At 65.0% G+C, this 57,671-nt stretch carries 38 protein-coding genes (2 of these 38 running past the window's edge); 14 read left to right on the top strand and 24 right to left on the bottom strand.

Annotation, left to right across the window (positions count from 1 at the left end; all coding sequences use genetic code 11):
• On the top strand, positions 1 to 189 hold the 3' end of the coding sequence (locus tag ACSFA3_RS10400; RefSeq protein WP_435505367.1) for an alpha/beta fold hydrolase. The gene continues 744 nt to the left of window position 1, outside the view; only the last 189 of its 933 coding nucleotides appear in the window; its start codon lies beyond the left edge, outside the window; its stop codon occupies positions 187 to 189.
• On the opposite strand, the gene ACSFA3_RS10395 is transcribed toward ACSFA3_RS10400, so the two are convergent.
• Positions 183 to 1,067: an LpxL/LpxP family acyltransferase gene (locus ACSFA3_RS10395; RefSeq protein ID WP_435505366.1), complete on the bottom strand. Its 885-nt coding sequence runs from the start codon at positions 1,065 to 1,067 to the stop codon at positions 183 to 185. The two genes, ACSFA3_RS10400 and ACSFA3_RS10395, sit on opposite strands and share 7 nt — an antisense overlap.
• On the bottom strand, positions 1,064 to 1,942 hold the full coding sequence (locus tag ACSFA3_RS10390) for a lysophospholipid acyltransferase family protein (protein WP_435506198.1): 879 nt from the start codon (positions 1,940 to 1,942) through the stop codon (positions 1,064 to 1,066). Before ACSFA3_RS10390 ends, ACSFA3_RS10395 begins: the two co-directional genes overlap by 4 nt.
• 213 nt (positions 1,943 to 2,155) lie before the next feature.
• Between ACSFA3_RS10390 and metK the strand changes: the two genes are divergently transcribed.
• Positions 2,156 to 3,337: a methionine adenosyltransferase gene (metK, locus tag ACSFA3_RS10385; RefSeq protein ID WP_435505365.1), complete on the top strand. Its 1,182-nt coding sequence runs from the start codon at positions 2,156 to 2,158 to the stop codon at positions 3,335 to 3,337.
• 74 nt (positions 3,338 to 3,411) lie between these two features.
• Here the strand turns inward: metK and ACSFA3_RS10380 are convergent, their stop codons facing one another.
• The 7 genes from ACSFA3_RS10380 to ACSFA3_RS10350 form a co-directional block, all read right to left on the bottom strand.
• The gene (locus ACSFA3_RS10380) at positions 3,412 to 9,093 is read right to left on the bottom strand and encodes a YDG domain-containing protein (protein ID WP_435505364.1); all 5,682 of its coding nucleotides are present in this window, start codon (positions 9,091 to 9,093) and stop codon (positions 3,412 to 3,414) included.
• 100 nt (positions 9,094 to 9,193) lie between these two features.
• Positions 9,194 to 10,825: a ShlB/FhaC/HecB family hemolysin secretion/activation protein gene (locus ACSFA3_RS10375; RefSeq protein WP_435505363.1), complete on the bottom strand. Its 1,632-nt coding sequence runs from the start codon at positions 10,823 to 10,825 to the stop codon at positions 9,194 to 9,196.
• 469 nt (positions 10,826 to 11,294) lie between these two features.
• Positions 11,295 to 13,418 carry a TonB-dependent receptor family protein gene (locus ACSFA3_RS10370; RefSeq protein WP_435505362.1) on the bottom strand — a complete coding sequence of 708 codons (2,124 nt, stop codon included), beginning with the start codon at positions 13,416 to 13,418 and terminating at the stop codon, positions 11,295 to 11,297.
• A 110-nt stretch (positions 13,419 to 13,528) separates the two neighbouring features.
• Positions 13,529 to 14,500, bottom strand: coding sequence for a ferritin-like domain-containing protein (locus tag ACSFA3_RS10365; RefSeq protein WP_435505361.1), 972 nt, complete (start codon positions 14,498 to 14,500; stop codon positions 13,529 to 13,531).
• Between the two features lie 115 nt (positions 14,501 to 14,615).
• Positions 14,616 to 15,440, bottom strand: coding sequence for a MetQ/NlpA family ABC transporter substrate-binding protein (locus tag ACSFA3_RS10360; protein WP_435505360.1), 825 nt, complete (start codon positions 15,438 to 15,440; stop codon positions 14,616 to 14,618).
• Between the two features lie 44 nt (positions 15,441 to 15,484).
• The gene (locus ACSFA3_RS10355) at positions 15,485 to 16,147 is read right to left on the bottom strand and encodes a methionine ABC transporter permease (RefSeq protein ID WP_435505359.1); all 663 of its coding nucleotides are present in this window, start codon (positions 16,145 to 16,147) and stop codon (positions 15,485 to 15,487) included.
• Positions 16,140 to 17,000, bottom strand: coding sequence for a methionine ABC transporter ATP-binding protein (locus tag ACSFA3_RS10350; protein WP_435505358.1), 861 nt, complete (start codon positions 16,998 to 17,000; stop codon positions 16,140 to 16,142). The genes ACSFA3_RS10355 and ACSFA3_RS10350 overlap by 8 nt, the downstream gene beginning before the upstream one ends.
• A 369-nt stretch (positions 17,001 to 17,369) precedes the next feature.
• On the opposite strand from ACSFA3_RS10350, the gene ACSFA3_RS10345 reads away from it, so the two are divergent.
• From ACSFA3_RS10345 to groL, 6 genes are all read left to right on the top strand, one after another.
• A complete protein-coding gene (locus tag ACSFA3_RS10345) occupies positions 17,370 to 18,035 on the top strand; it encodes a hypothetical protein (protein ID WP_435505357.1) in 666 nt (221 codons plus the stop codon).
• Positions 18,036 to 18,130: 95 nt separating this feature from the next.
• Positions 18,131 to 20,986, top strand: coding sequence for a beta strand repeat-containing protein (locus ACSFA3_RS10340; protein WP_435505356.1), 2,856 nt, complete (start codon positions 18,131 to 18,133; stop codon positions 20,984 to 20,986).
• A 247-nt stretch (positions 20,987 to 21,233) separates the two neighbouring features.
• On the top strand, positions 21,234 to 28,700 hold the full coding sequence (locus ACSFA3_RS10335; RefSeq protein ID WP_435505355.1) for a hypothetical protein: 7,467 nt from the start codon (positions 21,234 to 21,236) through the stop codon (positions 28,698 to 28,700).
• 34 nt (positions 28,701 to 28,734) lie between these two features.
• Positions 28,735 to 35,043, top strand: a complete 6,309-nt coding sequence (locus tag ACSFA3_RS10330; RefSeq protein ID WP_435505354.1) for an autotransporter-associated beta strand repeat-containing protein — start codon at positions 28,735 to 28,737, stop codon at positions 35,041 to 35,043.
• Between the two features lie 155 nt (positions 35,044 to 35,198).
• Positions 35,199 to 35,489 carry a co-chaperone GroES gene (locus tag ACSFA3_RS10325; protein WP_435505353.1) on the top strand — a complete coding sequence of 97 codons (291 nt, stop codon included), beginning with the start codon at positions 35,199 to 35,201 and terminating at the stop codon, positions 35,487 to 35,489.
• 27 nt (positions 35,490 to 35,516) lie between these two features.
• The gene (gene groL / locus ACSFA3_RS10320; protein ID WP_435505352.1) at positions 35,517 to 37,169 is read left to right on the top strand and encodes a chaperonin GroEL; all 1,653 of its coding nucleotides are present in this window, start codon (positions 35,517 to 35,519) and stop codon (positions 37,167 to 37,169) included.
• A gap of 296 nt (positions 37,170 to 37,465) precedes the next feature.
• Here groL and ACSFA3_RS10315 read toward each other — a convergent pair whose 3' ends face one another.
• Both ACSFA3_RS10315 and ACSFA3_RS10310 read right to left on the bottom strand, forming a co-directional pair.
• A complete protein-coding gene (locus tag ACSFA3_RS10315) occupies positions 37,466 to 38,947 on the bottom strand; it encodes a sensor histidine kinase (protein ID WP_435505351.1) in 1,482 nt (493 codons plus the stop codon).
• Positions 38,944 to 39,651 carry a response regulator transcription factor gene (locus ACSFA3_RS10310; protein ID WP_435505350.1) on the bottom strand — a complete coding sequence of 236 codons (708 nt, stop codon included), beginning with the start codon at positions 39,649 to 39,651 and terminating at the stop codon, positions 38,944 to 38,946. The genes ACSFA3_RS10315 and ACSFA3_RS10310 overlap by 4 nt, the downstream gene beginning before the upstream one ends.
• Before the next feature lie 98 nt (positions 39,652 to 39,749).
• On the opposite strand from ACSFA3_RS10310, the gene ACSFA3_RS10305 reads away from it, so the two are divergent.
• The 4 genes from ACSFA3_RS10305 to msrA all read left to right on the top strand — a co-directional run bounded on the left by ACSFA3_RS10305 (position 39,750) and on the right by msrA (position 42,413).
• The gene (locus ACSFA3_RS10305; protein WP_435505349.1) at positions 39,750 to 40,406 is read left to right on the top strand and encodes a cytochrome b/b6 domain-containing protein; all 657 of its coding nucleotides are present in this window, start codon (positions 39,750 to 39,752) and stop codon (positions 40,404 to 40,406) included.
• Positions 40,403 to 41,194 (top strand): molybdopterin-dependent oxidoreductase, encoded by a 792-nt coding sequence (locus tag ACSFA3_RS10300; protein ID WP_435505348.1) that lies wholly within the window; start codon positions 40,403 to 40,405, stop codon positions 41,192 to 41,194. The genes ACSFA3_RS10305 and ACSFA3_RS10300 overlap by 4 nt, the downstream gene beginning before the upstream one ends.
• A 93-nt stretch (positions 41,195 to 41,287) precedes the next feature.
• On the top strand, positions 41,288 to 41,542 hold the full coding sequence (locus ACSFA3_RS10295; protein ID WP_435505347.1) for a pentapeptide MXKDX repeat protein: 255 nt from the start codon (positions 41,288 to 41,290) through the stop codon (positions 41,540 to 41,542).
• 184 nt (positions 41,543 to 41,726) lie between these two features.
• Entirely contained in the window at positions 41,727 to 42,413 is a 687-nt protein-coding gene (gene msrA, locus ACSFA3_RS10290) for a peptide-methionine (S)-S-oxide reductase MsrA (RefSeq protein WP_435506197.1), read from the top strand.
• 21 nt (positions 42,414 to 42,434) lie between these two features.
• Here msrA and xylB read toward each other — a convergent pair whose 3' ends face one another.
• The 11 genes from xylB to tal form a co-directional block, all read right to left on the bottom strand.
• On the bottom strand, positions 42,435 to 43,892 hold the full coding sequence (gene xylB / locus ACSFA3_RS10285) for a xylulokinase (protein WP_435505346.1): 1,458 nt from the start codon (positions 43,890 to 43,892) through the stop codon (positions 42,435 to 42,437).
• 7 nt (positions 43,893 to 43,899) lie between these two features.
• A complete protein-coding gene (locus tag ACSFA3_RS10280; protein ID WP_435505345.1) occupies positions 43,900 to 44,850 on the bottom strand; it encodes an AraC family transcriptional regulator in 951 nt (316 codons plus the stop codon).
• Between the two features lie 4 nt (positions 44,851 to 44,854).
• Complete coding sequence (locus tag ACSFA3_RS10275) at positions 44,855 to 45,676, bottom strand: L-iditol 2-dehydrogenase (protein ID WP_435505344.1); 822 nt, start codon at positions 45,674 to 45,676, stop codon at positions 44,855 to 44,857.
• 7 nt (positions 45,677 to 45,683) lie between these two features.
• Positions 45,684 to 47,108, bottom strand: a complete 1,425-nt coding sequence (gene dalD / locus ACSFA3_RS10270; RefSeq protein WP_435505343.1) for a D-arabinitol 4-dehydrogenase — start codon at positions 47,106 to 47,108, stop codon at positions 45,684 to 45,686.
• Complete coding sequence (locus tag ACSFA3_RS10265) at positions 47,105 to 48,151, bottom strand: ABC transporter ATP-binding protein (protein ID WP_435505342.1); 1,047 nt, start codon at positions 48,149 to 48,151, stop codon at positions 47,105 to 47,107. The genes dalD and ACSFA3_RS10265 overlap by 4 nt, the downstream gene beginning before the upstream one ends.
• 16 nt (positions 48,152 to 48,167) lie before the next feature.
• Entirely contained in the window at positions 48,168 to 48,989 is an 822-nt protein-coding gene (locus tag ACSFA3_RS10260; RefSeq protein WP_435505341.1) for a carbohydrate ABC transporter permease, read from the bottom strand.
• Between the two features lie 11 nt (positions 48,990 to 49,000).
• The gene (locus ACSFA3_RS10255; RefSeq protein ID WP_435505340.1) at positions 49,001 to 49,858 is read right to left on the bottom strand and encodes a carbohydrate ABC transporter permease; all 858 of its coding nucleotides are present in this window, start codon (positions 49,856 to 49,858) and stop codon (positions 49,001 to 49,003) included.
• A 48-nt stretch (positions 49,859 to 49,906) separates the two neighbouring features.
• Complete coding sequence (locus ACSFA3_RS10250) at positions 49,907 to 51,223, bottom strand: ABC transporter substrate-binding protein (protein WP_435505339.1); 1,317 nt, start codon at positions 51,221 to 51,223, stop codon at positions 49,907 to 49,909.
• Positions 51,224 to 51,422: 199 nt separating this feature from the next.
• On the bottom strand, positions 51,423 to 51,758 hold the full coding sequence (locus ACSFA3_RS10245) for a DUF805 domain-containing protein (RefSeq protein WP_435505338.1): 336 nt from the start codon (positions 51,756 to 51,758) through the stop codon (positions 51,423 to 51,425).
• A 32-nt stretch (positions 51,759 to 51,790) separates the two neighbouring features.
• Entirely contained in the window at positions 51,791 to 53,350 is a 1,560-nt protein-coding gene (pgi, locus tag ACSFA3_RS10240; protein ID WP_435505337.1) for a glucose-6-phosphate isomerase, read from the bottom strand.
• The gene (gene tal / locus ACSFA3_RS10235; RefSeq protein WP_435505336.1) at positions 53,347 to 54,297 is read right to left on the bottom strand and encodes a transaldolase; all 951 of its coding nucleotides are present in this window, start codon (positions 54,295 to 54,297) and stop codon (positions 53,347 to 53,349) included. The genes pgi and tal overlap by 4 nt, the downstream gene beginning before the upstream one ends.
• A 119-nt stretch (positions 54,298 to 54,416) precedes the next feature.
• Between tal and ACSFA3_RS10230 the strand changes: the two genes are divergently transcribed.
• The gene (locus tag ACSFA3_RS10230; RefSeq protein WP_435505335.1) at positions 54,417 to 55,124 is read left to right on the top strand and encodes a lipocalin family protein; all 708 of its coding nucleotides are present in this window, start codon (positions 54,417 to 54,419) and stop codon (positions 55,122 to 55,124) included.
• Here the strand turns inward: ACSFA3_RS10230 and ACSFA3_RS10225 are convergent.
• On the bottom strand, positions 55,108 to 55,971 hold the full coding sequence (locus ACSFA3_RS10225; RefSeq protein WP_435505334.1) for an HAD family hydrolase: 864 nt from the start codon (positions 55,969 to 55,971) through the stop codon (positions 55,108 to 55,110). The two genes, ACSFA3_RS10230 and ACSFA3_RS10225, sit on opposite strands and share 17 nt — an antisense overlap.
• Between ACSFA3_RS10225 and zwf the strand changes: the two genes are divergently transcribed.
• The gene (gene zwf, locus ACSFA3_RS10220; protein ID WP_435505333.1) at positions 55,885 to 57,354 is read left to right on the top strand and encodes a glucose-6-phosphate dehydrogenase; all 1,470 of its coding nucleotides are present in this window, start codon (positions 55,885 to 55,887) and stop codon (positions 57,352 to 57,354) included. The two genes, ACSFA3_RS10225 and zwf, sit on opposite strands and share 87 nt — an antisense overlap.
• Before the next feature lie 27 nt (positions 57,355 to 57,381).
• Here the strand turns inward: zwf and ACSFA3_RS10215 are convergent, their stop codons facing one another.
• On the bottom strand, positions 57,382 to 57,671 hold the end of the coding sequence (locus ACSFA3_RS10215) for an ABC transporter substrate-binding protein (RefSeq protein WP_435505332.1). Its footprint extends 1,297 nt past the window's final position; 290 of the gene's 1,587 nt are visible here — the last part of the coding sequence; the start codon falls outside the window, past its right edge — the gene reads right to left on this strand; it ends in the stop codon at positions 57,382 to 57,384.

The raw sequence follows: 57,671 nt of genomic DNA, 5'->3' as shown, positions 1-57,671 counted from the left end.
ATCTGGGCGCTCGGCGATACCGCGCTGCTGCCGGGCCTGCTCGACGGCCTGGATGCATGGGTACCGGAACTCGACATCGCCCGCATACCCGACGCGACGCACTGGATCGTCCACGAGCAGCCGGAGCGTGTGATGCGCGAGATCGCCGAGTTCATCGACCGGCATCCACAGCGCCCTTCTAATCAGTAGACGCCCGGCTCGCCCTCGGGCCGCGTCTTGAACCGGCGATGCACCCAGTAGTACTGCGACGGCATCTCGTCGATGTAGCCCTGAAGCCGCGCGTTCATCAGCGCGGTGTCGGCCACGGCATCGTCGGTCGGGAAGTTCTGCCACGCCGATAGCACCTCGATCTCGTAACCGCCCGGTGTCAGACGCGACACCACCGGCACCACCTTCGCGCGCCCCAACCGCGCAAAGCGCGAAAGCGAAGGCACCGTCGCAGCCTGCACGCCGTAAAACGGCACGAAAACTGTCTGGTCGCGGCCGAAATCCATGTCGGGCAGCAGGTACAGCAAGCCGTTCTTGCGCAAGCCGGCCACGATCGGCTTGATGCCATCCACACGGTTGAGCGTGATGACGTTGCCGAAGCGCTTGCGCCCCTCGCGGATCCAGGCGTCGACCAGCGGATCGCGTTGCGTCGTGTAGATCGTGGTCGAAGGTCGCGCGGTGTGCATGGTCAGTGCGGTGGCCGCGGCGTCAAGGCCGTAGAAGTGCGGCGCAAACAGGATCATCGGCGCGCTGCCGTGCGCGATCTCCTCGATTTCGGGTGCGGCACCGACCACGCGAAGCCGGCTGGCCACCACATGTTCCGGCGCATGCCAGAGCCAGCTGCGGTCGAGCCACGATTGCGCGACGAAGACGAAGGTTTCGCGCGCGATGGCGCGGCGTTCGGCCGGCGATTTCTCCGGAAAGCACAGCGCCAGATTCGTATCAACAACGTGGCGGCGAGGTTTCGCCAGCATATGCAGCACGCGCCCGAACGCGAACCCGATGCCGCGAACCAGCGGTAGCGGCAGATGGGCCAGCGCGCGCATAAAGCCGATGCCCAGCCTGGCGGAAATGCTCATGCCGATTCCTCGGCCGACGGGATCGGCTTGGGCTGCTTGTACCGTGCGTAATCCCATACGTACTGGCCGGGCAGGCTGCGGATCAGCTGCTCGATGCCCTGATTCATGGCTGCGGCTGCGGCTTCGGGCGTGGCCTTCGGGTCGCTCATCGCGGTGCCGTCGAACGGCTCGCAGCGGATGACGTAACCGGCGCCGCGCGGCAAGCGCTCGCACACGCCGAGGAACACGCGCGCGCCGGTCTGCTGCGCGAGGCGCGGCAGCAAGGTCATCGTGTACGCCTCGCGACCGAAGAACGGCGCCCAGACGCCCTGCCCCAGCGGCGGCACCTGATCGGGCAGCACGCCGGTATAGCCGCCCGAACGCAATGCGCGAATCAGGCTGCGCACGCCCTTCGTGCTGGTCGGCACGGTCTGCAGGCCGGCGCGGTCGCGCGAGCTGTCCATGAGCTTCGCCATCCAGGCCTTGCGCGGCGGGCGGAACAGTGCGGTCAGCGGACCGTAAGTGCCGACGAGGCGCTCGGCCAGCGCCTGCCCGTACATCTCCCAGCTGCCCAGATGCGGCGTCACGATGATCACGCCCTTGCGCTCGGCCAGTGCGGCCTCGAAAGCCTCGATGCCGTCCCAGCGCACCACGCGCGGCAGCACGCTTTCACCGCGCGGGCGCGCCCAGAGCCACGGCAGTTCGGCGGCCATCGCACCAGCCGCGCCAATGGCAGGCCGGTACTGCGCTGGCACGAAGCCGGCCGCTTCTGCATTCGTCTTGAATCGACGTCGGTAATCGGGCGAAATCCACCAGACCAGCCAGCCGAAGCCGGTGCCGAGCCAATGCATCAAAGGCAATGGCAAACGGGCGAGCAGACGAAAAACGGTGGGCAACATCAGGGTCGGGAGTAGGGACGCGCATGCATTGAAAACAACCCTTGCATGGCTCGAATAGAATCGAAATTGTCGCTGAGTTATGGAACTACTTGCAGGGCGACAAGCACAAGCGCCAGCCGATTGTGCCTATGCCGGGAACGGCACTGCTAAAGCGTTCGCCGAGGCTTCACAGCTGGCAACGCGCCAACTGAATCAATGGAGCATCAAACAATGGCGAACGACTTCCTCTTCACTTCCGAATCCGTCTCAGAAGGCCACCCCGACAAGGTTGCCGACCAGATTTCCGACGCGATCCTCGACGCGATCTTCGAGCAGGACCCGCTCAGCCGCGTCGCCGCCGAAACGCTGACCAACACCGGCCTCGTGGTGCTCGCCGGAGAGATCACGACCAACGCGCACGTCGACTACATCCAGGTCGCGCGCGACACCATCAAACGCATCGGCTACGACAACACCGACTACGGCATCGACTACAAGGGTTGCGCCGTGATGGTCTGCTACGACAAGCAGTCCAACGACATCGCGCAAGGCGTCGATCACGCATCCGACGACCATCTCAACACCGGCGCCGGCGACCAGGGCCTGATGTTCGGCTACGCCTGCGACGAGACGCCGGAGCTGATGCCCGCGCCTATCTACTATGCGCACCGCCTCGTCGAGCGCCAGGCCCAGCTGCGCAAGGACGGCCGCCTGCCCTTCCTGCGTCCGGACGCCAAGAGCCAGGTCACGATGCGCTACGTCGACGGCAAGCCGCACAGCATCGACACCGTCGTTCTCTCGACCCAGCACCATCCCGACCAGAGCGAGACGGCGACCAAGATGAAGCAATCCTTCATCGACGCAGTGATCGAGGAAATCATCAAGCCGGTGCTGCCGAAGGAATGGCTGAAGGAAACCCGCTTTCTGATAAACCCGACCGGCCGTTTCGTCATCGGCGGTCCGCAGGGCGACTGCGGTCTCACCGGCCGCAAGATCATCGTCGACACCTACGGCGGTGCCTGCCCGCACGGCGGCGGCGCTTTCTCGGGCAAGGATCCGTCGAAGGTCGACCGCTCCGCAGCCTACGCCGCGCGTTATGTTGCAAAGAACATCGTCGCCGCCGGCATCGCGCGCCAGTGCCAGATCCAGGTCGCGTATGCGATCGGCGTGGCCGAGCCGATGAACATCACGGTCTACACCGAAGGCACGGGCGTGATCTCCGACGAGAAGATCGCGGCACTGGTACGCGAACATTTCGACCTGCGTCCGAAGGGCATCATCCAGATGCTCGACCTGCTGCGCCCGATCTACCGCAAGACCGCCGCCTACGGCCATTTCGGCCGCGAAGAGCCGGAATTCACCTGGGAAACGACCGACAAGGCCGCCGTGCTGCGGGCTGCTGCCGGACTCTGAACCGGACCTGGAGAGTCGATCTCCAGAACGAAGAAAGTTGGAAAACCGGCCCGGTCTACCCGGGCCGTTGCAACTCACAGGCTGGAAACCTTGGTCGCAGCGCCCGGCTGTGCCGATCCCTGGGCATACTGCACCACGACTGCCTTCACGCTTTCGGCCGCGATGTCGAACCGCTTCTTCGCCACGGTCAGCGCATAGGCGGTGATCGCTTCGGCGTCCATGCTGGTTCCGCTCGCCGGTACCAGCGCCACCAGCGTGCCGTCGGACTGCAGCGTCACGCGCATTTCCATCACGTCGCCGTTGTTGAGCGCCACCGTGCCGATGGCCGTCTGCGCGCCCGCCACGAGCACCCTCGGCGGCGTCGCCGTCGCGGTGCCGCTGGACGTCAGCGAAATCGCATTGCCAAGATCGTTCACCTCGTAACGGCCTTCCGGCTGTGGAACTTCCTGGGCGGCGCGCGTGCTGTAGACGGCGACCGCGCTCCGCACCGGCGCCGTGGCCACGCCTTCGTCGATGGCCAGGCTCAGGCGGCCGTTGCCGGTCAGCACCGCATCGGCGAGCACCAGCGGCTGGGCTGCCGGCGCGGTGGTCGACGCAGACCGCAAACCGCTCGCTGCCGGCATGCCGGACAGTGCGGCGGTCAGTGCTGGAGAGACCGTCACGAGACTGGTCTGCGTCGCCGCGACAGCGACCGTGCCTTGCGACCCGGAACCCACGATGGAAGCCGAGGTGCCGCTGTCGCGGCTCGCCGACGTGGCCGTCGCGTTGGCGCCGCTCTGGTCGGCGATCAGCGCCACCGGCGTACCGGTGGTCTGTTGCGCCACGATCGTTGCCTGGCCGGTCGTCGTGGAACGGTCGAACACGTAGTTCCCGGCATCGGCGCCGGTCAGCGCCAGACCGGAGACGGTCGCGTTCTTGTTCTCGCCGACAGTCGGCGTGTCGAAAGTGCCGCTGCCGCCCACACCCGCCACGCGGTCACCGGCGACGATGCCGCCGAGCGTCAGCGCGCCGACGGTCGCGGCGGTGTTGCCGTCGTAGACCTTCGGATTCACCTGTGCAGCGCCGACGGTCAGCGCCTTCGGCGTGATGCTCGCCGTACCGATCGTGGCACCGGCATCGACGACGTAGTTGCGTGCATCCGCGCCGGCCAGCACGATGCCGCCGCCGGTCACGTTCTTGGCCGTGCCGACGTTCTTCGTATCGAAGGCGCCGACGCTGCGCGCACCGCTGCTGAGCGAGTCGCCCGCCACGACACCGGTGAAGGCGACGTTGGCGATCGACGTGACGGTGTTGCCGTCGTATACCTTGCCGGTGACGCTGGCCGATGCCGTGACCGTTTTCGGTGTGATCGCTGCGGTGGCGACCTGCGCCGTCGTGTCGAATCGGTAGTTGCCCGCTTCGCTGCCTCCGATCGAGATGCCGCTGCCGCTGATCGACTTCACGCTGCCCGCGTTCTTGTCCGCGAAGCTGCCGGCGGTGCCGATGGCGGAAACCGCGTTCCGGTCGCCGGCGACCAGGCCCACCAGCTGAACGCCTGTCAGGACTGCGGCGGTGGAGCCGTCGTAGACCTTGTCGGTGCCGGTCGCGGATGCCGTGATCGTCTTCGGCGTGATCGCGCCGGTGCCGATCGCAGCCGTGGCGTCGAAGACGTAGTTGCCGGCGTCCGCGCCGGACAGCACGATGCCCGCGCCCGTCACGTTCTTGGCCGTGCCGACATTCTTCGTGTCGAAAGTGCCGGTGCTGCCGGTGCCGCTCGACAGCGCATCGCCGCTCACGACGCCGGTGAAGGCGACGTTGCCGATCGTCGCGACGGTGCTGCCGTCGTAGACCTTGTCGGTGATGCTCGCGGTTGCCGTGATCGTCTTCGGCGTGATGGCGGCGGTGCCGATGGCCGCCGTGGTGTCGATCACGTAGTTGCCGGCGTCCGCGCCGGCCAGCACGATGCCCGCGCCGGTCACGTTCTTGGCCGTGCCGGCGTTCTTCGTGTCGAAGGTGCCGGTACTGCCGGCGCCGCTCGACAGCGTGTCGCCGCTCACGACGCCGGTGAAGGCGACGTTGCCGATCGCGGCGACCGTGCTGCCGTCGTACACCTTGTCGGTGACGGCGGCCGTTGCCGCGATCGTCCTGGGCGTGATGGCCGCGGTGCCGATGGAAGCGGTGCTGTCGAACACGTAGTTGCCAGCGTCCGCGCCGGCCAGCACGATGCCCGCGCCGGTCACGTTCTTGGCCGTGCCGACATTCTTCGTGTCGAACGTGCCGACACTCGATGAACTGCTGGCGACGGCATCGCCGGAGACGACGCCGGTCAGAGCGACGTTGGACACCTGCGCTGCGGTACTGCCGTCGTAGACCCTGTCCGCGACGCTGGCTGCGGCGGTGATCGCCTTCGGCGTGATCGCGGCCATTGCCGTGGCGGAGACACCCGTGACGTCGTAGTTGCCCGCATCGGCGCCGGAAAGCACGAGGTTCGTCACGTTCACGGTCTTGCCCGTGCCTACGTCCTTGGTCGCGAAGGCGCCGGTACCCGTGCCCGACAGCGAGTCGCCCGAGGCGACGTTGGTGAACGTGACGCCGGTCACGGTGGCGCTGGTATTGCCGTCATACACCTTGCCCGCGGCCGTCGCCGAAGCGCTGTTCTGCTGGACTGTCAGGACGCGCTTGTCGACCTCTCCGATCAGCGCGCTGGCGGTCGGATTGAACCGGTAGCCGTAGACGGCCACGTTGCCGTTGGTCGCCGAATCGATGGCGATGCCGGAAACGCTGACCTGCTTGGTCGTGCCGACGTTCTTGCTGTCGTAGATCGCGGCACCGGCGGAGCCGACCTGGAACGTCACGTTGTCGCCGTTGACGGCGCCGGTGTTCGAGAAGTTCGACGTGGCGAGCGTGGCGACCGAGTTGCCGTCGTAAGTCTTGACGACCTGGCCGGTCAGCGACACGTTGACGATCGGCGCCTCGGTGTAGAGGAAACCGTTGCCGGTGCCCTGCACCACGTCGGCGGCGGTACCGCCGAGGTAGCGCGCGTTGTACTGCTTGAAGCCGTTGACGAGCGCGCCTACCGTGTCCTGCGGCGCGGTCGTCGAGTAAACCAGCCAGCGGCCGCCGTTGCCGATCGTCGATAGCACCGAAGGACTCGGGCTGTTGTTGATGAAGTTACGTCCTGCCGAAAGAACGATCGCGTTCCCGTTCGTGCCGTAAGAGAGCACGCTGCCGTTCGTCCCGATCGTCACGTCCTGACCTGCCTGCGCCACAACCTTGCTGGTTGCAGAAGTGTTGGAGTTGCCAAGTTGGCCGTCGATCGCGATCGTTCCATTGAGCAACTTGAGCGTATCGCTCGCATTGAAGGCGAAGCCGGTGGTCGGGACAGTGGTCGTGCCGGTGCCGTCGGCACGGCCGATCGTCAGGTTCCTGATGCCAGCGAGCTTGGCGAAAGTGCTCGCGCGGGCAATGCCGGTGGCCGCGCCGTTCAGGTCGATGTTGGCTGCGACGTCGTAAGGCTGCAGGATCACGCTGGCGGTCGACACGTTGGTCACCGTCGCGTTGCTGAAGTCGATGTCGCTGGCACGCAGGGTCAGCGCGCCGGCGCCGGTGTTCAGGCTGACCGTGCTGGTGAACGTGATCGCGCCGTCGGTGTAGATGCCCGAGCCGGCGTTCATGACGAACGGCGAATCGACGGTGACCGGACCGTTGACCGAAAGGATGCCGCCCAGCGTGCGGGTGCCGTTGGTCCAGCTGCCGTCGGCCCGGAAAACGATGCGTCCCGTTCCCAGCGTCATGTTGGAATTCAGGTCGATGTTGCCGCCGCCCGCAGACACGTAGAAGTTGCCGCCGTTGGTGACCACCGGTGCGGTCATGGAATAGCCGCCGCCGCCCTGGTTGTCGGAGTCGGCCCAGACACGGACGTAGCCGCCGTGGGTCGTCACCGAACCGCCCACGCTGACGCCGTCCGCGCCGTAAAGCGTGATCGATCCGGCACCGGGGGTTCCGCTGCCGACCACGTTGACGTCGTGCGAAGGCAAGGTGACCGGATTGGTTCCGGTGCCGTGCGCGATCAGGTTGGGCATGTTGACGAGTTCGCCCGTGCCGGTGCGGGCGGTGACGAACATGAGACTTCCGGTTCCGAAGACCTCGACCGTGTTCTCGTGGTTGTCGAATCTGATGTAGCCCTGTCCGGACGTGCCGCCCTCGACGCGCAGGCTGACGTCGTTGGCCATCGTCAGTCGACCATTGCCGCCGTTGAGTGCGAGATCCTGGAACGTGATGTCGCCGGTCGCCTGCATGAGGACGTTGGCGTTCTGCGCTTCCAGCGTGGATGCGTAGACGGTGACCGTGCCGGTGCCGTTGGCATAGTCGCCGCTCGTGCCGCTTCCGCCGCTCACGGTGATCGTCGTCGGGTCGAGCAGCAGGTCGCCGGTGGTGCCGTGGGCGGCACGGGCGTCGGTCGAGCCGTTGTAGGCGAGCGTCTGCTTGCCGGAAACTTCAGCCGTGCCGCCGTTGCCGCCGTTCGCACCGCCGCGCACGGCGATGCTGCCGTCGAAGCGCGTGGCGCCGTCGCTCCAGAGCACGACCTTGCCGCCGTCGCCGTTGCCGGTCGCGTCGGCGCGCACCGAGACGCTGCCGTCGGCCGTCACCGTGGTCGCGTTGGCTATTCCGCTGTCCTTGCCCTGCCATCCGCCGCCGACATTCACGGTGCCGCCGCCGGTCGCGCCGCTGGCGTCGAGCGTCGCGCCGCCGTCGAGCGCGATCGACTGGCCGGTCACGACGATCGAGCCGCCCTTCCCGGTCGCCGAGCTCGCGTCGAGCGTGCCCGACACGTGCGTGCTGCCGCCGGCCGCGTCGCCGTCGAGCAGGATGCGGCCGTTGCGCGCCACCAGGCCCCTGGCCTCGATCGTGCCGGTGTTGTTGACCACGCTGCCGAGCAGCGCATCGGCGCCGCGCGCGGTCAGCGCGACCAGGCCGCCGGCTGCGCTGATGCTGCCGCTGTTCTCGGCGGCTGCGTCGAGCGCGCCGCGCTCCACCTTGACGCTGATCAGTCCGTCGCCCACGAAGTCGAGGTTGACCGTGTCGCCGGCAGCCAGCGCCGTGCTGCCGCCCGGCGTGGAGATGGTTCCGCTGTTGCTCACCTTGGGCGCCATCAGCACCACGACGCCGCCGGCGGAGGTCTGGATATTGCCCTTGTTGACGACCGCGCCGGCGCCATTCCCGCCGGTGAACCGGCTGCCGCCGGCCATGAAGTCGCTGTCGGAGATGCCAAGAGAGGAAGCGACCAGGCCACCCACGTTGACCTGCGCGCCGGCGCCGATCACCACGCCGTTCGGGTTCAGCAGCCAGACGTTGCCGTTGGCATTGATCGTGCCGAGGATGCTGCTGGCCGCGCCGCCGCCGGTGACGCGATTGAGGGCGATGCTGCTCGCGTTCGGCTGGTCGAAACGCACCGTGGCGCCAGTGCCGACATCGAACGAGTTCCAGTTGGTCACGACGCGCTGCGTGGCCTGCGACACGGTCAGCTGATTGCCGACCTGCGTCAGGGTCGCCGCTCCGGCGACGACGTTGCCGCCGGTCGGCAAGGCCTGCGCCAGGGCGCCGCCCGAAGCGCCGAGCACCAGGGCCGCGGCCAGAGCGCCGGCCGCGCCAACCATGCCGGAAATACCCGACGTGCGCTTGCCGCGACCGGAGGTGTGCTCCGCCACGGCGACATAGGTGTTGGACAGCTCGTTCCAGACGAGCCGATAGATGTGATTCAGCGATGCGCTCTTCATGATTGAAGTCCTGGGAATTCGGGAACAAAAGGGGGGGCACGGCAGGCGGACGCCGCCGTGCGATCTAGGCCTCTAGGCCGGTGTCGGCAGGGTCAGGCGTTCAGAACGCGTAGGCGGCCTGGACCCAGGCGCGCCAGTTGCTGCTGCGGCTGTCGGCGTCGCGGCCGTTGAGGCTGCGGCCGGGGTTGTCGCCCAGCGTGCGCGCCACGGCGGCGCGCACGGTCCAGCGACCCATCCACAGGTTGGCGCCCACGCCCGCACCCGAAAGGTTGTAGCTGTTGGTGTTGCCGGCGTTCGCGATCGAGCCGGCCCAGAGGTTCTTGTGCAGCGTCACGTGGCCGGTATCGATGAAACCGAGCAGTTGCAGCTTGCGGTCGCTGCCGATGTCCAAGTTGCGACGCAGTTCCAGCGTGCCGATCACGCCCTGGTCGCCGGCGGCTTCGCCCACCGCATAGGCCCGGACGCCAGAAGGTCCGCCAAGGATGAACTTTTCCGAGGAATCGAGATTGCTGCTGGCGAGCTGGCCCGAGGCGCCGGCGAAAAGTGTCCATTCCGAACCCGGCGTGCCGCCGAGGTTCTGCAGGCGACTCGCACGAAGCGCCAGCTTCTCGAAGCCGCCGTGCGTGCGCGCGGTCAGGCTGTCGAAGAAGCGGTCGTCGGCATTGCCGGACAGATTGGTGCGACCCGCTTCGAGCCAGGCGCCGCCTTCCGTGACGCCACCGCCGCCGAAATCATCGACGCGATTGCCGTTCAGGCCGAACGTCAGGCTGTCGACCTTGCGCGAGCGCACCTGCAGGCCGAGCACTTCGTCCTTGAGCTGGCGATGTTCGTAGGTGGCCGAAGCAGTAAGGTTTCGCTCGCGCGTCCGCAGCAGCGGGTAGTTCAGGCCGAGCTGGGCCGTCGCTGCGTCGCCGCGCAGGTCCAGTGGACGGAACACTTCCTGGTCGACGTGGTAGCGCAGGTACGACGCACCGGCGTTCAGGCGCAGGCCCGACGGCGTCAGCGGCACGCTGTAGTTCAGGTTGGCCAGCGTGCTGCCGGTCGACCTGGTGACGCCGAGCCCGGCCACGTCGCCGAGCCCGAACGGATCGTCGAGCTGGACCTGCGCCCCGACACGGGCCGTGCCTGTGCTGCGGTTGCCGAAGTTGTCGGCCCAGACGCTGCCCAGCACGACCGGCCCCTGAGCTGCGTCGATGACCAGACGGCTGGTGCCGGGTTCGCTGCCGCGTTCGAGCGTCGACCGCGCGGTGACGCCGGGCAGATCGTTGATGAGCAGCACGGCGCGTTCGAGATCTTCCGAGCGCAACGGCTTGCCGGCCGGCAATGCGGGTTCGGCGATGGCCTGGATGCGGGTCGCGGCAATGCGCGTGGTGCCGCGAACGACGATGCGGTCCGCGTCGGACTGCAATCGGCCGGCCGAGACGGCGACTTCGAGATTGCCGTCGGTCAGGTCCTGCCGCGGCAGATAGGCGCGCGCCAGGATGTAGCCGCGTGCCCGAAGTTCACGCGAGATGGTTTCGGCGATCTGCAGCAATTCGGGATGACCGACCGTGCGACCGATCGACGATGCTGCAAGCGCGGCGAGATTTTCCGCATCCGCGGTCGCGGTGTCGCCTGTGAAGCGGACCGAACGGAGCTGAACGACCAGCCCCTCGGCTATGCCGGCAGACGGCGTGGCCGCCGGCAATCCGGTGGTTTGCGGAGCAAGGCCGGAAGGCGGCGCGACGGGCAATGTTCTCTGCTGCTCATTCAGCAACTGCCCGGCATTGGGGGCATTGGGAATTGTTTGCGCGGCAGCTTGATGAACACCGAATGCTGCAAATCCTATTAGCGCGACCGCAGAGCAAATGGAACGCTGAAGAAATTCATTCTTGCTGGGCGAAGACAGTTTTCTCGAATAGATCATTGACAGAGCTTTTTGTAAACCCGGCGACCCACAGCCTCGACTGTCGATCGACGTCCGCATGGCAGTTGCGAAAGAAAGATTGAATTGACAGTCTCAGTTTACGAAAAGACACATATCTACACACAAATTTGAGACACTATTTGTAAGAAATAGCTCAAATCCTCTATCTGGTGACTTGATTAGCAATACTTATGTATTACTAACAGATAGTTTTTTAAAAACACTCATTCGAAGTGAAATTTCTATCGTTCGAATTGTCTTTTCAATTTGACGCTTATCGCCAAATCAGGTGCGGTCAAAACCGGTAAGCGCCGCCAATGCCCGCAGTCCAGGTGCGTCCCGGAGCGGGCTCGTAGTAACGTGCATTGCCTTCATTGACGATCACGGAGCCGACGATGCTGCGATTGAACAGGTTGTCGATACGCGCAAACGCATTGAATTCCCAACGCCGCCATCGGACGACGTAACCGCCTTGAAGCGCAGCGACCATATAGCCCGCCGCCGCAGCGGAATTGGCATCATTTGCCGCGATGCGTCCCAATGCACGCAATTCGGCACCCGCGCGCCATCCTTCGGGCGGTGCGTAGCCGAACGACGCGAACACCGATTGCTTCGCGATGCCCGGAATCCGGTTGCCGGCCGCGACCGCGTTGAAGCCGTCGGTGTAGCGCGCATCCAGCCACGTCGCCGCCAGTTGCGTGCGCCAGTGCGTCGACGTCTCGTGCAGCCATCCGAGTTCGAAACCCTCGCGCTTGGTACGGCCCGCGTTCTGGAAGGTCGCGCGGCCGCCGATGTTGGTGGCGGTGACGATCTCGTCGTCGGTGCGGGTCTGGAAAACGGCAGCGGTCAGCAGTCCGTCGGCGATTCGGGCCTTGGCGCCGGCTTCCACGCTGGTATTGACAGCCGGCTGCAGCGCGAAGTTCAAGCCGCCCAGGCCGCCAGGACGGTAGGAAAGTTCGTTCAGCGTCGGCGTCTCGAATCCGCGACCCACCGATACATAAAGGTTCAGGTTCTGGCTTGCCGCATAGCGCAACGCGGCGGCAGGCAAGGCCTTGTTGTACTTCGCATCGCCGCTGTCGTCGCCGTTCGCACCGCGCACGTAGCGGTCTTCCGAATCGAAACGAACGCTGCTGTGGCGCAGGCCGGCTTCCAGCGTCCAGCGGTCGGCGAAATCCCAGCGCGTCTGCACATAGGGATCGACGTTCGAGACGGTGTTGCGCTCGTCGCGCCGCAGCCGGCCGAGCACGCCCAGTTGACGCGGTGCGGCAGCGGTGCCGAAGAAGTTCTCGTAGCCCTGGCGCTTTTCATCGAGCGTGTCGTAGGCAACGCCGACGGCGACATCGAACGGTCGTCCGCCGAGTTGCAGGTGCGAGGTCCAGCGTGCGTCGAGCCCGGCGTAGCGGCGCTTCAGGTCGATGACGCCGCCGGCACTCAGCGGACTGGCCTGCGCGGATGGCGGAATCGCCTGGAACTGCGTCGTCTCGCGCTGGCCACCGTAAAGCATCAGGCGCACATCGCTCGTTGCGTCGACGCGCTTTTCGTACAGCAGGCCGAGCTGGGTCTGGTCCACCGACTTGCGCGTGTCGTACTGCGCGGCGAGCGCTGCACCGCGACGGTTGCTGTCGAGCTGCGCCTGCGTGAGGCCGAGCGGGTCCTGCGCGTCGATGCGCACGCTGTTGGCGATCAGCGTGACCTTGCTCCCGTCATCCAGCCGGATGCCGAGCTTGGCATTGGCTATGTCGCGTTTCGCCTCGCTGTGGTCGCGATAGCCATCGGTGCGGAACCGGCTGGTGCTCAGGACGTAATCCACATTGCCGGTGCTGCCGGACGCTTTCGCGCCGATGCGCGAGGTGCCGTCGCTGCCACCCGCGACGGAGAAGCCCAGCGTCGGCGGGCCTTCTCCGTCTTCGGTGAAGACCTGGATCACGCCGCCCGACGAGTTGCCGTACAGCGCCGAGAACGGTCCGCGGAGTACTTCCACGCGGTCGGCCGAACCGATGTCGATGTTTGAACTCTGCCCTTGGCCGTCGGGCAGCGTGGCTGGAATGCCATCGATGTAGAGCCGCACGCCGCGCAGTCCGAACGTCGAGCGGGCGCCGAAACCGCGGATGGAAATCTGCAGGTCTTGCGCGTAGTTCTGGCGGTTCTGCACCTGAAGCCCCGGCACGCCGCCGAGGCTTTCGGACAGGTTGACCTGCAGTTTGCCCTCGCGCAACTGTTGGCGGTCCACCACATCGACCGAGCCGGGCATGTCGAACGGGATAACCGCGCCGCGCGGCGTGGACACGGTGACAGGGCTCAGACTTGGTGTGGCATCTGCCTGTGCAACAGGAGCTGCGCCGGGTGATGTCGCAGGTGTCTGCGCATGGAGCGCGGCGGAAAGAAGGGTGAGGGAGGCAGCTGTTGCAATGCTTTTCATGCGCCGCATTCTGCAATTGCTTTTTGCAGAATCGCGACCGGATACGACCCCGATCGAAAGATGTTTTTACCTAGAAGAAAGCATCGGGATGCTTGATATAAGCGCCTGCTTCAAGAGCGCGAATGTGCGGCGTCGCGCAGCGCCTTGATTTCGTCGTGGTTGCGCTGCGCACCATGCATCCGCCGTTGCACTACGCTGCGCACATCGCCCGGAAGCTGCTGCTTCAGCGCCTTGCGATAGCGCGCCAGCGATGCATCTTCTCCGCGCTCGGCTTCGTCGAGGATCGAAGCTTCGCCGTTGGCACCGACCGCATCCTTCACCTTGACCCAGCCGCGATGCAGCGCGCCGGTCGTCGTGCCGCCCTCCGCTGGCTCGCCACCGTAGGCGACGATCAGCGGAATCAGCTCGGCCGCGGCGTCGCGGCAACTGTTCGAACGCGCGTCGAAGACTTGCTTGAGGCTGGCGGATTCGACGGCCTCCGCGCTTGCGCGAAAACCGTATTCGCCGTCGCGGGCGTTTTCCAGCAGATCGTTCAGGATGTCCGCCACTTCATCGTTGGCCAGCGGTTCGTCGGAGATTTCATCTTCGGTCGCATCGAGATTCGAGGCGCTGAAATACGTCCGGTCGGCGCGATACCAGGCCGCACGCGTCGCATCGCGTGCCTCGGTCCATTCCAGTGCGGAATTGCCGCGGTAAGTCGCCCACTCGCGTTCGAGGTGCGGCTCGGCTGCATCGAATTCGTCGGTACGGTTGGCCCGGCCCGACCAGCCCAGCGCATAAGCGGGACCGTAATCGTCGTAACTGCTGCCGGGCCGCACATACGATTCGCGAACGTAGTTCTCGCGCCAGTGGGCATCTTCGGCAGTCGGATTGACCTGCTCGGCCACGATCTTGCCGCTCATGCCGCCAACGATGGCGCCGGCCACCATGCCGGCGATTGCACCGGCCGGTCCGCCCATCGCACCGAATGCCGCGCCGGCCAGCGCACCGCTCGCGGAGCCCACGCCGGTGCCGACAGGATGTGCGCCGGGCGCCCCGGTGATCGGGTCGCGGTTCAGGTCGGTGTCTTTTTCGTTGGCCATGTCATGTGCTCCTTCGAGGGTTGTCGCAATGACGCCTGTGTGAAGCAACGGTTGGCCGACGCGAGTCGTCTACGCCCTACGTTGCGTGTAGGGCTTGGCCGTGGCTACCGGTGCATCACTGCAGGAAAGCGGGCTTGGCATAGCCCTGGAACCTGCTGTCGACCACGGCCTTGTATTCGCTGGACTTGAAGGCGTCGATCACATCCTTGGTCCACGGCGCATCCTTGTCCGTGCGCTTGACGGCGACGACGTTCAAGTAGTGGTCCGGGGTCTTCTCCAGCACGATGGCTTCGGTCAGCTTCAGGCCGGAAGAGATGGCGAAGTTGCCGGTGATGATCGCGAAATCGGTGTCGCCGAGCGAGCGCGGCAGTTGCGCGGCTTCAAGCGGAATGAACTTCAGCTTGCGCGGGTTCTCGGCGATGTCTTTCTCCGAAGCGCGCAGCGCATCGATACCCGGCTTCAGCGTCACCAGCTTGTTCTGCTCCAGCAGCGTCAGAGCGCGAGCCAGGTTGCTTGGATCATTAGGCAGCGTCACGCGGTCGCCGTCCTTCGCTTCCGCGAGCGATTTTCGGTTCTTCGAGTAGACGCCGAGCGGTGCGATCGGACCCTGAACGAGTTCAACCAGATCGAGCTTCTGGTCGATGGCGAACTTCTGCAGATAGACGCGGTGCTGGAAGAAGTTTGCGTCGAGCGAGCCCTGCGCGAGCGCGAGGTTGGGCTGCACGTAATCGTTGAACTCGACCAGCTTGACCTTGTAGCCCTTCTTTTCGAGGATCGGCACGATGCCGAGCTTCAGCTGGTCGATGTTCGAGCCGGCGGTGCCGCCGATGACGAGGTCTTTCTTGGCGGCCTGGGCCTGCGCATCGAGCGACAGCGCGCCCATCGACAGAGCGGCGATCGACAAGGCGAGGAAGGAGCGGCGGAGAGCGGAAGTTTTCATGCGAACAGAACTCAAGTGAGAAAACAAGGGGGCGAGCAAAAGCTCTAGCGTTTGTCGAGGCGGCGTGCGGCCGTGTTGCCGACGAACTGGATCAGTTGAACCAGCGCCACCAGCAACACGACGGTGAACACCATCACGTCGGTCTGGAAGCGGTAGTAGCCGTAGCGGATGGCCAGGTCGCCGATGCCGCCGCCGCCGACCACGCCGGCGATCGCCGAGTACGACAGGAAGCTCACCGCCAGCACGGTTAGCGCCAGCACCAGACCCGAACGCGCCTCGACCACCAGCACGCGCCAGACGATCTGCAGTTCGGTGGCGCCCATCGCGTGCGCGGCCTCGATCACGCCGCGCGGCACTTCGCGCAGGCACTGGTCTACCAGCCGCGCAAAGTACGGAATCGCAGCGATCGACAACGGCACCGACGCCGCCAGCGGACCGATCGACGTGCCGGCGATCACCCGCGTGAACGGCACCAGCGCGACCAGCAGGATGATGAAAGGGAAAGAACGGACCGTGTTCACCAGCCAGTTGAGCACCACGAAAGCCGGCTTGTTCTGCAGCGATTGGCCGGGGCCGAGCAGGAACAGCAGCACGCCGAGCGGCCCGCCGATCAGCACCGCTGCCGAAAGGCCGATGCCCAGCATCATGAAAGTCTGCGCCGTGGCGAGCCCGAGTTCGGGAAGGATGGCTGCGATGTTCTCAGGCATGGACGGCCTCCTTTTCGACTTCCGACGCAGAAACCGCGTCTGCTTCGCGCGCCTCCCGGGCGTCACGCTCGCGGCGGCGTACCAGCGCGTCGATCTCCCGACCCAGCGACGTCAGTCGCGGCGCCAGCGGCGCATCGTCGACGGCGAACTGCTCGATCAACCGGCCGTTCTCGAGAATCGCGACCTGACGGCACAGCACCTCGACCACTGACAGCTCGTGCGTGACGATGACGATCGTCACGCCGATCTTCAGATTGATTTCGCGCAGCGTTTCGAGCAGCGAGCGCGTGGTTTCGCTGTCGAGCGCGGAGGTCGGCTCGTCGCACAGCAGCACCTGCGGACGCGGCGCCAGCGCGCGTGCGATGGCGACGCGCTGCTTCTGTCCGCCCGAGAGTTGCGCCGGATAGGTGTCGATCTTCTCGGCGAGCCCCACCAGCGCCAGGCATTCGCGCACCCGTGAATCGATTTCGGCGCGCGAATGGCGACCGTGGATCTTCAGCGGGAAGGCCACGTTGTCGAACACGGTCGCGTTCTGCAGCAGGTTGAACTGCTGGAAGATCATGCCGATCTGCTGGCGCGTGTCGCGCAGTTCGCTGCGCGACAGCGTCGTCAGGTCGCGCCCGCCGACGAACACCTGGCCGGCATCCGGGCGCTCCAGAAGATTGATGAGGCGCAGCAACGTCGACTTGCCGGCACCGCTCTTGCCGATCAGACCGAAGATTTCGCCTGCAGGAATGTCGAGCGTGAGCGAGCGGACCGCATCGAAGATTTCGCCACTGGGCAGCGCGAAGGATTTCTGGACGCCCTCGAGGTGGATGAGGGGAGCGTTGGGGGAAGCGTTGGGGGTGGCCATGGGAGATCGGGGACGGGGTCGGCCAGGCGCTCGACGCGTCGTCTTACCGACAAAGCTGGCGAGTATGCAAAAGATTGTTCAGAAACAGAACGACTTAATTTTCATCTCTTTATGCCGTTTCGGATCTATGGACATCGTCGTTCATGCGTTCGGACACGCGTTTATTCGACTTTGCACGCCTGAATAGGCATTAAGCAAAGCCACACCAAATATTGAACTAATGCTTTCGTTTTACTGAGAGCTGCATCGCTACGTCGATTGAACGTTTCGTTACTGTCGTAAGTCGCTTCGTTCCCGGGCGCTTTACCGGTTGATCTGCCCTCTGACACTTCGTTTCGATTCCAAGGTGCGAATCGCAGGAGTGGACCCATGATCAATCTGAAAAAGCAGCCGGACACCGTCCGTTCAAGCCCCCGAAGCCGCCGCGGCCTCGTGTGGTGGCTCTTGGCGGCGTTGGCGATTCCGTTGACGTTCGTCGGACCGCCGGCGCGCGCACAGCAGCCGGAAGTCGCACCCATGGCGAGGGCCGCCGGTGCACCGGTCAAGGAGCTCGTCGAAGCCAGTCTCCGGCAGTTCATCGTCGTGACGGGTACCGATGGCAAGGAGGAGTTCAAGGCCGCGGACAGCGTGAAGCCCGGCGACGTCCTCGAATACCGCGTGCGCTATGCCAACCACAGCGGCAAGGGCGTCAGCAATTTCACCGCCACGCTCCCGTTGCCGGAACAACTCGAGTACCTGCCGAAAAGCGCAACCCCCGGCGCCAACCTGGTTCAGGCCGCGACGGCCGACAACAAATACGCCGCAGAGCCGCTGATGCGCACTGCCCCGGGCAAGAAGACAGAGCCCGTCCCCTATGCCGAATACCGGTCGCTGCGCTGGAACCTCGGGCAGCTGCCCGCGGACGCGGTCACCGAAGTCGCTGCGCGCGCCCGTGTGGTGTTGCCCGCTCAGCCGCAAACCGTGTCGAACGCGCCGCAGGCACCGCCGCAACGGGTGGTCTGGACGTCGCCGGCAGTGGCCGTCGTGAAACCTTGAGGGAGGCGATGTCCGTTTCCATGATTTCCGTCTATCGAACCTTCGCGATTGCGTCGGCGAGATAGGCGGCTTTTTTTAGTCAAGAGGAGAAGTCGATGAAGATCAATTCGCCAATCCGTCCGACCGACGTCGGGCGCTGGGCGGTACTGAAGGCGGTCGTGGCTGTCGTGTCCGGGGGCGTCCTGCTTTCCCAGATCGCGCTGGCTGCCGTACCGGCCGCAGGCACCAACATCACCAATCAGGCAACTGCCACTTATCTGGACGGCGGCGGGGCTTCGCAGATCACGACGTCCAATCCGGTGACGACCATCGTCCAGCAGGTAGGCGCATACACGCTGACGCCGACGAGCAATACCCAGAGCGTCGCGGCAGGCCTCACCGCTTACATGCCCTACGTGCTGACGAATACCGGTAACGGCACAGACAATTTCATCGTTTCGTCCGGGGAAGCAGCCGGCGGTGCCGACTTCTCCCGCATCGAGGTCTACCTCGATACCGACGAAAACGGGAAGCCCGACAGCACGACACCGCTCTGCACCGCCGCCATTCCCGGCGCAGTCTGTTCCATTCTCCCGCGCACCCTTCCCGCCGGCGAAAAGTTCTCGTTCGTCGTGGCCTATCAGGTCCCGACCACCGCGACACCCGGCACTTGGGGCGGCGGCACCAATACGGCCACTGTGACCGTCGCACCGGTCGCGAGCGCGCTGGTCTACGCCACACCGTCGACCACCGCGACCGACACAGTCAACCTGGTAACCACCGCAGCGTTCTCGGTCAGCAAATCGATCGGCACGCCTTCGGTCGCAGCCACGTCGGCAGCGCCGAACCCCGGCGCATGGCCCACACCGTCGAGTGGCCAGCGCGGCACCGTAACCACGTACACCATCAACTACACCAATAACGTTGCAGTGGCTGGCAACCTGTATCTGCGTGATGCGCTTCCCAGCGGCTTCGCCTACCAGGCGGGAACGGCGGTATGGAGCTCCAACGGCGGCAATGCGCTGACCGAGGCTGCAGGCGGCGACACCAACATCGAGTTCGAAGCGGCGTCCGGCGTCATCCAGGCATTGGTGCCTGCGGTGAATCCCGGCGTGACCGGAACCTTGAGCTTCAAGGTGGCCGTGTCCGCGACGGCTTTGATCGGCACGGTCGACACCACCAACCAGGCGACCTACAGCGCCGTCGGTTGCCCGGCCATCACGACGATCGCAGGGGCAGGCGCTTCAGGCGCAACCTGCGGCAGCATCGCGACCACCAACGCGGCCGCCTTCACTGTGCTGGCGACGCGCGGCGTGACGCTCGATGTGATCGACCCGACGCCCAACACCGGCACGCCCGGCACCGGCGCCGACGTCAAGACGGCTCTGCAGATCGTTCCCGGCGGCTCGGCCACGTTCACGCACGTCGTGACCAACAACGGCAATGCGCCCGACAGCATCAACCTGACCGTCGCAACCCTGGGCAACACCTTCCCATCCGGCACGACATACAACTGGTTCGCGTCCGACGGCAGCACGCCGCTGCTCGACACCACCGGTGACGGCATCGTCGACACCGGCCCGATCGCAGCGAGTGCAAGCGTGACCACGGTCCTGAGGGTGACCATACCGTCGAACACCGTTGTGACTCCTAGCGCGAACCTGACGGCCAATGCGGTGGCGACTTCGTTCGGCGATCCGACCAAGCTCGATGCGGCAGGCAATGTCGTGACGAACGTGATCGGTTCACTGGTCGACCTGACCAACACCGCAGCAGGCACCGGCATCGGCAACATGGCCAACGGCGACATGGGTCCCGGCCCGGGTCCGACCGCGACGGTCACCGCGACGTCGACGGCCGGCGTGGTCGCACCGATCGCCCTGTTCGTCCGCAACAACGACATCCTGTCGAACAGCTACACGCTGTCGGCCAGCCAGACGCCATTGTTCCCGGGCAACCTGCCGGCCGGCTGGACGGCGACGTTCTCGACCAGCAGCACCTGCTCCGCCGGAACGATCACCAGCGTCACGGTGGCGCCGGGTACGCAGTCGACGGTCTATGCCTGCGTGACGGCGCCTGCGTCGTCGCCGAGTGTGGCGAATCAGCCTGTGTACTTCCAGGTCGTCTCGACAGGTCCGGCGTCCACCGGCGGCACCGTGAACGACATCATTCACGATGCCCTCACGGTAAGTTCGGTGATCAGCCAGAGCTTCGCATTGGTGGCCAATGGTTCGGGCCAGCTCGCGGCCAACGGCTCGCTGGCCTTCGCCCACACACTGACCAACACCGGCACCAACAGCTGCGGTGCGTTCAACATCTCGGCCGCTCCGACGACCGCGGCGTTGGCTGCGGGTTGGGCAACGGCGATCTACGTCGACACGGATGGCAGCGGCACCCTCAGCACCGGCGACACGCTCGTGACCACCGGCACTCTGCCGGCGGTTGCCGCAGCCGGTCAGACGAAGCTGCTGGTTCGCGTCTTTGCTCCGGGCGGCGCTCTCGCCGGCAACAGCGAGGTCGTGACCGTGACCATCGCCGACCAGAACGGGAGCGCGCCGGCAGGTTGCGGCACGCAGACCGTGACGGACACGAGCACCGTCGTGTCGGGCTCTATCGGTGTGGAAAAGACTCACGCACTGATCGTTGGCGCATGCCCTGTGACGCCGGTTCCGCTGGGTGCTCAAAGCGCTGCTCAACTGCTGGCGAACCCCGGCAGCTGCATCGTCTATGAGGTCACCGCAACCAACAAGGGCGTTGCACCGGTGACCAACGTCGTTCTTGCCGACGCGGCCCCTGCGCGGACGAGCCTGACCGCCGGCCAGCCAGCCAGCCAGTGCACCAGCAGCAACCTGACCGGCACTGCGGTCGCCTACAGCGTCACCGGCACCACCGTCGCGTGCGGCAGCTCCGCCAACGCGCTGGCGCCAGGCGGAACGATCGTTCTGCGCTTCGCGGTGCAGATCGACAACTGATCGCGCGACGCCATCGAAGTGCCGGCGGAATCGTTTCCGCCGGCCTCTCGCGGGAGGCGTCTGCCTCCCTTTTTTTCCTGCGCCCCTGCTCGCTCGAAAGAGCGCACGGCGGCGCAGGAAAGAAAAGACCCGGTCTGCGGCACGTCCGAACAGAAAGCCCGAAGAAATGAATCAGCGAAACGAACACCGTTCCCGGTCGACGGCAGTTCGCCGCAGATGGGCGGCGGTTGCGACAGGCGTCTCGCTGGTGGCCACCTTCCTGGCGGCAAGCCCCGACGCCGTTGCTGCGACCCCGCCGGCAGGTCTCGTCATCCGAACCACGGCAACGGCCAGTTATCTGCCGGCAGGCTTTTCGCAGATCGAACGGACCAGTTCGAACACAGTGACCGCCGTCATCCGTGCCGTCGAGGCTCTGACGCTGGACGGCGAAGCGCGGGTCGCGAAAGCGCCCGATGTCGATGCGACGCTCAACTTTCTGCTGCGCAATACCGGCAACGTCGACTCCAGCTATGCCTTCGCGTTGACGAACGGCGGCAGCTGCGCCGGCACGGACAACTTCGATCTCTCCGCATTGCGCGTCGTGCTGGACGCGAACAACAACGGCGTCGCCGATGCCATCGAACCCACGCTCGCCAGCGCCGCGGGGCTCACGCTTGCGCCGGGACGCACGGCAAGCCTGCTGATCCAGGGACACGTCCCGAATCTGCCGACGGGCGCGGCCTGCATCACGCTCGAAGCGACGACCCAGTCTCAACACGTGCTCGCTCGCGCCGCCACGCTGGTGACGATCGGCGCGAACCCGGTGCTGGCGATCACCAAGACCGCCGCTTTCGACGGGCCGCTGGTACCGGGCGCGAGCAAGGTCGACTTCAACATCGACGCGCAAAACATCGGCGTGCGCGCTGCCACACCGACCGCAACGGCCAGTCCTGCAGCGACACCCATCGTCCTCAACGGCGTGGCGACCTCGCTGGTACTGCTGCGCGACGTGCTCCCCGTAGGCACGCAATACATCGCAGGCACGCTGCGTTCGGCCGCCTGGGGCGCCATGCGGCTGTTTCGTCTGCCGGGCGACCCGGCTTTCAACTACCGCACGACCGAGGATTCGTCAGCGCAGGAAGTCGCGATCGGCGTGGCTTCGCTAGCGCCGAATGCAGGCCTTGCGATGCGGTTTTCTGCGCGGGTGCTGGCGGAAGCGCCGGCCGATGTCGTGAATCAGGGCCAGCTCTATTACAGCGACGGCACGGGCTCGACGGCGGCAGGCTCCAACCATGTGGTGCTCGGCACGTCGGCGGAACGCATCGGCATCGCCAAGAGCGCGCTGCCTTCGAGGCAGAACGTCGATGGCAGCGGCGCGCTCGACGGCACTGCCACCGTCCGGTTTTCGCTGCTGGTGCGCAACTACGGCGGCACGCCGCTGTTCGACGTGCAGGTGCTCGACGTCCTCGAAGGCAGCGCGGCCACCGCCTTCGGTGTCTACACGCTGCAACCGGTGCCGGCGGTAGGCCAGTACACGGTGGTCGCGGGCAGCGTCAACATCCACAACCGCGTGGGCTCGAGCACCATCGCCAAGGCATCGGCAACCTTCACGGGTGGGATCAACGCCAAGGCACGCCTGCTCGACGCCGGCGGATTCCTGCCGTCCGGCGGCGAATTCGTCGTCGACTACGACGTGCGCGTCCATCTGGGTGGGCGCCAGGTCGCCCTCCTCAGCAGCGCGGTCGCGCAGGCCGCCCGCAACCAGGGCTCGGCACCGACCGTAACCGACGATTCCGTCGACGGCATCGATCCCGACCCGGACATCGACGGCAATCCGAACAACAACGCCTCCCCGACCCCCATCCCGACCCAGCTCGCCGGCCTGAGCATCGTCAAGACCGCCGGCCTGCCACGCCGCGTGGCGGAAGACGTCTACGAGATCGACTACCTGCTGTCGGTCGCCAACAAGGGGCGGGCAAGCGCACCGAACGTGCGTGTCATCGACAACCTCGAATGCATCGTGCTGGGCGGTCAGGCGGCGTCCAACATCGCTTCGTGGCAACTGGTGGGCACGCCGGTCGCAAGAAAGGGCGTGCTGAAGATCGCCTCCACATACACCGGCCGGGCGCCGTGCGATACCTCGGCCCTGGCGTCGGTCGATGCGGTCCAGAGCGCACCGCTCTCCGGCGCACTCAGCCTGACAGACGGCAGCCGCGCGCTGGCGGTCGACCAGAGCGAGGAAATTGCCTTCACGGTGCGCGTGCAGCGCAAGAGCGCTGCGGTTCGGACATCGGTCGAAAACAAGGCCTGGGCTGCTTCCTTCATCGAGAACACGCTCGCACCCGCGCAAGTGCTCAGTGCCGGTGCCAGCGCATCGCACGTCTTGCTGGTCGATCCGCAGGGCGTCGTATACGACTCGGTCACGCGCCTGCCGGTCGAGGGCGCCATCGTCCGGTTCGCGAGGCAGTCCTGCGAGAACGGTCCGGCGGCGGCGATCCAGGCCGACCAGATCTACCTCGGCGATTCGGGCCGCTACACCTATGCAGCGGATGGCAGCGTGTCGATGAAGACGAACGCTCAGGGCGAATACCAGTTGTACTGGAACGTGCCGCCCGTGGCGGACGTGTGCGACTACGGCGTGAGCGTGCAGCCGCCGCCGGGCAGCGGCTACCTGAACGCGTCCGGCTCCATTCCTCCGTTACCCGGTCGTTTCGCGACCTGCGGGCTCGTCGTACCTCAGGCGACGGCGCCGCAAGGCAACGACAGCACCGATCACTACCGCGTTCTCCGATCCGGCTTCGATGCACGCACGAACACGGCCTGCGAAGCTGTCCATAACCACCTCCCTCTCGACCCGCCCGGCGTCCGCAGCGGGCTGCTGCTCAAGAAGGAAGGCAACAAGACCAAGGCGGAACTCGGCGATTTCGTCGATTACGCGCTGCAACTCACCAATCGCAGCGGCGCCGACCTGACCGGCATCGATCTGCAGGACACGCTGCCGCCCGGCTTCGCCTACGTCAAGGGCAGCACCCGCTTCGACGGCAAGCCGGCAGCCGATCCGGCCGGCAGCACGGCACTGCGATTCGCATATCCGGCGCATACGCTCGCCAACGGCGCGACGGCCGCAGTGCGGTATCGGCTGCGCATCGGCGTCGGCGCCACGTCCAATGGCGAAGCGATCAACCGGGCGCGCGGCACGGCAAACGGCGTGCCGTCCAACGACTCGGCATGGCGCGTCTACGTCAGCGGCGGCGTGTTTTCCGACGAGGCTTACGCGTTCGGCAAGGTGCACCTCGACTGCAACCGCAACGGCGAGCAGGACGGCAACGACGAGCTCGGCATTCCCGGCGTGCGCCTCTATATGGAAACGGGCACCAGCGTCATCACCGACTCCGAAGGCCGCTGGAGCCTCTACGGCCTCAAACCCGTAACGCATGCGCTGCGCCTCGACGTGTCCACCCTGCCCGCCGGCGCCCGCCTTGCGCCGTGGGATCACCGCAACGCAGGCGCAGCCGACAGCCGATTCGTGGACGTGAAGAAAGGCGAGTTCGCCAAGGCGAATTTCCTGGTCGACAACTGCCAGGACATCGCCCTGGTCGAGGCCGTCAAGGCACGCCGCGAGAACGCCGCAAAGGCGGAGGCAACCATCGTCGGCGCCGTCGCCACCCGACTCACGACCGACAACCGCACCACGGCGATCGGCGATGTGCGTTCGCTGCCGGCGGCCGGTGCACTGTCTTCCAGCGGCGCGGCGATGGCAGGCACGGTGCCGGTTGCAGAACCGCTGGTCCAGGTGCCAGGCCGGCTGGCTTCCAACGGTGGAATGGGAAGCATGGGAGTCATGGCCAGCGCGCTCCTGCCGCCCGCGCTGGTCACGCGCTCGCTGAATGCCAGTGGCACGCGCTTGTCGGCACCGCCCGCCGCACCAGGCATCGTCGATCTCGAAACGGTCGTTCCCGGCCTGGACGCGAAGCCCGGCTTCATCGAACTCAAGGACGGCGACGTTGTCGCAGCGCGGTCGGTCAATGTGCGCGTCAAGGGCCCGCTCGGCGCGGGACTGCGCCTGAAGGTGAACGGCGAGCACATACCGGACACCCGCGTCGGCAAGAAGGCCAGCCTGCCTTCCGCCGGCGTCAGCGCCTGGGAATACATCGGCGTCGTGTTGCGCGCTGGCGTCAACGCGCTGGAACTCGTCGAGATGGACGATTTCGGCAACGCGCGAGGTGGTGCCGCATTGCAGATCACCGCGCCGGACGAGCTCGGCCGCATCGCCTTCGTGCCGCCGGCTGAACTGCGCGCCGATCCGCTGCAGCCCGTCGTCGTCCAGTTGCGCCTGACCGATGCACACGGCGTCGCCGTGACCGCCCGCACCGCGGTCACGCTGGAAACCGATCGCGGCCAGTGGCTGAACGACGACCTGAACCCGGCAGAGCCCGGCATCCAGATGTTCATCGAAGGCGGCAGCGCCGACCTGCGTCTGCAGCCGCCCGCAGAGCCCGGCACCGTGCGCATCCGCGCGAGCACCGGTCCCATCGTCAACGACGACACGCTGGTTTTCCTGCCTGCGCTGCAGCCGATGACCGGTATCGGCATCGTCGAAGGCGTGCTCGACCTGCGGCGGCACGGCAGCACGCGGATCGACGCACCCGGCGCTTCGAACGCGTTCGAGGCCGAGATCTCGGGGCTGAGCCGACAGTCCGGCAACGCCCGTACCGCCGCTCGCGCCGCCTACTACTTCAAGGGCACCGTGAAGGGCGAATATCTGCTGACCACCGCCTTCGATTCCGACAAGACCGTTCGCGACCGGCTATTCCGCGACATCCGCCCCGACGAGCTCTATCCGGTCTACGGCGACAGCTCGGTGAAGGGATTCGACGCCCAGAGCACGCAAAAGCTCTATGTGCGCATCGACAAGAACCGCTCATATCTCCTGTACGGCGACTTCACCACCGCCGGTAGCCCCGAAGTGCGGGAACTCAGCCAGATCACGCGCGCATTGACCGGCATCAAACATCAGTATCAGAGCGACGGAACTCGCGTCGTTTCCTACGCCAGCCGCACCAGCGCGACGCAGCAGATCGAGGAGATCGCCGCAAACGGTCTGTCTTTCTACAGCCTGCGCAGCGCAGGTGCAGGCGATATCGCCGGCAACAGCGAACTCGTCGAACTGCTGGTGCGCGACCGCAACCAGCCAAGCCTCGTGCTCTCGCGCACGCAGCTCACGCGCTTCACCGACTACAGCTTCGAACCGATCTCCGGGCGGCTGATCTTCGTGAGCCCGATTCCGTCGATCGATCTCGGCGGCAATCCGCAATCCATCCGCGTCACCTACGAAGTCGACAACGGCGGAGCGCAATTCCTGGTGGCCGGCACCGATGCACAGGTCAAGCTGGGCGACAACCTGCAGCTCGGCGCAGTAGCAGCGCGCGACGCCAATCCGGCGAACGCCCGCAACCTGGTCGCCGCGACCGGACTGGCCCGGCTTGGCGAGAACACCGTGGTCACCGGCGAACTGGTGTCGACCGAGTCGGATCTCAGCGGCAAAGGCGCGGCGCAACGGCTGAGCGTGCGGCACGACAGCGGCGGTACGGCCAAGGACAGCGGAAACCTCAAGGCTCAGGCGCAGGTCCTGCACACCGACACCCGCTTCGACAACCCTACCGCCACCAGCGCCGCCGGCAGAACCGAAATCACTGCGCGCGCCGACTACAGACTGGACGACACCACGCACCTGCGCGCCGAAGGTCTGAGCAGCCGCGACGAGGTCGTCCGGCAGCGTTCGCTCTTTTCGGACGCGCAACCTGCCAGCCTGAACAGCGCTTCGTCCGGTGCCGCGGCGACCGAACGCCGCAGCATCTCCGTCGCCATCCAGAAGAGGCTCGGCGAAGACCTCGTCGCCGAAGTCGGCCTGCGACACGGCAACTACAGCGGCACGGCCGCCGGCAGCTTCGACTACGGCCAGGTCTCCAGCACCGGTGCGGCAGGCATCCCCGCAGTCGGCAGCTACGGCAGCGCGACCAGCAGCACGGCCAACGGATCGGAAAGCACCACCACCGTGCGCGCCCGGCTCACGGCCACGGTGCCGAACATCCCGCAGGCTCAGGTGTTCGCCGAAGCCGAACAGGACGTGAGCGACAGCGACCGCCACGGACTGGGAATCGGCGGCACCTACGCGCTGACCGAAAAGACGCGTCTCTACGGCCGCTACGAGCTCGCCTCGACGCTCGCGCAGACCGCCAGCCTCGGCGGAACCGCTGCCGGCAATTCGACCGTGCTCGGCATCGACAGCACATACATGGAAGGCGGCCGCGTCTACAACGAGTACCGGCTCGGCAGCGACAGCGGCGCCGGCCAGAACGCGACCGGCTTGCGCAACAGCTTCAAGGTCAGCGACACGCTGCGCCTGACTGCCGGTTTCGAACACACCCGTGCCTTCGAACAGAAGCCGACGACGACCGACGAAGGCGCTTTCGCACCGCCTTCGGTAGGCAATTCGACGGCCATCGCGACGGGTGCCGACTATGCGAACGGACCGTGGCGCGCGAGCGGCGCGCTCGAAGTCCGCAAGGCGAGCCAGCAAGACTCCGCGCTGCTCGGCCTGGGCGTCAGCTACAAGCTCGACAGCGACTGGACCGCCCTCGCCCGCTCTACCATTATCGACACGCGCAGCGACAACGGCGGCAGCGACTTCACATCCCGACAGCAGTTGGGCTTCGCATGGCGCCCGGCGACGAGCGACCGCTGGAACGGCCTGGCGCGCTACGAGCACCGCATGCAGCGCGTGGCAGCCGGCACCGACGGCAACGCCGCCGCGCTCGACCTGGTCGGCGTATCGGCCAACGCCAGCCTGCCCGGCACGCAGCGCACGCACATCGTCAGCGGCCTCCTCAACTACAACCCCCAGCGCGGCGATGTCGTCACCGGCCGCTACGCCGTCAAGATCTCCGACATCGACGATGCCATCGCTTCGTCGCGCTACTGGGCGCAACTGGTCCATCTGCGCTACACCCGCGACATCGCCACCGACTGGGACGTCGGCATTCAGGCCGGAACGATGCTCGGGCGCGGCGGTGCGCGGCAGAACACGCTGGGATTCGAGGTGGGCTACCAGGCGTTGAAGAACGTCTGGGTCTCGGCCGGCTTCAACTTGCTGGGGCTGCGCGACCCGGATCTGGCTGGGGCGGATCACACCAGCCAGGGTGTCTATCTGCGGCTGCGGTTCAAGTTCGACGAGAAGACATTGGGACTGGTGACGCCGGAAGGACCGACACCGGTAGCCGTACGCATTGCGTATGCGCCGCCCGTCGCGTCGATCAAACCATTGCGCGAACTTGACTGGCGTGACGGACAGGTGCTACCCGAGAGAGTCGAATGGCGTGAGGACGACATCTTCATGCCGGGGAGCGTGGAATTGACGCCCGAAGGTGCCGCACGCATGGAAGCACTCACAGTGCGACTGGGAGCGGAACACGTCGGCACGGTCAGTCTCACCGTCGGTCACGGCGACCTTGTGGCAGTGAAGGATGAGGCACGAAGCAACCTGTGGCTGGCGCGTGCAGCTGCGCTGCGGCGGGTGCTAGGCGCTCAGGGACCGCGAGAGATCGATATGGAGGTCGACTCGCAGATGCTGATTCAACTGCCTCCATCGGCGACGAACGACGACGCAGGCCGCAAGGCGCCACGCGCACTCGGCTTGGCCGTAGTTGCGACACCCGCACCGTTCACGAAACCGTGATGCGGGACAAAAAAACACTCGACGGAGCGCTTACATGACTGCACTCGCACTCAGGCATTGCGCAGTTGCCGCATTGCTCACCGCTTTGTGGGCAAGCCCCGCACATGACGCTCACGCCGCCACCCGTACCCTGCGCACGGACATCGGTTATCCGTGGATCAACGATGGCGCGGCGGCCAACTGGGTCGAAGGCGTGTTCCCAGTCGCCGCAGACAACATCGTCCTGAACGGTTCCGGACAGTTGGGCGGCTTTTTCAGTCCGACGTACAACAGCATCAAGTTCTACGACATGGCAGCCTGCTACACGGGCGGAACCGTGACGGTCACGACGAACTTCACCCTGCACTCCGGTACGACATGCGGCTGGGGAGACCAGGTTCACGGACTGAACGTCACGGGAAACATCTCCATCGGCGCGACGATCGGTGCGCATCTGAACGGATTCGCCGCGACGGCGGTCGGCGGCAATGTCACCGTCGGCACCGCAGCGCCCAGCACATGGACGCTGTCGAGTGGCAATGCAACGGTCGGAGGGGTACTCAATCTCGGAACTTCCGCCGCCAGCTACGGAAATCTGAATCTCAACAACCGCACCCTGAGCGTACCCACGCTCAACGGCAATGGCGGCACCATCTTCTTTCAGACCACTGGCCAGCTGACACTTACTGGTGGGGCCAGCACGCTGGGCGCAGCGACCGCAGTCAATGGCGCGGGCATCCTCAATCTGTCAAGTGCGGCGACCAACCTCACCATCGACGCCAGTGCTGCCTACCCGTTTCCGATCGTCATCAGCGGACCGGGGCGCATCGTCAAGACGGGTGCCGGCGCGCTCAACCTGAGTGCAGTCAACACCTATACGGGGACGACGGCGGTGAACGGCGGAACGGTTTCCCTGTCGAACTGGAATGTGGATTCGTCCGCCGGCGCATGGGGAAACAGCGCAGGTGCGATCCAGATGGCGGGTGGCGGCGCCGATTACACGGGAGCGAGTGCGAGCGGCATGTTGCGCAGCGTCAACTTGTTGTCGGGGAGCAATACCTTCAACATCGTCAACGCGGGGACGACGCTGAACTTCAGCGGTGCGCACAACCGGTTCCAGTCGACGGGCGGCAATCTGGTGAAGACGGGCGCCGGGACTCTGCAGCTTGGCGACGCCAACATTTCCAACAGCGCGATCATCGGCAAGGTCGCTGTCAATGCCGGTACCCTCGAATGGTGGGCCGGCAGCAGCATGCCGGCACCGGCGTCCCTGGTGCCGGATTTTCTGACGCTGAACAATGGGGGGACGCTGGGGCTTTCGTTCCCCGGCGCGAACACGGTCAGCGCCAATCTGGGCATGAAGCTGTCAGGCACGGCGACGATCGCTACGGCCGGCAGCCCTACGATTCCGGGCGTGATCGGCAACGGTGCGAGCGCCGGGGGGTTTGCCAAGACCGGCACGGGAATGCTGACGCTGAGTGGCTACAACACGTACACCGGGCTCACCACTGTCAACGCCGGAACGCTCATGATGGCCAACGCCAGCGGCACCTTGCGCCCCAACAACAACATCACGGTCAACAGCGGTGGAACGCTGACCACAGTTCCAAGCACCCTGAGCAATTTTGTTTATGGAACCGAGGCGACAGGTACAGGCAACATCACGCTAAACAGCGGCGGAAAAGCGACTACCGGCAACGGCGTGGCCATCACGCTCCGCGGGCAAAACTTCATTCTCAATGGAGGTGAGCTGGCAAGCGGCACGCCAAGCACGGCCTGGGGATCCTGGATCCTGGACGAAGGCTCAGCGGTAACCGTCAACACAAGCTCGGTCATCTCCGCGTCCAATCTGAATCTGCGCGCCGCCAATACCAACGTCATGGTCGCAAGCGGCCAGACGCTCAATGTGACCGGGACGCTCACTACCAGCAGTGGCTCAGGTACGCCCAGCGGACCGAATGGCGGATTGACCAAACTCGGCGCGGGCACGATGAACCTTTCGGGGGTCAACACCTACAAAGGGGCTACGACAGTCACTGCTGGCACGCTGGTAGTGCAGAACACCACTCAAACCGCCTCATTCGGGATTGCGTCGGGTGCTGTGCTGGAGTTCAACAGTTCGGCTGGCACCAACTATTCCGCGATGACATTCAGTGGGTCAGGAACATTGCGCAAGACTGGAACCGGTACCGTTAATTGGGGAATTGCCTCCGCAACGTTCGCGTTCGACGCGGGAGCCTTGATCGACGTACAAGCCGGCACTCTCATCGGTGGAAGCAACAATAACGACGTCTGGACCGGCAACCTTGCGTCCTTGACGATCGCATCGGGCGCAGCGTTCAGTACCGCGGAGGCAGCGGTCCGTATCGATTCGCTTCAAGGTGCCGGTTCGTTAGGCGTGAGCCATGACACCGCCAATTTTCCCGTGTCCGGGATCACCGTCGGTGTGAATAACGGCGACGGTGTTTTTTCGGGAGTCATCGCAAGCTCACCAAGTGCTACGGGCATAACGGCGAACTCGAAAAGCTTTACCAAAGTAGGTACCGGAACCCAAACGTTGTCTGGGGCCAATACCTATGTAGGCATTACCGCTGTGTCGGCGGGAAAGCTTTTTTTCAATGGCAATCAGGCAGCAGCCACAGGTGCAATCAACGTCGCCTCCGGCGCCACGCTCGGCGGCAGCGGCACGCTCGGCGGCGCGGTCACCATCAGCAGCGGCGGCACGCTGGCACCCGGCAACAGCCCCGGCGTCATCACGATGGCCGGACTTTCGCTGCCCACCGGCGCCATCCTCGCCATGGAACTCGGACAGGCGGGCGTCATCGGCGGGACTTTCAACGACCGTGTTCAGGTGAACGGCAACCTCACGCTCGGCGGTGGAACCGTCGACATCACCGTGCCGACGACGCCCGCCGGTACATTCACTCCAGGCACCTACCGGCTCATCGACTACACGGGCACGCTGACGAACACAGGGGGCCTTGTCATCGGCACAGTTCCTGCGGGTCCCAGCGCCGCGAACATGTACATCGATGTCAACACGACCGCAAAGCAGGTCAATCTCGTCGTGCGCGACGCGACATACGTGAACTGGGATGTCACGCCGCAGAACGACGGCGTCGTGAACGGCGGCACGGGCGTCTGGAATGCGGGCGTTGCCGGCGGCAGTACCAATTGGACCAGCAGTGCAGGCGGTGCGAACTCGGGCTGGTACAGCGGCGGTACGGCGGTTTTCAGCGCTACGGCCGGAACGGTCAATATCGACAACGCCCTCGGCGCGGTCAACATAGGCGGGCTGACTTTCAATGCAACCGGCTACACGCTCAGCGGCGGAACGATCAACGGCTCGGCTGCAAGCAATGTGTTGACGGCGGGCGCAGGCGTCACAGCGACTGTCGGCAGCCTGATCACAGGTGGACCGTTCATCAAGCAAGGGCCGGGCACAATCCTGTTGAGCGGTGCCAACATTTCCTACACCGCAGCGACTTCGATCGCAGGCGGCACATTGGCGCTCAAAAACGACGGAATCTACTATTCCTCATCGCCGACGAGCGTGGCGTCGGGTGCAACGCTCAAGCTGATCGCCACGGGCAATCAGAGCAACAGGGACACTCCGATCACGCTCGCGAGCGGCGCGATCCTGGAGCACGAGGGGCTTCTGAACTGGACCGTCTGGGGGCCTGCCGTCACCAGCACGGGCGCCACGACGATCAACCAGACGAGCACCTCGACCGGCGCATCGGGCCGGGGGTTCTACCCCGATGGTGGCCTGGCCGGCTCAGGCACGGTCACTGTCAATGGTGGCAGTGCCGGCAGCGGGGTGAACTTCCGCATGTCCAAAAGCACCTTCTCCGGAACGATCGTCGTCAATGGGATTGCAAGCATCACGCCATTCAGCGGCAGCGGTATAGGCGTCGCAGGAAGCGAGACGAGCCTGCAGAACGTCGACTTCACGGTGAACGGCACGATGGAACTGGGAATCACCGGCATCGGCTGGGCCAACAACGCTGCGAGCGCGTTCACGCTGGGCGCGCTGAACGGCACCGGGGTGGTGGTGAGCAACAGCCCGACCGGCGGCGTCACGAAGATGCTGACGGTCGGCAACACCAACACCGCCGGGTCTTTTTCAGGTGTGGTCGCAAACGGAACCGGCACCGTCACAAGTCTGGTCAAGACTGGCAGCGCGGCCCAGACCCTAAGCGGACTCAACACTTACGGCGGCACAACGACGGCGAGCGGCGGCACGCTGAAACTCGGCATCAGTGGCGCATTGCCGTCGACGACCGCCGTGACAATCGCCCCCGGCGCCACACTCGATCTGCAAGGCATGACGCAAAGTGTGAAGTCGGTCGCCAGCACAGGCACGGTGGCGTTCGGCACCTCCGGCCGCCTCACACTGACAACCGGCGCTAGCAGCGTCGGCGTCATCACAGGCACCGGCACGATCACCATCAACACAGGCGCCACGCTAACGCTGACCTCTGCGCTCGCCAACGCTGACATCAACATCGTCCTCAACGGCGGCACGCTCAACCTCGGCACCTTCACCCACAGCATCGGCACCGTGACCGTCAACGCCAACAGCACGCTCGACTTCAGCAGCACGGGCAACGCGCAGCTGACCACCACCTCGCTGACCCTCTCTGCCAGCAACACGCTCGCAGGCACCAACTGGACCCAGAGCGGCGATCGCTTCTACGCCGGAGCGTTCGTCGGCGCGGCGCGCAACACGATCGGCATCGCGCCAATGAATCGCATCACGCTCGGGGGCAACGCTGCAGCCGCCACCGTCTGGCAAACCGACAATGAAATCACCCTTCAGCTCGACCCCAAGCTGCGCATCTCCAAGACGTCCAACGGCGGCATCGGCAGCTTCGTATTTCAGCTGACGGGCCTTTCGACGGCCAACGACAGCATCGCCACGGTCGCGAGCGGCGTCGCCGTCCAGGGCAGCGGAACTGTCTTCGGCACGTCGGGCGTGGCGGCGACGATCGCGGAATCGGGCGTACCTTCCGGCTGGCCGGCCAATCCGCTGTCGGCAAGTTGCACCGACGCAAACGGCGCCTCCAATGCCAACGGCACCGCGACGTTCGGTACGCTGGCAGGCAATACGCTGTCGATCGCCGCGGCACGCATGCTGCAGGGTGCCGACATCGCGTGCAGCTTCGTCAACACACTCAACTCCATCTCGGGCATCGTCTTCAACGACGGCGGCGCTCCGACGGCGGGCGTGAATACCGGCGTTCCAAACGACGGGTTGCAGAACGGCAGCGAGGCGGGCCTGGCCGGCGTGAGCGTAGGGCTCACCGACTGCGCAAGCGTCACGCATGCGGTTGCCGTCACCGACAGCGCGGGGCGTTACGTACTGAACGCGCCGGCGGCGGCAGCCGGACAGACAGTCTGCGTGCGGCCGACACTGGTCGCAGGCCAGCGCGCCACAGGCGCCAATGTCGAAGGAACAATCGCGCCGGATGCCGCTACCACGACAGTCGGCGGATCTGCGTTCGTGTATGGACGCGTGACAAGCCGTCTTTCCTTCATCGAACCCGCCAGCGGCACCCGAACCCTGAACTTCGGCCTGGTGCCCGAAAGCACGCTGGCCGCCAACAGCAGCAGGAGCGCTGCACCCGGCGCAACCGCCATGCACGCCCACACCTTCGTCGCCGGCACGGGCGGCAGCGTGAGCTTCGCCTCGGGTGCGTCGACTGCGACGCCCGAGATAGCCGGCTGGAACGAGGTGATGTATCTCAACCCCGGCTGCGCGACCAGCGTGCCGCCCGGCGCCACCAAGCTGAGCCCGCCGAGCGTGGCGCAAAGCGTGGTGCAGGGCCAGACCGTGTGCTTCTTCGTTCAGGCTTTCGTCCCGGCCGGAGCCGTCAACGGCAGCAGCAACAGCGTGCCGGTGATCGCCACGCTGAACTTCACGAACGCCGCACCGCTGCTCACCGCCACCTACACCGTGACCGACGTGACGATGTCCGGTACCAGCGCGCTGTCGCTGCAGAAGGAGGTGCGCAACATCACCACCGGCGGCGCCTGGGGAACCAGCAACCAGGCGAAATCGGGCGACACGCTGGAGTACAGGATCACATATGCCAATCCGAGCGCCGTGCCGCTGACCACGGTCGTCATCATCGACGGCACCAACCACTACACGACCTTCGTCAGCGCCAGTGCATCGACGATCTCTCCAGCCTTGGGCAGCTGCACGCTGAACACCCCGAACAACCCGGCACCGGCCGCAGGTGTTCCCTGCATGCCGTCGCATGCAGACTCGGGCAAGGGCACGGTTCGCTGGGAATTCAGCGGAACGCTCGCGCCGGGCGCGACCGGAACGGTGAACTACTCGGTGCTGGTCGACTGAATCGGCCCCGCAGACCTGCTCTTGAAAACGTGAGGAATGCCCTTATCATTAGCACTCGCTGAGGCCGAGTGCTAACCGCTGGGCTTCCAGACGATGGGCTCGCAGGCTTTCGCCTGCAGCCCGCAACAAACCCCGTTTCAAATTCAGGAGATGCTATGAAACTTCGTCCTTTGCACGATCGCGTGATCGTCAAGCGCATTGACAGCGAAACCAAGACCGCCTCTGGCATCGTCATTCCCGACGCAGCCGCAGAAAAGCCCGATCAGGGCGAAATCCTGGCTGTCGGTCCCGGCAAGCGCAACGACAAGGGCGAGCTCGGTGCGATCAGCGTCAAGGTCGGCGACCGCGTCCTGTTCGGCAAGTACAGCGGCCAGACCGTCAAGGTCGATGGCGACGAACTGCTGGTGATGAAAGAGGAAGACCTCTTCGCCGTGGTCGAGAAGTAATCAACAACTGAATCCGGAGAAATCATCATGGCAGCAAAAGACGTCGTATTCGGCGGCGAAGCCCGCGCTCGCATGGTCGAGGGTGTGAACATCCTCGCCAACGCAGTCAAGGTCACCCTCGGCCCCAAGGGTCGCAACGTGGTGCTCGAACGCTCGTTCGGCGCCCCCACGGTGACCAAGGACGGCGTGTCCGTCGCCAAGGAAATCGAACTCAAGGACAAGCTCCAGAACATGGGCGCGCAGCTCGTGAAGGAAGTGGCTTCCAAGACTTCGGACAACGCCGGTGACGGCACCACGACCGCTACGGTCCTGGCTCAAGCCATTGTTCGCGAAGGCTTCAAGTACGTCGCAGCGGGCATCAACCCGATGGACCTTAAGCGCGGCATCGACAAGGCGGTCACCGCTCTCGTCGCCGAGCTGAAGAAGGCTTCCAAGCCGACGACCACGTCGAAGGAAATCGCACAAGTCGGCTCGATCTCGGCCAACAGCGATGAAACCATCGGCAAGCTCATCGCCGACGCGATGGACAAGGTCGGCAAGGAAGGCGTCATCACCGTCGAAGACGGCAAGTCGCTCGACAGCGAGCTCGACGTCGTCGAAGGCATGCAGTTCGACCGTGGCTACCTGTCGCCGTACTTCATCAACAACCCCGAAAAGCAATCCGCGATTCTGGACAACCCGTTCGTTCTGCTCTACGACAAGAAGATCAGCAACATCCGTGATCTGCTCCCGACGCTGGAACAGGTCGCGAAGTCGGGCCGTCCGCTGCTGATCATTGCCGAAGAAGTCGAAGGCGAAGCCCTCGCAACCTTGGTCGTGAACACGATCCGCGGCATCCTGAAGGTCGTTGCCGTCAAGGCGCCAGGCTTCGGCGATCGTCGCAAGGCCATGCTGGAAGACATCGCCATCCTGACCGGCGGCAAGGTCATCGCCGAAGAAGTCGGCCTGACGCTCGAGAAGGTCACGCTGGCCGACCTGGGCCAGGCACAACGCATCGAAGTGGGCAAGGAAAACACGATCATCATCGACGGCGCTGGCGCAGCCGGTGACATCGAAGCCCGCGTCAAGCAAGTGCGCGTGCAGATCGAAGAAGCTTCGAGCGACTACGACCGCGAAAAGCTGCAGGAACGCGTGGCCAAGCTGGCCGGCGGTGTTGCAGTGATCAAGGTCGGCGCCGCCACCGAAGTCGAAATGAAGGAAAAGAAGGCACGTGTCGAAGACGCCCTGCACGCTACCCGCGCTGCAGTGGAAGAGGGCATCGTTGCTGGCGGCGGCGTCGCTCTGCTGCGCGCCAAGCAAGCTGTCGGCGATTCGATCAAGGGCGACAACGCGGATCAAGACGCCGGCATCAAGCTGGTGCTCAAGGCCGTCGAAGCTCCTTTGCGCGAAATCGTGAACAACGCTGGCGGCGAAGCTTCGGTGGTGGTGAACGCGGTGTTGGCCGGCAAGGGCAACTTCGGCTTCAACGCTGCGAACGACACCTACGGCGACATGCTCGAACTGGGCATCCTGGACCCGACCAAGGTCACGCGTACCGCACTGCAGAACGCAGCATCGGTCTCGTCGCTCCTCCTCACGACCGAAGCGATGATCGCCGAAGCACCGAAGGATGAAGCCGGCGCCGGCGGCGGCATGCCAGACATGGGTGGCATGGGCGGCATGGGCGGCATGGGTATGTGATCTGTTGCTCGCCCCCAGGCTTGCGCACTTCGTGTCGCAGCGCCTACCCCCTGCCGGGGGCGACACCGGCGGACTGGCAGAGCCAGATCCGCGGTGTCCCGCGAGCAGATGGGAATGCAGGGTGAGCCGGTTTCGTTAAAAAAAGCCCCGCAGCGCAAGCTGCGGGGCTTTTGCTTTTGCGGTGATCGCAGGCCAAGATTGCGCATCGCACAACGAGGAGTACGCCACGATGATGGTGACTATGAAGAAGACCCGAACAGCGTTTTCATGACGTTGCGCCTGGCTACGACTGTCAATCAGCCGAGTTGAAAAGCAAAGACCGCACCCTTTCCCTGCTGCGACAGTAACCGGATATCGCTGTCATGCAATTGCAGGATCCGCCGCACGATCATCAGGCCCAGTCCTCCGCCCCGTTCGCCGGGCAATGACGATGACGAAAACGCTGGCCGCGTGAAGAGCACGGGCTGGAGGTCGTTCGGTATGCCGGGGCCGGTGTCGCTGACCTCGACGGCAACGCCGCCGTTTTTCTGCGGCGCGAGCCTGACCACGATCTCGCCGCCTTTAGGCGTGTGACGAATCGCGTTGTCGAGCAGATTGGTCAGCACGCGTTCGATCATGCCGAGGTCGGCGGTAACGACCGGTAGATCTGCCGCGATATCGGCGATCAGGCGCTGGCTTCGCGCCTCGGCAGCGAGCTCGAACTTCTGGAACACATCCTGCACGAGATCGGCCAGCGCGAAGCTTTCCTTCTCGGGCTTGACCACGCCGTATTCGAGACGCGCCAGCTCGAACAATTCCTGCGCCAGCCGGCCGACCTTGCGGCTCTGGCCAAGCGCGATCTCTAGATAACGACGGCGGTCGGCGGGCGCCAGGGTCTCTGCTTTCAACTGCAGCGTTTCCAGATACCCGTGAAGCGAGGTCAGCGGCGTGCGCAGGTCATGCGAGATGTTGGCGAAAAGCTCGCGCCGTTGCTGGTCGCGCGCGTTGAGCTCGCGCCATTGCTCTGCGATGCGCTCCGTCATTTTCTGGAACGTTCGGCCGAGCGCGGCGATCTCGTCGCCGCCTCGTAGATCGGCGTGTGGCGCGGCGGCGCGCAGATCGATCGGGTTTTTGCCGTCGACTTCGAATCGACGCACCGCGCCGGTCAGCTCACGCAGCGGTCGCGTGATCGACCGGAACGCGAACAGCCCTGCGACCAGGCCGAGCAGCGCCACCAGCGCCATCGACCAGAGCGTGGTGCGCAGCACGCTGTCGACGGAGAAGTGCGCGGCCAGCGCTTCCCGCTCCTCGCCCGACAGCACCACATAGACGTAGCCGGCGTTGCGTCCGTCGACGGTCAAGGGCGCCGCGCTGAATACCTTGCGGCCACCCTCCCCGCGCGGATCGTCGCCAAATACCGGCAGCGCGGCGCCGCCGAGAAAACGACGTAGCGGCTCGATATCGACGCGGTCTTTCCGGAGCCGCCCGGGCGGCGCGGCCTGCGCCTGGATGCGGCCGTCCGGCGCGAGCAGATAGACCTCGACGCTCGGATTGACGGCCATCAGCTTGTCGAAGAGATCGTGAACCGCGGCGTCGTTCACGCCCTCGCCCACCATCAGCGCCGAACTGCCGGCGATGTGCGCCGCCAGTCCGCGCGACAGGCGCTGGGTGACCTCCTGCTCATGCCTTTCGCCGGCAGCAAGTTGCAGCCAGGCTGAGGCGCCGCAGCATGTGAGCAGCAGCATTGCGAACACCAGCGAAAGACGCTGCGAGAGCGACAGGCGACGCAGCAGACTCATGCACCCTCCGACAGCTTGTAGCCACGACCCCAGACGGTGAGGATTCGACGTGGCGCGGCCGGATCGGTCTCGATCTTGATACGCAGCCGGTTGATATGGGTGTTGACCGTGTGCTCGTAGCCGTCGTGCTGGTAGCCCCAGACCTGGTTGAGCAGGTCGAGCCGCGAGAACACCTTGCCGGGATGCCGGGCGAAGAAATACAGCAGGTCGAATTCGCGCGGCGTCAGCTCGATCGGCCGGCCTTCGAGCCGCACTTCCCGCGCTAGAGGATCGATGCCCAGCCCGCCCAGTTCGAGCTGGCCCGATTCGAGGCGTGCGTTGCGGGCCATCGCCTCGGTGCGCCGCAGCAGCGCACGCACGCGCGCCACCAGTTCCAGCACCGAGAACGGCTTCGCGAGATAGTCGTCGGCGCCCAGTTCGAGCCCCAGGATGCGATGCACTTCGCTCGACCGCGCGCTGGTGATGATGATCGGCGTGTAGCGCGTCATGGCGCGGGCACGGCGGCAGATCTCGAGACCGTCGACGCCGGGCAGCATCAGGTCAAGGACCAGCGCGTCCCAGCTGCCGCGCTCCAGTTCCCGGATGCCGGCATGGCCGTCGGCGGCATGCGTCACCGCATAGCCCTCGTCGTGCAGATGCATGCGCAGCAGCTCCGCGATGTGGGCATCGTCCTCGACGATCAGCACGCGTTTGGCGGTTTCCATGTGGGCGGATTGTCCCGCGATACCGGCTCCGGAGTTATCACGATTAATTGAACTCTTCGTGATGAATCGGCGAGCGAGGCGGCCGAACAATCCGCTTCATGCAAAGCCTATCCATCACCCCGAGACGCCAGAGTCTCCCGAGACACCCGCCGATCCATCCGGCGTGGATGCGCGTCACCCACTGGCTGAACGCACTGGCGGTGCTGGTGCTGGCGACCAGCGGCTGGCGAATCTACAACGCAGCGCCGTTCTTTCCGTTCGACATTCCGGCCGTGCTCACGCTCGGCGGCTGGCTCGGCGGCGCTCTGCAATGGCACTTCGCCGCGATGTGGCTGCTGGGCGTGAACGGGGTGATCTACCTCACGATGAACATCGTCAGCGGCCGGTTGTTCGCCAAGTTCTTTCCGCTGTCGATCGGAGGCATCTTCCGCGACGCACTGGACGCCCTGCGCGGCAAGCTCTCGCACGCCGACCCGCGCCGCTACAACAGCGTGCAGCGCTTCGCCTACCTGTTCGTGATGCTCGACATCGTGCTGCTGGTGCTCTCCGGGATGGTGCTTTGGAAGTCGGTGCAGTTCGGCCTGCTGCGTGACTTGCTCGGCGGCTACGAGTTCGCGCGGCGCATCCACTTCTTCGCGATGGCGGCACTGGTCGCTTTCGTGGCCGTGCATCTGGTGATGGTGGCCCTGGTGCCGCGCACCCTGCTCGCCATGCTGAGCAGCCATACGAGAACCGAATCTGGAAAGACATCATGAACATCTTCCGACGGATTCCCCTGATCGGCGTCGACAGCGAAGCCGCCCTCGCCGAAGCCCGCAAGCTCATCGGCCGCAAGGTCGAGCAGCCGGCGCGACGCGCCTTTTTGCAGCGCACACTGACGATGGGCGGGCTGTCGATGCTCACCGGTTGCAGCATCGGCGACAACGCCGGCGTCGAAACCGCACTCGGCCGCATTTCACGACTCAACGATGCCGTGCAGGGCTGGCTGTTCGACCCGACGCAGCTGGCGCCGACGTATCCGGAATCGATGATCACGCGACCGTTTCCGTTCAATGCGTACTACGGCGAAAGCGAGATCCGCGAAGTCGACGAAGCCGGCTACAAGCTGGAAGTGACGGGCATGGTTGCCGACAGGCGCAGCTGGACGCTGCCGGAGCTGCGCGCGATGCAGCAGCATGACCAGGTCACGCGGCACATCTGCGTCGAAGGCTGGAGCGCCATCGGCAAATGGGGTGGCGTGCGCTTCTCCGATTTCCTGCAGCGCATCGGCGCCGACACGACCGCGAAATACGTCGGTTTCAAGTGCGCCGACGACTACCACACCAGTATCGACATGCCGACCGCGCTCCATGCGCAGACGCTGCTCGCGCTCACCTGGGACGGCGATCCGCTGCCGCCGAAGTACGGCTTCCCGATGAAGCTGCGGATGCCGACGAAGCTCGGCTACAAGAATCCGAAACACATCAAGGCGATCTTCGTCACCAACACCTACCCTGGCGGCTATTGGGAAGACCAGGGCTACAACTGGTTCGGCGGCAGCTGAGTTCTTTCGCAAGGCTCGGCGCTATCGAAACGCAAGGCCGTGTTCATACAGAACCGCGCCGATTTTTACTGAAACCACTCGAAGGAAACCGACATGAACAAATTCTCCGCAACCCTCGTCGCTGCCTGCATGGCCGTTGGCTCCGTGTCGGCTTTCGCTGCCGACGACATGATGAAGAAGGACACCATGGGCAAGGACGCCATGGCGAAGGATTCGATGTCCAGGGACGCGATGCGCAAGGACGGAATGAAGAAGGACGCCATGACGAAGGACAGCATGGCGAAAGATGCCATGGGCAAGGATTCGATGGCAAAGGATTCCATGACCAAGGACGGCATGAAGAAGTAGGCACGCGAGCACAGAAACCGGAGCCCTGTCGTGGTCGACTCGCACCCGCCCGAATCGGCTCCGGAAAAACATCAACAATTCCCGGAACACACAAGGAAGCCAGACCTGTATGAAAAAGCCCTCGACATCCGATTCCACCACCTCCAGGACCGCAACCCACCTAACCTCACTGGCACGCCGCCCGATGCTCGCGCTTTGCGCGCTCGTCGCAGGCGCCGCCATCTGGCAGGCTATGCCGTCGTTCGCGGCCGAAGCGGCCGTCGTGATTCCTGCGCCTGTCGAGGATGTCGCAGCGGCATCTTCGACCGGCATGCAAACCGCGGTTTTCGCCGGTGGCTGCTTCTGGGGCGTGCAGGGCGTGTTCCAGCACGTCAAGGGCGTGACCAACGCCGTGTCGGGCTACGCGGGCGGCGATGCAGCGACGGCCAAGTACGACACCATCGGCTCCGGCCGCACCGGCCATGCCGAGGCCGTGCGCATCAGCTACGACCCAAAGCAGGTCAGCTACGGCAAGCTGTTGCAGATCTACTTCTCGGTCGCGCACAACCCGACAGAGCTGAACCGCCAGGGGCCGGACACCGGCACGCAGTACCGCTCGACGGTGTTCCCTGTCGACGCCCAACAGGCGAGCATTGCGAAGAGCTACATCTCGCAGCTCGACAAGACCAAGGTGTTCGGCAAGACCATCGCCACGACCATCGAGCCCGGCAAGACCTTCTATCCGGCAGAGGCGTACCACCAGGATTTCCTGACGCGGAACCCGAGCCATCCCTACATCGTGATCAACGACATTCCGAAGGTCGAGAACCTGAAGCGCGTGTTCCCGGATGCATACAAGGTGCAGCCGGCGCTGGTGAACGCGGGCGCCTGACGCGTCTGGCGCGGCGCACCGTCAGCTTGAGAAACAGGGCTTGAGCGCGCGGTAGAGCGACTTGAACCGCACATGCCGCGCCCGGTGCGCATCGGCCTTCGATGCGTCGGGAGCGAAACGCTGTCGAACGACAGGCGCACGGCACACCGTATCGATCGCGCCGCCGTCTGCCAACCAGGCCAGTCGTGCGGCGCCCAGTGCGCCGCCTGCTTCGCCACCCTCACCAAGCGTCAACGGCACTTCGAGAATGTCGGCCAGTAATTGCGCCCACCAGACGCTTCGCGCACCGCCGCCGACCAGCGCCATGTCGCCCTGCGGCGGTTGCAGCGTATCCAGACCGTCGCGCAATCCGAAGCTCACGCCTTCGACCACGGCATAGGCAACGTCGGCCGCGCCATGCGCGTGCGTCAAGCCTATCAGCGCGCCCTGCGCATTCGCGTCGTTGTGCGGCGAGCGTTCGCCCGAAAGGTAAGGCAGAAACATCGGCGCCGTGCGTCGCGCCGCGTCGTCGAGACCGGAGGCCGAGGCGATCAGCGCCGCCTCGTCCGCAAAACCGAAAGCCCGAACCGCCCAGGTCAAGGCGCTGGCCGCCGACAGCATCACCGACATCTGGTGCCAGCTGCCCGGCAGCGCGTGGCAGAACGCGTGAACCGCTTTTTCCGGGTTCGGTGCGAAGCGGTCGGTGACGACGAAGATCACGCCCGAAGTACCGAGCGACACGAATCCCTGCCCCGCCGCGACGACACCCATGCCGACGGCGCTGGCCGCGTTGTCTCCGGCGCCGCCCGCGATGACGACATCGGCGCCGAGTCCCCATCGCGAAGCCAGTTCAGGCGACAGCATCGCCGACACCGCGCTGCCTTCGACAAGCCGCGGCATGCGATCGCGCGTGAGCCCGGTCGCGGCTAGCAGTTCGTCCGACCAGTCGCGAGCACGGACGTCGAGCCACAGCGTGCCCGCCGCGTCGGACATCTCGCTCACCATCTCGCCGCTCAGGCGCCAGCGCAGCCAGTCCTTCGGCAACAAGACCTTGCGCGTGTGCGCGAAAAGCTCGGGCTCGTATTCGCGCACCCACATCAGCTTCGGCGCCGTGAAACCGGGCATCGCGAGGTTGCCGGCCAGCTCGCCGAGACGCGGCACCGCCGCCGTCAGCCGCTCGCACTGCGCGGCACTGCGGCCGTCGTTCCAGAGGATGGCGGGACGCAGCGTTTCGCCGGCTTCGTCGAGCAGCACGGCGCCGTGCATCTGCCCCGAGAGCCCGATCGCGCGCACGGAAGCAAGAGCGTCCGGATGCTCGGTGCGCAGCGTCTGCATCACCGCTTCCAGCGCATCCCACCACTGCGACGGCGACTGCTCCGACCACAGCGGCTGCGGCCGGCTGACGGTGAGCGGCACGCGCGCCACGCCGACGATGCGGTGGTCGTCCGCCAGCAGAAGCGCCTTCAGTTCGGAGGTGCCGAGATCGAGTCCGAGGTACATGAGATTGCTAGAGGCTGCCGCCGAACCGGGAGTCCGCCTGTCTGCGGAATTCACTCGGCGTGATGCCTTTTATTTCCAGAAAACGCCGGTTGAAATTCGCGACGTTGTTGAAGCCGACCTGGTAGCAGATGTCTGTCACCAGGTGGTCGGACTGCATCAGCAGATGGCAGGCGCTGTTGATGCGCACGCGATTGACGAAATCGGTGAAGCTGTTGCCGGTCGAGCGGCGGAAGAAGCGGCTGAAGCGGCTTTCGCTCATGCCGAGTTCGGCGGCGATCTCGCCCATGCTGATCGGCTCGTTCACGTTGGCTGTGATGCGATTGACGACGCCGTTGATCTGGTCGACCTGTGCATCGGCCTCAGCGCCCTGGATCTGCACCGTCGACAGCAGCCGATAGTCGGTGCATTGCGCGAGGTCGGCCAGGAACTCGCAGAAGATGCCGAAGCGGCGCAGCCCGCGAACCGCCTTCACGGCGTTCCAGTGTTCGTGCGCGCGCTCGGACAGCCCGAAGAATTCGATGCCGAATTTCGCGCGTTCGAGCAGCTGCGTCACCTCGCGCAGCTCCGGAATGCCTTCGGCTGCACGCTCGATCGGCTCATGCCGGAACTGGATCACGCGGTCGCGCTCGGCGACGCCGCCTTCGGGCACGTCGAAGGAGATCCAGTTGTGCGGCAGTCGTGGCCCGCAGAGCACCAGATGCCCGGGCTGAAACGGCCCGATCCAGTCGCCGATGAAGGCCTTGCCGGACGTCGCCGTCATCAGGTGCAGTTCGTACTCGTCGTGGAAATGCCAGCGCGCGAGCGGCGTCGGATAGCCGTGAGACAGGCAACGCACCACGCCGGTCTCGTCCGGCGCCTCGTAGCCGAGCTTGGGCGAGCGAACGAAATCGCTTTCCAGTTCGGGCTGTAGTTGACGCGGTCTGTGGCGCGGCGTCTGGCGGGTGCGTGCGGTCGTCATGGGGCTAGCTCATGACGCTACCACCGTCGACGTTGAGCGTCTGCGCAGTGATGTATCGGGCCTCGTCGCTGACCAGGAATACGACGGCATCGGCGATGTCGCCCGGCGCACCCATCCGGCCGAGCGGCACCGCGACGCCGACCTGGCGCTTCTTCTCGCCGATGGGGAGGTTCTCGTAGCGCGCGAAGAGCGCATCCACTTCCGCCCACATCGGCGTGTCGACGACGCCCGGCGCGATGCCGTTGACGCGGATGCCGTGCGGCGCCATTGCCAGCGCGGCGCTCTGCGTGTAGCTGATGACGGCCGCCTTGGTCGCGCAGTAATGCGACACCAGCGCCTCGCCGCGGCGCCCGGCCTGCGAAGCCAGGTTGACCACGGATGCGCCGGCTGTCCCCGCGTCGACCATGTGCCGCAGCACCGCCTGCATCGTGAAGAACATGCCCTTCACGTTGACCGCGAACAGCCGGTCGAACGACGCTTCGTCGCTTTCCAGCAGCGGCGCCATGTCGAACAGCGCCGCGTTGTTGACCAGCGCATGGAGCGGGCCGAAACGCGAGACGGCTTCGGCGAGCATGCGGTCGATGGCGGCGCGGTCCGTCACGTCGGCCGGGATGTAGCTGAGCGTGTCGGGATGGGCCTGCATCAGTGCGTCTGCAGCGGTGCTCGCTTCGACAGCGCGGTCGACCACGCTGCAGCGCGCACCTTGCGCAAGACATGCTTCGGCAATTGCCAGCCCGATGCCGCCGCCGGCGCCGGTGATCAGCACATGGCGGCCTGACAGCCGTCCCAGGTTCGCTTCATTCGTTTGTTTCGTTTGGTTCGTCATTTCCAGGTCAGCCCTTGTCAACAGATTCGGCAACGAAAGCGTCCACGCGCGCACCGGCGTTTCTCACCGCATCGACCAGCCGCGCATCGCCGGCCAGATCGCCCCACAGCGTCCTGTCCGCGCAGAACGCGGCGACCGGATCGGATGCTTCGCAGATGGCATGCGCCGCAGCAGGGTCCATGCCCTGATCCTGGTAGGTGTAGGGCAGCTCGCCGCGATGCCAGCGCTGCAGGAAGGCAAGGAACAGCGCCGGCAGCATCGCGACGCTGTCGACGGTTTCGCCCTTGGCCAGCCGCTCGCGCACGGTCGGTGCGATGAAGCCGGGGATCTTCGAAAAGCCGTCCATCGCGACGCGCTGGTTCGTGTCGCGGATGGCGGCGTTGCCGAAGCGCGCGAGTACCGTGTCGCGATACGCCGGCAAGTCGACCGGGCTGGGCGCACCCGCGTCGCTCAGCACCGGAATCACGTCGTCGGTCACGTAGTCGAAAGCCATCTTGCGGATCGCCGGCGTGTGCGTGCCCTCATGGATGAACTGCAGGCCGATCAGCGTGCCGGCCCAGGCGATGCAGCTGTGCGTCGCGTTGAGCAGGCGGATCTTGGCTTCCTCGTACGGCTGTACCGAATCGACCAGCTGCACGCCGACGTGCTCCCACGCGGGCCGGCCGGCGATGAAGTCGTCTTCGATCACCCACTGGATGAAGCTCTCGCCGGTGATCGCCGCCGGATCGTCGATGCCAGTGGCTGTCAGTACGCGCGCGCGCAGTTCGGGCGGCGGACGCGGCGTGATGCGGTCGACCATCGCGTTCGGGCAGGTGGTGTTCACTTCGACCCAGCCGCGCAGGGCCATGTCGCTCGCGAGCCCGATGAACTCGAGCAGGCCCTTGCGGAAGCGCTCGCCGTTGTGGCGCAGGTTGTCGCAGTTGAGCAGCGTGACGGGGCCGGCGCCAGCCGCCTGGCGCGCTCGCAGAATTGCGCAAATGGCGCCGTAGATGGTCCGTGGCGTCGGGTGCGCGTCGTGCAGGCCGGCCTGCGCGATGTCGGCTGCCAGATCGGGAACCGCGGTGTCGAGCCGGTCGTTCGCGTCGAGGTAGTAACCGGCCTCGGTCACGGTGAACGACACGATGCGCGTATGCGGATCGGCGCCGCGCGCGATCGCTTCCGCCAGCGTGGGTTCGTACGACAGCACCTCGCGGATCGACTCGATGCGCCGGTAGCTGTAGACGGCTTCGGGCGTCACGGTTTCCAGCGTGTACGCGCCGCCCTGCGCCTGCAGTGCGGCAAGCACGTCGGCCATGTCGGGCCGCAGGTTGGCGCCGGAAATCGCCCAGTGCGTGTCGCCTGACTGAACGAGATCGCGCAGGTCCTGAAGATAGACGGCCTGGTGCGCACGGTGAAAGGAACCGAGGCCGAGGTGAAGAATGATCTGGGTCATTGGAGTCGGGCCGGTGCGGCGACGGATTGCCCGTCGCGGTTGAAAAGATGGAGCACGGACGGGTCGAGCTCGACGCCGACTTCGTCGCCGATGCGCAGTGGCGTGCGCGCGTTCTGCCGCGCGATCAGCGGCACGCCGCCGACATCGACGTGGATCAGCGTGTCGGAGCCGAGCGCCTCGATCAGGTCGACCCGGCCCGGCACACCCGCGCCGTGGCCCGGATGCACATGCAGGCCTTCGGGCCGCACGCCGAGGAAACCGTCGACCGGAAGCTTGCCACCGGTCTGCGAGGAGAAGGTCGGAATGGCACCGGCGGGCACCATGTTCATCGACGGCATGCCGATGAAGCGCGCGACGAACTGGTTCTTCGGATGGTCGTAGAGCTCCATCGGCGTTCCGACCTGCTCGATCACGCCGTCCTTCAGCACCACCACGCGGTCGGCCAGCGTCATGGCCTCGACCTGGTCGTGCGTCACGTAGATGCTGGTGGCGCCGAGCGCGACGTGCAGCTTGTGGATCTCGACGCGCGTGTTGCCGCGCAGTGCCGCATCGAGGTTCGACAACGGCTCGTCGAACAGGAACACCTTCGGCGCACGGACGATCGCGCGGCCGATGGCGACCCGCTGCCGCTGGCCGCCCGAAAGTTCTTTCGGCGTGCGGTCGAGGTACGCCGTCAGGTTGAGCTGGCTTGCCGCGTGCTCGACTTTCTTGCGGATTTCCGGCTTCGGCACGCCGGCCAGCTTGAGCGCGAACGACATGTTGTCGGCCACGCTCATGTGCGGGTAGAGCGCGTAGCTCTGGAACACCATCGCCAGGTCGCGCTTGCCGGAGGCGACGTTGGTGATCTCCTTGCCGTCGAGCATCAGTTGTCCGCTGGTCACCGGCTCCAGCCCGGCGATGAGACGCAGCAGCGTCGACTTGCCGCAGCCCGAAGGCCCGACGAAGACGATGAACTCGCCCTTCCGGATCTGCAGGTTCACGCCCTTGATGATGTGCGCGTCGCTGAAGCTTTTCTGTATGTTCTTGAGTTCGAGGTAGGCCATGCGGATGTCTCCTTGATTACTTGACTGCGCCGAAGGTCAGGCCCTGGACGAGTTGTTTTTGCGAGAACCAGCCGAAGATCACGATGGGCGCGATGGCCATCAGCGAGGCGGCGGAAAGCTTGGCCCAGAACAGCCCTTCGGGGCTCGAATACTGGGAGATCAGCGTCGCCAGCGTGCCCGCCTTGGCCGACACCAGGTTGAGCGCCCAGAACGCCTCGTTCCAGCTCAGCACCAGGCACAGCAGCCCGCACGACGCCAGCCCGCCCACCGACAGCGGCATCACCACATGGCGGAACTCGGTCCAGAGGCTGGCGCCGTCCATGCGCGCCGCTTCGAGGATCTCGTTCGGAATGTCCTTGTAGCTGCTGTAGAGCATCCAGACCATGATCGGCAGGTTCGAGAGCGTGAAGACGATGGTCAGCGCGGTCAGCGAATCGAGCAGGCCGGTGGATTGCGCCAGCACGTAGATCGGCAGCAGCGCGCCGACGGCCGGCATCATCTTGGTCGACAGCATCCACATCAGGATGTCGCGCGTCTTCTTCGTGCGGAAGAACGCCATCGAGTACGCCGCCGGTGCCGCGATCAGCAGACCGAGGATGGTCGAGCCGACGCTGGTGATGAGCGAGTTGCGTGCATACAGCAGGTAGTCGCTGCGTTGCTGTACCTCGCCGAAGTTGTCCATCGTCGGCGTGAAGATGAAGAGCGGCGGCACGGCGATGGCCTGCAGTTCGGTCTTGAAGGCGGTCAGGAACAGCCAGCCGAGCGGGAAGAACAGCAGCAGCGCGACGGCCCAGGCCGCGAGCGTGCGCAGCGTATGGAGGAAAAAACTGGGTTGCATGGCGGTCGTCCTCAGTCCAGGTTCTTGCCGACGATGCGGATCAGGAATGCGGCCACGATGTTGGCCATCACCACCGCGAACAGCGCACCGGCAGAAGCCACGCCGACGTCGAAATTCATCAGCGACTGCTTGAAGATCATGTACGTGAGGTTCGTGCTTTCGTTGCCCGGACCGCCGTTGGTGGTGATGGCGATCTCGGCAAACACGCTCAGCAGAAAGATCATCTCGATCATGATCACCACCGCCATCGGCCGTCCGAGGTGCGGGATGGTCAGGTAGAAGAATCGCTGCGGCCCGGTCGCACCGTCCATGCGCGCGGCTTCCATCTGTTCGCGGTCGAGCGACTGCAGCGATGTGATGAAGATCAGGCAGGCGAACGGCAGCCATTGCCACGCCACCATGATGATCACCGAGAGCAGCGGCACGTCGGTCAGCCAGTCGACCGGCTCGGCGCCGAAGAAGCGCCAGAGATCGGCCAGCACGCCGTAGATCGGGTTCATCATCATGTGCTTCCACAGCAGCGCGTTCACTGCGGGCATGACGAAGAACGGCGAAATCAGCAGCACCCGCACGATGCCGCGACCGAAGAAGGGCTCGTTCACCAGCAGCGCCAGCAAAACGCCGAACACCACCGTGATGGCGATCACGCTGCCGATCAGCAGCAGCGTGTTCCACACCGCCGGCCAGAAGTCGGGGTCGGTGACGAAGTAGTGGAAGTTCTCGAGCCCCGCGAACGGATGGTCGCCCGGCTGCATCAGGTTGTAGCTGACGAACGAGAAGTAGATCGTCATCGCCAGCGGCACGATCATCCAGAGGAGGAGCGTGATGACGGCTGGCGCCATGAGGGCGCGGGGTAGCAGTCGGTTCATGGTGGTGTTCCGGTTTTGGCTCCTTCCCCTCCGGGGGAGGGACTTCAGTTACTTGTAATAACCGGCCTTCTTCATCTCACGCTCGGCCGCCGTCTGCGAAGTCTTCAACGCCTGATCGACCGTCACCTTTCCCGCCAGCGCCGCACTCATCTGCTGCCCCACCGCCACGCCGATCGCCTGGAACTCCGGTATCGCCGCGTATTGCACACCGACGTACGGCGACTTCGGCAGCGTGCTGTCGGTGAGGTTGGCGCTGTCGATGGCCTTCTTCTCCTCGGCAGCGAATTTCGCGACCTTCTGGAACTCGGGGTTCGCGTAGGTCGAATTGCGCGTGCCGGTCGGCACCGCGCCCCAGCCCTTCTCCTTGGCGACCAGCTGGATGTATTCCTTCGAAGTCGCCCACTTCACGAAGGACTGGGCTGCGGCAGCCTTGGTCGAGCTGGCGGGAATCGCGAGATTCCAGGTCCAGAGCCAGTTCGCGCCCTTGGGCGTGACCGCTACCGGCGCCTGGGCGAAGGCGACCTTGTCGGCGACTTTCGACTGCTTGGGATCGCTGATGAACGACGCCGCGATGGTCGCGTCGACCCACATGCCGCACTTGCCTTCGTTGAACAGCGCCAGGTTCTCGTTGAAGCTGTTGGCCGATGCGCCGGGCGGGCCGTAGCTCTTCATGATGTCGACGTAGAAACCGATCGCGTCCTTCCAGGGTTTCGTGTCGATCTGCGGCTTCCACTGCATGTCGAACCACTGGCCGCCGTTGGTATTGACCAGCGTAGTGAGGATGGCCATGTTGTCGCCCCAGCCCGGCTTGCCGCGCAGGCACATGCCGTAGACGCCGGCTTTCGGGTCGTGGATCTTGCCGGCCAGCTCCCTGATCTGCGTCCAGGTCGGCTGCGCGGGCATCTTGAAGCCGACCTTGTCGGTCAGGTCCTTGCGGTACATCAGCATCGAGCTTTCGCCATAGAAGGGCGACGCGTAGAGCTTGCCTTCGTACGACAGGCCGGCACGGATGGCGGGCAGCAGGTCGTCGACGTCGTACGCGGCGTCTGTGGCGATCGGGGTGAGCCAGCCCTTCTTCGACCAGATCGGCGCTTCGTACAGGCCGATGGTCATCACGTCGAACTGGCCGCCCTTGGTGGCGATGTCGGTGGTCACGCGCTGGCGCAGCGTGCCCTCTTCCAGCGTGACCCACTTGAGCTTGATGTCCGGATACGCCTTCTCGAAGAACGGCGTGAGCTTCTGCATCTCGATCATGTGGCCGTTGTTGACGGTGGCGATGACCAGTTCGGTGGCGGCATGGGCGAACCCCGCGCCGGCGAGCGCGAGCACGAGGCTCGTCTTGAGGTAACCGTGAAAGCGCTTCATGAAGATGTCTCCAGTTTTTTTCTCGCGGCCACGCGGCCGACGCATCGAATTCTGTAGATCGACGTCGCTCGTGCCGGTACGCCAAACCCTCATTTCGATACTTTTATGCATCGGATGGCTAGTGAATTCCCTAGATTCGGCAACACAGGATGCAAAAAAGGCCGCATGAGCGGCCTTGGAGATATCAAGCGCGGACGATTCAATGCGCGGGCGGCAGACCGTATTCGATGGCTTCAAGCTTGGTCGGTTGCACCATGAAGAACAGCAGCACCAGACCGCCGATCACCGGGATCGCGCTGATCAGCAACCACCATGCGCTCCGACCGGTGTCGTGCAGTCGCCGTGCGCCGGCCGCAAGCAGCGGTAGCAGGAAAGCCAGTACGACGAGGTAATACAGGTACTGGTTCAGGAAGCTCGACACCGTCACCAGCACCACGTAAGCCAGCACGAACCACCAGTATTCGGGCCGGGATGCCCGCCCCGAGAAGTCGACGTATTTGCTGAAGCAGGTCTTTACCGCCTGTTGGAAATTCATGACCGATTCCTCCTGTTTGTTGTAACGCGGACTTATTGGCGCAGACGCGCTAGCAGACCCGCCGTCGAAGCGTCCAGCCCGCTCGCATCACCGGACGCCAGACGCGCCTCGATGTCCTTCGCCAGCACCTTGCCGAGTTCGACGCCCCACTGGTCGAAACTGTTGATGCCCCACAGCGCGCCGCTGGTGAACACGCGGTGTTCGTACATCGCCAGGAAGGCGCCCAGCGCTTCGGGCGTGAGCCTCTCCAGCACGAAGAAAGTGCTCGGACGGTTGCCCGGAAAGTTCTTGTGGCCGCCGGCATCCGCCTTTCCGACCATCAGTGCCTGCGCCTGCGCCAACGCGTTGGCCAGCAGCTTCGGCTGATGCCCTTCAAGCGCGTGCCCTGCATCGCGCACGGCCACGAATTCCAGCGGGATCACGTCCGTGCCCTGATGCAGCATCTGGAAATACGCATGCTGCCCGTTGGTGCCAGGCTCGCCCCACAGCACCGGCGAGGTGCCGAACGGCAGTTCGGCGCCGGTCGCATCGACGCGCTTGCCGTTGCTCTCCATCTCCAGTTGCTGAAGATAGGCCGGCAGGCGTTTCAGCGCGCAGTGGTACGGCGCGATGCTGCGGCTGGTGAAGCCGTGGAAGTTGCGATACCAGACATCGAGCAGTCCCAGCCGCACCGGCAGGTTCTGCGCGAGCGGCGCGGTACGGAAATGCGCGTCCATGGCATGCGCGCCAGCCAGCAACGCACGAAATCCGTCGGCGCCGATGGCCAGCGCGATCGGCAGCCCGATCGCCGACCAGAGCGAATAGCGCCCGCCGACCCAATCCCAGAAGCCGAAGGTCTTGTCGATGCCAAAGGCACGCGCCGCTTCGACATTCGTCGTCAGCGCCGCGAAATGCCTCGCCACGTCGGTACCGCCGCCCCGCTTGAACCATTGCAGCGCCGATTGCGCGTTGGTCATGGTTTCGGTGGTGGTGAAGGTCTTCGATGCAATCAGGAACAGTGTGTGCTCGGGCGCCAGCCCCTTCAGCACGCCGGCCAGTTCATGGCCGTCGACATTGGAGACGAAGTGGAAGCGCTTGCCCGGCGCGACGAATTCGTCGAGCGCCAGCACCGCCATCTGCGGACCCAGATCGGACCCGCCGATGCCGATGTTCACCACGTCGGTGATGGTGTGATCGGACCGCACCTGTTCGGCATAGGCCAGCATGGCGTCCAGCGTGGCGTGCACGTCGGCGAGTGCCGACCTGTTGGCCTCGGGCACCTGCGCGTCGGCGGGTGCGCGCAACAGCGTGTGCAGCACGGCGCGGCCTTCGGTCCGATTGATCGGCTCGCCCGCGAATATCGCATCGCGATGCGCTTCCAGGCCGGATTCCCGTGCCAGCGCGAGCAGCAGCGCTTCGGTCGGCGCGTCGATCAGGTTCTTCGACAGGTCGGCGAAGACGTGCGGCGCGGACTGGCTGAAAGCGTCGAAGCGACCGGCATCGGATGCGAAGGCTTCCCTTGCATCGAAGGCGGCGCCCGATTGCTCGTAGTGCGATTTCAGCCGGCTCCAGGCGTCGGTGCGATCGCAGCGGATGCCTTTTGCAAGGGTCATGCGACCTCCATCAGTTTCTCCAGTTTCACCGCGTCGGCTGCGAAGGCGCGAATGCCTTCGGCCAGCTTCTCGGTCGCCATCGCGTCTTCATTGAGCGCGAAGCGGAATGCTGGTTCGTCTAACGTCACTTCGGCGATATCGCGCGTTTTCGCAGCGTCGGCATCGAGCGCGTGCGACAGCGGCGCGTCGCTGGCTGCGAGTTCGGCCAGCAGGTCGGGGCTGATGGTGAGCAGGTCGCAGCCCGCAAGCGCGGCGATCTGGCCGACATTGCGAAAGCTCGCGCCCATGACTTCGGTCGCGATGCCATGACGCTTGTAGTAATCGAAGATCTGCCGCACCGATTGCACGCCCGGATCGTTGGCACCGGCACGCGCCGCTTCGTCCCACGTCGCGCCGACCGACTTCTTGTGCCAGTCGTAGATGCGGCCGACGAAAGGCGAGATCAGCTTGACGCCCGCCGCGCCGCAAGCCACGGCCTGCGCAAAGGCGAACAGCAATGTCAGGTTGGTGTGGATGCCCTTCCGTTCGAGGATGCGCGCTGCCTCGATGCCTTCCCAGGTCGCGGCGATCTTGATCAGTACACGCTTCTCGACGTCGATGCCTTCGGCGCGATAGAGCGCCACGATGCGGTCGGCACGGGCCACCGTGGCGGCCGTGTCGAAACTCAGACGGGCATCGACTTCGGTCGAAACCCGACCCGGAATCAGCGAAAGAATCTCCACGCCGAAACGCACCAGCAGACGGTCGATGATCTCGTCGATCGGCAAGCCGCGATGTTTTGCAACTGCTTCGTCGAGCAAGGGGCGGTAATCCGGCTTCTGGACGGCCTTCAGAATCAACGACGGGTTGGTCGTCGCATCCTGCGGCTTGAATTGCGCGAGCTGGCGGAAATCACCCGTGTCGGCGACTACGGTGGTCCATTGGCGGAGAGCGTCGAGTTGTGTCATGGCAAACATTATCCCGTCCGACAACTACAGTGCGTGTCGTCCGCGACTGACGAATTCGAACGACGCCCGGCTTTAACTTTTGAGTTTGGTCGAGATCAAGTTGAATTGGAGATATGCCCATGTCGCAACGTTCCTCCCGCGCACACCGTGCTGCACTGCAATCGCGCATCGATCCGGATGCACCGGAAGTCGGGTTCGACAATCGGCGCTTCGGTCATTCCGTCGGCACGCTTGCCACTGCTTTCTGTGTCGGTAGCGTGATCGCGCTTGGCGCGCTTGCTGCGGTACGCGTTGCACGGGCACAGACGACCGTCGGGCCTGCCGATGGCGCACCGCTGATGCGCGCGCCGCTTCAGGCCGTCGGACCGGTCGACATGAAGCGATACGCCGGCTTGTGGCACGAGCAGGCCCGCCTGCCGAATCGCTTCCAGAAGAACTGCACCGGACCCGTCACCGCCGAATACACGCCGCTCGCCGACGGGACCATCGAAGTGCGCAACCGTTGCGCGACGTCCGACGGAAAGTGGGACGAATCGATCGGTGCCGCTCGCATCGTCAAGGTCAGCGGCCAGCCGGGTGCCGGCCGGCTCGAAGTGCGTTTCGCGCCGTCATGGCTTTCATGGCTGCCGGCCGTATGGGGCGACTACTGGATCCTGAAGCTCGACCGCGACTACCGCGTCGCGCTGGTCGGAACGCCGAACCGCGATTACCTCTGGGTGCTGTCCCGCGAACCCGTCCTGAGTGCAAGCGAGATCGAAAGCGAACTCGAATACGCACGCACGCTGGGTTTCGATATCGACAAGGTCGTGTTCACCACGGAGCGCTGAGTCCGTCCCCGCTTGGCGCTTTCATCGGCTGTAGGTAGCGTGCAATCTGTGTTTTCAGCAGCTTCGGCTGGGTGCAATGGATCGCATGCCAGCCCATGGCACGTGCCGCTTCCACATTCGCAGCCGTGTCGTCGATGAAAAGCGTTTCTTCCGGCGCGAGGCTGTACCGCAAAGCCAGCAACTCGTAGATCTCGCCATGCGGCTTCGTCAGCTTGACGTCGGCCGAGAAGATGCCTCCGTCGAAATTCGAGAAGAACGACAGCCTGCGTTCCAACGCACGCGCGTAGGGCTGGGGCATGTTCGAAAGATAGAAGATACGAACATCGTGCCGTTGGTTTCGGCAAGCAAACAGTTCCGCCAGGAGTTCGACCGATTCCGGAATCGGCTGCAGTCGTTCCCCGAGCGGCACGATCATGTCGCTGACGCGATCCGCCGGTAGCGCGAGTCTCGTCGAGGTACGCGCCACCACTTCGTCGACCGTACGGATTCCGCAGTCGAAATCGAGCCAGTCCTTGTGATGGAAAAACGCGCGGGCGAGTGCGCTGGCCGCCTCGGCCGTCGGTGTCCGTTCGGGAAAATGCGCCTGCACCAGCTGCGCGGGTTCCCAGGCGATCAAGACCGCGCCGAGATCGAAAACAATGTTCATTGCATGCAGATCCGTAGCCGATAACGCAGCAATTGTTTCATGCGCGCCCGATGGCACGGATCCAGCATGCGACAGTAGTGCTCCAATACAACCACAACCAACGGACCTGCATTCATGAGCTTCGACCTCGTTCTGTTCGGCGGCACCGGCGACCTCGCCTGGCGCAAGTTGATGCCCGCGCTGTTCCAGGCCTTCCGCCACGGAAGCCTCCCCGAAGGCGGACGCATCATCGGCGTGGCCCGCGACGATCTTTCGGACGACCAGTACCGCGAACTGATTCAGTCACGCTTCGAGGCGGTCGAAGGCTCCAAACGTCCCAGTACCGACGAGTTCAAGAAATTCGCTTCGATGCTGTACTTCCTGCGCATGGACCTGTCGAAGACCGAAGACTATGCGCGCCTGGCCGAACTGCTCGTCACCCGCAATGCCGACAGCGTCGTCATGTACGTGGCGACCGCTCCGACATTGTTCATCCAGGTGGTCGAGCAGATCGCTGCGGCCGGCCTGAACACACCTCGCACGCGCGTGGTGCTTGAAAAGCCGCTCGGCCACGACCTGGCGTCCAACCGCTCGATCAACGATGCGGTCCGCAAGGTGCTGACCGAGCAGCAGGTTTTCCGGATCGACCACTACCTCGGCAAGCCGTCGGTCCAGAACCTGTTTGCGATGCGGTTTGGCAATGCGCTCTTCGAGCCGATCTGGCGTCGCGAACATATCGCCAACATCCAGATCACGATCGCCGAAGATCTGGGCGTCGAAAAGCGCGGCGCTTTCTACGACCAGACCGGCGCGCTGCGCGACATGGTGCAGAACCACGCGCTTCAACTGGTCTGCGCCATCGCGATGGAACCTCCGATCAACGCGCATGCCGACGCTCTGCGCGACGAGAAGCTCAAGGTGCTGCGCTCGCTCAAGCCATGGACGCCTGAAACGCTCAATCTGCACGCGATTCGTGGCCAGTACACGGCCGGCACGGCCTACGGCGAACGGGTGAAGGGTTATCTGGATGAGCCGGGTATCGATCCGCAAAGCCGCACAGAAACCTTCGTCGCGCTGCGCGCCGAGATCGCCAACTGGCGCTGGGCCGGCGTGCCCTTCTACATTCGCACCGGCAAGCGGCTGGCGTCGCGCGATGCGCGCATCGAGATCAACTTCCGGCCGACGCCGCATGCGATCTTTCGGGCGACCGCGGGCGCGGTCAACAAGCTGGTGATCAACCTGCAGCCAAAGGACGGTCTCGAGTTGCACCTGCTTGCCCAGGCGCAGAACAACCGCAAGCGCAGCAGCAATCCCGATGCGGCCCAACCGCTTGCGTCGGTGCAGCTCGACCTCGACTTCGACAAGCGCTTCGGCAGCGAACGCGTGGGCGCGTACGAGCGGCTGCTGCTGGACGTGATCGACGGCCGGCTCAATCTCTTCGTACGCAGCGACGAGCAGGAAGAAGCCTGGCGCTGGGTGGAACCGCTGATCGACAGCTGGAGCGGAGACGGCTTTCCGCGTCCTTACGCTGCCGGTACCTGGGGACCCAGTGCGTCGAGCGCGATGATCGCGCGCGACGGCTTCGCCTGGAGCGAGGAGCAGTAGCCAGCGCCCTCGGAGCTTCGAGGCTTCTCAGCGCTTGATGCTCATCCACTTGAAGGGCATCGCGTCATCGGGCATCTGCGTGAGCTCGACTCTCTTGCTCACGCCCCAGGCCAGGGCCTGCTGGTGCAACGGAATCGTGCCGATGTCCTCGACCTGCAACGCCAGCGCTTCCTTCAGCAGCGTATCGCGCCGGCCGCGATCGCGTTCCGAGCGAACGAGATCGACGAGTGCGTCCAGCTTCGGATTGCAATAGGCGCCCAGGTTGGACAATCCGCTGCCGACGGCGTCGGGACACCCTGTGAGGGCATCGAGCGCGT

Origin of the sequence: Variovorax glucosi (genome assembly GCF_051216695.1) — a bacterium.
Taxonomy (GTDB): domain Bacteria; phylum Pseudomonadota; class Gammaproteobacteria; order Burkholderiales; family Burkholderiaceae_C; genus Variovorax.
The sequence above is the reverse complement of the archived record's forward strand: the minus strand, read 5'-3'. Positions and strand labels throughout refer to the sequence as shown.

What these genes read in the sequence shown, in the direction of transcription:
- ACSFA3_RS10395 (WP_435505366.1), bottom strand. Translation starts at nt 1,067, where the DNA reads ATGAGCATTTCCGCCAGGCTGGGCATCGGCTTTATGCGCGCGCTGGCC.
- metK (WP_435505365.1), top strand. Translation starts at nt 2,156, where the DNA reads ATGGCGAACGACTTCCTCTTCACTTCCGAATCCGTCTCAGAAGGCCAC.
- ACSFA3_RS10380 (WP_435505364.1), bottom strand. Translation starts at nt 9,093, where the DNA reads ATGAAGAGCGCATCGCTGAATCACATCTATCGGCTCGTCTGGAACGAG.
- ACSFA3_RS10370 (WP_435505362.1), bottom strand. Translation starts at nt 13,418, where the DNA reads ATGAAAAGCATTGCAACAGCTGCCTCCCTCACCCTTCTTTCCGCCGCG.
- ACSFA3_RS10365 (WP_435505361.1), bottom strand. Translation starts at nt 14,500, where the DNA reads ATGGCCAACGAAAAAGACACCGACCTGAACCGCGACCCGATCACCGGG.
- ACSFA3_RS10360 (WP_435505360.1), bottom strand. Translation starts at nt 15,440, where the DNA reads ATGAAAACTTCCGCTCTCCGCCGCTCCTTCCTCGCCTTGTCGATCGCC.
- ACSFA3_RS10355 (WP_435505359.1), bottom strand. Translation starts at nt 16,147, where the DNA reads ATGCCTGAGAACATCGCAGCCATCCTTCCCGAACTCGGGCTCGCCACG.
- ACSFA3_RS10350 (WP_435505358.1), bottom strand. Translation starts at nt 17,000, where the DNA reads ATGGCCACCCCCAACGCTTCCCCCAACGCTCCCCTCATCCACCTCGAG.
- ACSFA3_RS10345 (WP_435505357.1), top strand. Translation starts at nt 17,370, where the DNA reads ATGATCAATCTGAAAAAGCAGCCGGACACCGTCCGTTCAAGCCCCCGA.
- ACSFA3_RS10340 (WP_435505356.1), top strand. Translation starts at nt 18,131, where the DNA reads ATGAAGATCAATTCGCCAATCCGTCCGACCGACGTCGGGCGCTGGGCG.
- ACSFA3_RS10330 (WP_435505354.1), top strand. Translation starts at nt 28,735, where the DNA reads ATGACTGCACTCGCACTCAGGCATTGCGCAGTTGCCGCATTGCTCACC.
- ACSFA3_RS10325 (WP_435505353.1), top strand. Translation starts at nt 35,199, where the DNA reads ATGAAACTTCGTCCTTTGCACGATCGCGTGATCGTCAAGCGCATTGAC.
- groL (WP_435505352.1), top strand. Translation starts at nt 35,517, where the DNA reads ATGGCAGCAAAAGACGTCGTATTCGGCGGCGAAGCCCGCGCTCGCATG.
- ACSFA3_RS10315 (WP_435505351.1), bottom strand. Translation starts at nt 38,947, where the DNA reads ATGAGTCTGCTGCGTCGCCTGTCGCTCTCGCAGCGTCTTTCGCTGGTG.
- ACSFA3_RS10310 (WP_435505350.1), bottom strand. Translation starts at nt 39,651, where the DNA reads ATGGAAACCGCCAAACGCGTGCTGATCGTCGAGGACGATGCCCACATC.
- ACSFA3_RS10305 (WP_435505349.1), top strand. Translation starts at nt 39,750, where the DNA reads ATGCAAAGCCTATCCATCACCCCGAGACGCCAGAGTCTCCCGAGACAC.
- ACSFA3_RS10300 (WP_435505348.1), top strand. Translation starts at nt 40,403, where the DNA reads ATGAACATCTTCCGACGGATTCCCCTGATCGGCGTCGACAGCGAAGCC.
- ACSFA3_RS10295 (WP_435505347.1), top strand. Translation starts at nt 41,288, where the DNA reads ATGAACAAATTCTCCGCAACCCTCGTCGCTGCCTGCATGGCCGTTGGC.
- msrA (WP_435506197.1), top strand. Translation starts at nt 41,727, where the DNA reads ATGCTCGCGCTTTGCGCGCTCGTCGCAGGCGCCGCCATCTGGCAGGCT.
- xylB (WP_435505346.1), bottom strand. Translation starts at nt 43,892, where the DNA reads ATGTACCTCGGACTCGATCTCGGCACCTCCGAACTGAAGGCGCTTCTG.
- ACSFA3_RS10280 (WP_435505345.1), bottom strand. Translation starts at nt 44,850, where the DNA reads ATGACGACCGCACGCACCCGCCAGACGCCGCGCCACAGACCGCGTCAA.
- ACSFA3_RS10275 (WP_435505344.1), bottom strand. Translation starts at nt 45,676, where the DNA reads ATGACGAACCAAACGAAACAAACGAATGAAGCGAACCTGGGACGGCTG.
- dalD (WP_435505343.1), bottom strand. Translation starts at nt 47,108, where the DNA reads ATGACCCAGATCATTCTTCACCTCGGCCTCGGTTCCTTTCACCGTGCG.
- ACSFA3_RS10265 (WP_435505342.1), bottom strand. Translation starts at nt 48,151, where the DNA reads ATGGCCTACCTCGAACTCAAGAACATACAGAAAAGCTTCAGCGACGCG.
- ACSFA3_RS10260 (WP_435505341.1), bottom strand. Translation starts at nt 48,989, where the DNA reads ATGCAACCCAGTTTTTTCCTCCATACGCTGCGCACGCTCGCGGCCTGG.
- ACSFA3_RS10255 (WP_435505340.1), bottom strand. Translation starts at nt 49,858, where the DNA reads ATGAACCGACTGCTACCCCGCGCCCTCATGGCGCCAGCCGTCATCACG.
- ACSFA3_RS10250 (WP_435505339.1), bottom strand. Translation starts at nt 51,223, where the DNA reads ATGAAGCGCTTTCACGGTTACCTCAAGACGAGCCTCGTGCTCGCGCTC.
- ACSFA3_RS10245 (WP_435505338.1), bottom strand. Translation starts at nt 51,758, where the DNA reads ATGAATTTCCAACAGGCGGTAAAGACCTGCTTCAGCAAATACGTCGAC.
- pgi (WP_435505337.1), bottom strand. Translation starts at nt 53,350, where the DNA reads ATGACCCTTGCAAAAGGCATCCGCTGCGATCGCACCGACGCCTGGAGC.
- tal (WP_435505336.1), bottom strand. Translation starts at nt 54,297, where the DNA reads ATGACACAACTCGACGCTCTCCGCCAATGGACCACCGTAGTCGCCGAC.
- ACSFA3_RS10230 (WP_435505335.1), top strand. Translation starts at nt 54,417, where the DNA reads ATGTCGCAACGTTCCTCCCGCGCACACCGTGCTGCACTGCAATCGCGC.
- zwf (WP_435505333.1), top strand. Translation starts at nt 55,885, where the DNA reads ATGAGCTTCGACCTCGTTCTGTTCGGCGGCACCGGCGACCTCGCCTGG.